50 protein-coding genes (2 of these 50 only partly in view) are annotated in these 57671 nt (G+C 63.8%); 20 read left to right on the top strand and 30 right to left on the bottom strand.

Features of this window, described 5'->3' with window-relative positions; translation table 11 throughout:
• Positions 1-489, top strand: partial view of a 4-alpha-glucanotransferase gene (gene malQ / locus LDZ24_RS14750; RefSeq protein ID WP_248322972.1) — the 3' end only. 1719 nt of this gene lie to the left of the window's left edge; only the last 489 of its 2208 coding nucleotides appear in the window; its start codon lies beyond the left edge, outside the window; its stop codon occupies positions 487-489.
• Complete coding sequence (treY, locus tag LDZ24_RS14745; protein ID WP_248322970.1) at positions 486-3434, top strand: malto-oligosyltrehalose synthase; 2949 nt, start codon at positions 486-488, stop codon at positions 3432-3434. Before malQ ends, treY begins: the two co-directional genes overlap by 4 nt.
• Positions 3435-3480: 46 nt before the next feature.
• Here the strand turns inward: treY and LDZ24_RS14740 are convergent, their stop codons facing one another.
• Positions 3481-4842, bottom strand: a complete 1362-nt coding sequence (locus LDZ24_RS14740) for a hemolysin family protein (protein ID WP_248322969.1) — start codon at positions 4840-4842, stop codon at positions 3481-3483.
• 61 nt (positions 4843-4903) lie between these two features.
• Complete coding sequence (locus LDZ24_RS14735) at positions 4904-6022, bottom strand: sensor histidine kinase KdpD (protein ID WP_248322968.1); 1119 nt, start codon at positions 6020-6022, stop codon at positions 4904-4906.
• An 838-nt stretch (positions 6023-6860) separates the two neighbouring features.
• On the opposite strand from LDZ24_RS14735, the gene LDZ24_RS14730 reads away from it, so the two are divergent.
• From LDZ24_RS14730 to LDZ24_RS14685, 10 genes are all read left to right on the top strand, one after another.
• A complete protein-coding gene (locus tag LDZ24_RS14730) occupies positions 6861-8126 on the top strand; it encodes a flippase (protein ID WP_248322967.1) in 1266 nt (421 codons plus the stop codon).
• A 263-nt stretch (positions 8127-8389) separates the two neighbouring features.
• Positions 8390-8569 (top strand): hypothetical protein, encoded by a 180-nt coding sequence (locus tag LDZ24_RS14725; RefSeq protein ID WP_248322966.1) that lies wholly within the window; start codon positions 8390-8392, stop codon positions 8567-8569.
• Positions 8570-9140: 571 nt separating this feature from the next.
• Positions 9141-10292, top strand: a complete 1152-nt coding sequence (locus tag LDZ24_RS14720) for a glycosyltransferase (RefSeq protein WP_248322965.1) — start codon at positions 9141-9143, stop codon at positions 10290-10292.
• Between the two features lie 10 nt (positions 10293-10302).
• Entirely contained in the window at positions 10303-11382 is a 1080-nt protein-coding gene (locus tag LDZ24_RS14715; protein WP_248322964.1) for a glycosyltransferase family 1 protein, read from the top strand.
• Positions 11383-11426: 44 nt separating this feature from the next.
• Positions 11427-12617 (top strand): glycosyltransferase, encoded by a 1191-nt coding sequence (locus LDZ24_RS14710; RefSeq protein WP_248322963.1) that lies wholly within the window; start codon positions 11427-11429, stop codon positions 12615-12617.
• A gap of 23 nt (positions 12618-12640) precedes the next feature.
• Complete coding sequence (locus LDZ24_RS14705) at positions 12641-13705, top strand: glycosyl hydrolase (protein ID WP_248322962.1); 1065 nt, start codon at positions 12641-12643, stop codon at positions 13703-13705.
• Positions 13706-14117: 412 nt separating this feature from the next.
• On the top strand, positions 14118-16475 hold the full coding sequence (locus LDZ24_RS14700; protein ID WP_371747444.1) for a polysaccharide biosynthesis tyrosine autokinase: 2358 nt from the start codon (positions 14118-14120) through the stop codon (positions 16473-16475).
• Positions 16476-16603: 128 nt separating this feature from the next.
• Positions 16604-18037, top strand: a complete 1434-nt coding sequence (locus LDZ24_RS14695) for a hypothetical protein (protein ID WP_248322959.1) — start codon at positions 16604-16606, stop codon at positions 18035-18037.
• 81 nt (positions 18038-18118) lie between these two features.
• Positions 18119-18460, top strand: coding sequence for an FKBP-type peptidyl-prolyl cis-trans isomerase (locus LDZ24_RS14690; RefSeq protein ID WP_248322958.1), 342 nt, complete (start codon positions 18119-18121; stop codon positions 18458-18460).
• Between the two features lie 10 nt (positions 18461-18470).
• On the top strand, positions 18471-19274 hold the full coding sequence (locus LDZ24_RS14685) for an AraC family transcriptional regulator (RefSeq protein ID WP_248322957.1): 804 nt from the start codon (positions 18471-18473) through the stop codon (positions 19272-19274).
• Between the two features lie 36 nt (positions 19275-19310).
• Here LDZ24_RS14685 and purF read toward each other — a convergent pair whose 3' ends face one another.
• From purF to LDZ24_RS14565, 24 genes are all read right to left on the bottom strand, one after another.
• The gene (gene purF / locus LDZ24_RS14680) at positions 19311-20858 is read right to left on the bottom strand and encodes an amidophosphoribosyltransferase (protein WP_244849796.1); all 1548 of its coding nucleotides are present in this window, start codon (positions 20856-20858) and stop codon (positions 19311-19313) included.
• A 133-nt stretch (positions 20859-20991) separates the two neighbouring features.
• A complete protein-coding gene (locus tag LDZ24_RS14675; RefSeq protein WP_248323305.1) occupies positions 20992-21525 on the bottom strand; it encodes a CvpA family protein in 534 nt (177 codons plus the stop codon).
• A gap of 12 nt (positions 21526-21537) precedes the next feature.
• Positions 21538-22374, bottom strand: coding sequence for an SPOR domain-containing protein (locus LDZ24_RS14670; protein WP_248322956.1), 837 nt, complete (start codon positions 22372-22374; stop codon positions 21538-21540).
• Between the two features lie 39 nt (positions 22375-22413).
• Complete coding sequence (gene folC / locus LDZ24_RS14665; RefSeq protein WP_248322955.1) at positions 22414-23724, bottom strand: bifunctional tetrahydrofolate synthase/dihydrofolate synthase; 1311 nt, start codon at positions 23722-23724, stop codon at positions 22414-22416.
• A 78-nt stretch (positions 23725-23802) separates the two neighbouring features.
• Positions 23803-24675: an acetyl-CoA carboxylase, carboxyltransferase subunit beta gene (accD, locus tag LDZ24_RS14660; RefSeq protein WP_244849793.1), complete on the bottom strand. Its 873-nt coding sequence runs from the start codon at positions 24673-24675 to the stop codon at positions 23803-23805.
• Positions 24676-24740: 65 nt separating this feature from the next.
• A complete protein-coding gene (gene trpA / locus LDZ24_RS14655; protein WP_248322954.1) occupies positions 24741-25544 on the bottom strand; it encodes a tryptophan synthase subunit alpha in 804 nt (267 codons plus the stop codon).
• A 72-nt stretch (positions 25545-25616) separates the two neighbouring features.
• A complete protein-coding gene (locus LDZ24_RS14650) occupies positions 25617-26444 on the bottom strand; it encodes a site-specific DNA-methyltransferase (protein WP_248322953.1) in 828 nt (275 codons plus the stop codon).
• 7 nt (positions 26445-26451) lie between these two features.
• Entirely contained in the window at positions 26452-27645 is a 1194-nt protein-coding gene (gene trpB / locus LDZ24_RS14645; RefSeq protein ID WP_206469133.1) for a tryptophan synthase subunit beta, read from the bottom strand.
• A 46-nt stretch (positions 27646-27691) separates the two neighbouring features.
• A complete protein-coding gene (locus tag LDZ24_RS14640) occupies positions 27692-28360 on the bottom strand; it encodes a phosphoribosylanthranilate isomerase (RefSeq protein ID WP_248323304.1) in 669 nt (222 codons plus the stop codon).
• Positions 28357-29160 (bottom strand): tRNA pseudouridine(38-40) synthase TruA, encoded by an 804-nt coding sequence (truA, locus tag LDZ24_RS14635; RefSeq protein ID WP_248322952.1) that lies wholly within the window; start codon positions 29158-29160, stop codon positions 28357-28359. Before truA ends, LDZ24_RS14640 begins: the two co-directional genes overlap by 4 nt.
• A 1-nt stretch (position 29161) precedes the next feature.
• Positions 29162-31237 carry a FimV/HubP family polar landmark protein gene (locus LDZ24_RS14630; protein ID WP_248322950.1) on the bottom strand — a complete coding sequence of 692 codons (2076 nt, stop codon included), beginning with the start codon at positions 31235-31237 and terminating at the stop codon, positions 29162-29164.
• A 175-nt stretch (positions 31238-31412) separates the two neighbouring features.
• The gene (gene asd / locus LDZ24_RS14625) at positions 31413-32534 is read right to left on the bottom strand and encodes an aspartate-semialdehyde dehydrogenase (protein WP_248322949.1); all 1122 of its coding nucleotides are present in this window, start codon (positions 32532-32534) and stop codon (positions 31413-31415) included.
• Positions 32535-32615: 81 nt separating this feature from the next.
• Positions 32616-32786, bottom strand: a complete 171-nt coding sequence (locus LDZ24_RS14620; protein ID WP_248322948.1) for a hypothetical protein — start codon at positions 32784-32786, stop codon at positions 32616-32618.
• A 113-nt stretch (positions 32787-32899) separates the two neighbouring features.
• Positions 32900-33967, bottom strand: a complete 1068-nt coding sequence (gene leuB, locus LDZ24_RS14615; protein ID WP_175940914.1) for a 3-isopropylmalate dehydrogenase — start codon at positions 33965-33967, stop codon at positions 32900-32902.
• A gap of 30 nt (positions 33968-33997) precedes the next feature.
• Positions 33998-34648, bottom strand: coding sequence for a 3-isopropylmalate dehydratase small subunit (gene leuD, locus LDZ24_RS14610; protein WP_175940913.1), 651 nt, complete (start codon positions 34646-34648; stop codon positions 33998-34000).
• Between the two features lie 24 nt (positions 34649-34672).
• On the bottom strand, positions 34673-36082 hold the full coding sequence (gene leuC / locus LDZ24_RS14605; RefSeq protein WP_175940912.1) for a 3-isopropylmalate dehydratase large subunit: 1410 nt from the start codon (positions 36080-36082) through the stop codon (positions 34673-34675).
• A 271-nt stretch (positions 36083-36353) separates the two neighbouring features.
• Positions 36354-36539, bottom strand: a complete 186-nt coding sequence (locus LDZ24_RS14600) for a type II toxin-antitoxin system VapB family antitoxin (protein WP_248322947.1) — start codon at positions 36537-36539, stop codon at positions 36354-36356.
• Positions 36540-36633: 94 nt separating this feature from the next.
• Positions 36634-37935, bottom strand: a complete 1302-nt coding sequence (gene gltA, locus LDZ24_RS14595) for a citrate synthase (RefSeq protein WP_248322946.1) — start codon at positions 37933-37935, stop codon at positions 36634-36636.
• Between the two features lie 164 nt (positions 37936-38099).
• On the bottom strand, positions 38100-38381 hold the full coding sequence (locus tag LDZ24_RS14590; protein ID WP_175940910.1) for a succinate dehydrogenase assembly factor 2: 282 nt from the start codon (positions 38379-38381) through the stop codon (positions 38100-38102).
• A gap of 14 nt (positions 38382-38395) precedes the next feature.
• On the bottom strand, positions 38396-39097 hold the full coding sequence (locus tag LDZ24_RS14585; protein WP_244849783.1) for a succinate dehydrogenase iron-sulfur subunit: 702 nt from the start codon (positions 39095-39097) through the stop codon (positions 38396-38398).
• A gap of 21 nt (positions 39098-39118) precedes the next feature.
• Positions 39119-40894 (bottom strand): succinate dehydrogenase flavoprotein subunit, encoded by a 1776-nt coding sequence (gene sdhA / locus LDZ24_RS14580; protein ID WP_206469118.1) that lies wholly within the window; start codon positions 40892-40894, stop codon positions 39119-39121.
• A 5-nt stretch (positions 40895-40899) separates the two neighbouring features.
• Entirely contained in the window at positions 40900-41268 is a 369-nt protein-coding gene (sdhD, locus tag LDZ24_RS14575) for a succinate dehydrogenase, hydrophobic membrane anchor protein (RefSeq protein WP_248322945.1), read from the bottom strand.
• 1 nt (position 41269) lies between these two features.
• Positions 41270-41680: a succinate dehydrogenase, cytochrome b556 subunit gene (gene sdhC, locus LDZ24_RS14570; protein ID WP_159834264.1), complete on the bottom strand. Its 411-nt coding sequence runs from the start codon at positions 41678-41680 to the stop codon at positions 41270-41272.
• A gap of 172 nt (positions 41681-41852) precedes the next feature.
• Positions 41853-42659 (bottom strand): GntR family transcriptional regulator, encoded by an 807-nt coding sequence (locus LDZ24_RS14565; RefSeq protein ID WP_175940905.1) that lies wholly within the window; start codon positions 42657-42659, stop codon positions 41853-41855.
• 589 nt (positions 42660-43248) lie between these two features.
• On the opposite strand from LDZ24_RS14565, the gene LDZ24_RS14560 reads away from it, so the two are divergent.
• The 6 genes from LDZ24_RS14560 (at position 43249) to acnA (ending at position 51541) form a co-directional block, all read left to right on the top strand.
• Positions 43249-44235, top strand: a complete 987-nt coding sequence (locus tag LDZ24_RS14560; protein WP_248322944.1) for a malate dehydrogenase — start codon at positions 43249-43251, stop codon at positions 44233-44235.
• A gap of 161 nt (positions 44236-44396) precedes the next feature.
• Positions 44397-45389 carry a CoA ester lyase gene (locus tag LDZ24_RS14555; RefSeq protein WP_248322943.1) on the top strand — a complete coding sequence of 331 codons (993 nt, stop codon included), beginning with the start codon at positions 44397-44399 and terminating at the stop codon, positions 45387-45389.
• 110 nt (positions 45390-45499) lie between these two features.
• Positions 45500-46672 (top strand): 2-methylcitrate synthase, encoded by a 1173-nt coding sequence (gene prpC / locus LDZ24_RS14550; RefSeq protein ID WP_248322942.1) that lies wholly within the window; start codon positions 45500-45502, stop codon positions 46670-46672.
• Between the two features lie 89 nt (positions 46673-46761).
• Positions 46762-47283, top strand: coding sequence for a hypothetical protein (locus LDZ24_RS14545; RefSeq protein ID WP_248322940.1), 522 nt, complete (start codon positions 46762-46764; stop codon positions 47281-47283).
• Positions 47284-47314: 31 nt separating this feature from the next.
• The gene (locus LDZ24_RS14540) at positions 47315-48766 is read left to right on the top strand and encodes a bifunctional 2-methylcitrate dehydratase/aconitate hydratase (RefSeq protein WP_248322939.1); all 1452 of its coding nucleotides are present in this window, start codon (positions 47315-47317) and stop codon (positions 48764-48766) included.
• Between the two features lie 69 nt (positions 48767-48835).
• Positions 48836-51541 (top strand): aconitate hydratase AcnA, encoded by a 2706-nt coding sequence (acnA, locus tag LDZ24_RS14535; protein ID WP_248322938.1) that lies wholly within the window; start codon positions 48836-48838, stop codon positions 51539-51541.
• A gap of 107 nt (positions 51542-51648) precedes the next feature.
• Here acnA and LDZ24_RS14530 read toward each other — a convergent pair whose 3' ends face one another.
• Genes LDZ24_RS14530 through LDZ24_RS14520 form a run of 3 tightly spaced genes read right to left on the bottom strand, consistent with a single transcriptional unit; the run spans position 51649 to position 53603 of the window.
• Positions 51649-52260, bottom strand: a complete 612-nt coding sequence (locus LDZ24_RS14530) for a DUF5666 domain-containing protein (RefSeq protein WP_248322937.1) — start codon at positions 52258-52260, stop codon at positions 51649-51651.
• 49 nt (positions 52261-52309) lie between these two features.
• Positions 52310-53077 (bottom strand): molybdopterin-dependent oxidoreductase, encoded by a 768-nt coding sequence (locus LDZ24_RS14525; protein ID WP_248322936.1) that lies wholly within the window; start codon positions 53075-53077, stop codon positions 52310-52312.
• 4 nt (positions 53078-53081) lie between these two features.
• The gene (locus tag LDZ24_RS14520; RefSeq protein ID WP_248323303.1) at positions 53082-53603 is read right to left on the bottom strand and encodes a cytochrome b/b6 domain-containing protein; all 522 of its coding nucleotides are present in this window, start codon (positions 53601-53603) and stop codon (positions 53082-53084) included.
• A 235-nt stretch (positions 53604-53838) separates the two neighbouring features.
• On the opposite strand from LDZ24_RS14520, the gene LDZ24_RS14515 reads away from it, so the two are divergent.
• The gene (locus LDZ24_RS14515; RefSeq protein WP_248322935.1) at positions 53839-54510 is read left to right on the top strand and encodes a heavy metal response regulator transcription factor; all 672 of its coding nucleotides are present in this window, start codon (positions 53839-53841) and stop codon (positions 54508-54510) included.
• Positions 54507-55919 carry a heavy metal sensor histidine kinase gene (locus LDZ24_RS14510; protein ID WP_248322934.1) on the top strand — a complete coding sequence of 471 codons (1413 nt, stop codon included), beginning with the start codon at positions 54507-54509 and terminating at the stop codon, positions 55917-55919. The genes LDZ24_RS14515 and LDZ24_RS14510 overlap by 4 nt, the downstream gene beginning before the upstream one ends.
• An 18-nt stretch (positions 55920-55937) precedes the next feature.
• Here the strand turns inward: LDZ24_RS14510 and LDZ24_RS14505 are convergent, their stop codons facing one another.
• Positions 55938-57671: the 3' portion of an FAD-dependent oxidoreductase gene (locus tag LDZ24_RS14505; protein ID WP_248322933.1), read on the bottom strand. 60 nt of this gene lie beyond the right edge of the window; the window shows 1734 of its 1794 coding nt (coding positions 61-1794); its start codon lies off the right edge, out of view; its stop codon occupies positions 55938-55940.

The raw sequence follows: 57671 nt of genomic DNA, 5'->3' as shown, positions 1-57671 counted from the left end.
ACGACGACGACGCACGACCTGCCGACCGTCAACGGATGGTGGCGCGGCGAAGACATCGAATGGCGCTCGAAGATCGGCCAGACGATGGCGCGCGCCGATGGCCGCGATCCGGTCGAGGCGGCGATGGAAGAGCGCGGCGTCGATCGCGGGCATTTGTGGCAGGCGTTTCAGGAAGCCGGCATCGCGCCGAAAGACGTGCCGCCGCCTTCCGTCGACAATGCGCCGGTGGACGAAGCGTTGGCCTTCGTCGGCATGACGCCCGCGCCGCTCGTCACGTATCCGCTCGAAGACCTGCTCGGACTCGTGGAGCAGCCGAATCTGCCCGGTTCCATCGACGAGCATCCGAACTGGAGGCGGCGTCTCGCGCTGCCGGTGGACGAGATGATGAACGACGATGCGTTCCGCGACCGTCTGCTCGCCGTCGATTCAGCCCGCAAGCGCGCCGTGCGCCCTGACAACTCAGACACACCCAAATCCGAAACACCATGACCGTACCGCGCTCCACGCTAAGGCTTCAGCTTCACAAGGACTTCACCTTCGACGACGCCGCCGCGCAAGTGGACTACTTCGCGTCGCTCGGGGTGAGCCACGCGTATGCGTCGCCGATCACGACCGCGACCTCCGGTTCCACGCACGGCTACGACACCGTCGACTACACGAAGGTCAACCCCGAGCTCGGCGGCGAGGAAGGCTTGCGCCGCTTCGTCGAAAAACTGCGCGCGCATGACATGGGCTTGATCGTCGACGTCGTGCCGAACCACATGGGCGTCGGCGGGTCGGAGAACGCGTGGTGGCAGGACATCCTCGAATGGGGACGCCACGCGGCGCATGCGCGCTTCTTCGACGTCGACTGGCACTCGCCCGATCCCGCGTTGCGCGGCAAGGTGCTCGCGCCTTTTCTGGGCGCGGCCTACGGCGAAGAGCTGCAAGGCGGCAAGATCAAGCTCGCGTATCGTCAGGACGAAGGCCGCTTCGTCATCGAGTATTACTCGCATGTGTTTCCGGTGTGTCCGGTGGATTACCCCGCCGTGCTTCAGGAAGCGCCCGAGCTTGCGCAACGCTTCGCCGGCCTGACGACGCAGCCCGTCGATCAGCCGCGCGCCGCCGAGGCGCGCACGGCGCTCGTGACCATCGCGAACACGGAAGGCGGCCGGGCCGCGATCGAAGCGGTGCTCGCCGCGCATTCGCCGCAAACGCCGGCGGGCCGCGAGCGTCTGCATCGGCTGCTGGAGCGCCAGCACTACCGGCTCGCATGGTGGCGTACGGCAGCGGACGAAGTGAACTGGCGGCGCTTCTTCGACGTGAGCACGCTCGGCGGCGTGCGCGTGGAGCGGCCGGAAGTGTTCGAGGCATCGCATGCGCTGATTTTCCGGCTCTTCACCGAAGGGCTGATCGACGGCGTTCGGATCGATCACGTCGATGGTCTCGCGGAACCGCGCGAGTATTGCCAACGCCTGCGCGCGCGGCTCGAGGAACTGTCGGCGGAGCGGCCCGAAGCGTTGCGCAACGGCAATGGCCACACGTATTTCGTCGTCGAAAAGATTCTGGCGCGCGGCGAGCCCTTGCGCCGCGACTGGCAGGTGGACGGCACGACCGGCTACGACTTCATGAACGACGTCGGCGCGCTCCTGCATGATCCGGCGGGCGCGGAGCCGCTTGCCGCGCTGTGGGCCGAGATCACGGGCAAGAGCAGCGAATTCGCGGACGAAGCGCTGATCGCGCGCCGCAAGATTCTCGCGGAGAACCTGTCGGCGGAACTGGATCGCGTCACGCGGGCGCTGCATCGCATTGCACGCGATGCGCAGACCACGCGCGATTACACGTTCACGTCGATTCGCCGCGTGGTGGCGGAACTCGTCGTGCATTTCCCGGTGTATCGCATCTATCCGGTCGGCGGCGTGCGCAGTCCCGAGGACGAGCGCTACTTCTCGCAGGCGCTCGAAGCCGCCCGCGCGTCGCTGGCGCGCGCGGATCACGTCATACTCGATCAGGTCGCGCAATGGCTCGGCGGCAAGCTGCCCGACGACGGCGCGCAGCACGAGCGCGGCGACAAGAACGACCGTCAGCGGGATCGCGCAGCCGAACGCAATCGCGACCGCAATCACACGCAGGTTCACGCGGGGCAAGGCCAGAACCCGAATCAGAACCCGCAGGCATCCGCGGGGTCGCAGCGGCGCGCGGCGCAGACGTTGTTCTCGCAACTCACCTCGCCTGTCGCGGCGAAGGCGGTCGAGGATACGGCGTGCTATCGCTACGGCCGCCTCATCTCTCGCAACGAAGTGGGCGCCGATCCGGGCGAGTTTTCGCTGTCGCTCGAAGAGTTCCACAAGGCCAATCGCGAGCGGCTTGCCTCCTTCCCGCACGCGATGCTCTGCACCGCGACGCACGACCACAAACGCGGCGAGGACGTGCGCGCGCGCATCGCCGCATTGAGCGAGATTCCCGACGAGTGGGCCGCGACGCAGAAGGCGTGGTCCACGCTGAACGCACCGTTGCGGCGCGGGCCGAACGGCGGCCACAACGAAACGAGCGACAGCCACGACTGGGCGCCCGGTCCCGCCGCCGAATCGATGCTGTATCAGACGCTCGTCGGCTGCTGGCCGCTCACGCTCTCGCCGGACGACGAAGCGGGCGTGCAGGAACTCGCCGAACGCGTCGCGCAATGGCAGCTGAAGGCATTGCGCGAAGGCAAGCTGCGCACGAGCTGGTTCGCGCCCGACGAAGCCTACGAGCAGGCGTGCCGCGACTTCCTGTTCGATATCGTCGCGCCGCAGCGCCGCAGCGGCTTTCTTCAGGAGCTATCGAAGTTCGTCGAGCGCCTCGGGTCGCTCGGCGCCATCGACAGCTTCCAGCAGACGCTTTTGCGGCTCACGTCGCCGGGCGTGCCGGACCTGTATCAGGGCACCGAGCTGTGGGATTTCAGTCTCGTCGATCCGGACAATCGGCGTCCGGTGGATTACGCGCTGCGCCGCAAGTGGCTCGAAGAGATCGACGAAAAAGGCCCGCCGTCCGAGCAGATGGAAAACTGGCGCGACGGCCGCGTGAAGCTCGGGCTGGTGCGGCGCGCGCTGGCGCTGCGCAAGCACTGCGAGTCGCTGTTCGCGCAGGGCGACTACGTGCCGCTCACCGTGCAGGGCGAACACGCGAAGCATGTGATCGCCTATGCGCGGCATGCGGGCAGCGCGTATGCGATCGTCGTTGCGACGCGGCATGCGGCGCGGTTGCTCGGCGATAAGCGCGATGTGCCGCTGGTGGAGCCTTCGGTCTGGGGCGATACGTCGATCGTGCTCCCGGAAGCGCTGCATTTGCGCGCGCTCTTCGACTGGCTCAGTCCCAGCGCGCCGAAGGCCGACGGCGAGCGGTTGTTCGTGCGCGACGTGCTCGGCGTGATGCCGGTGGCGTTGCTGGTGGAGGAAGGCGTTCCGGGCGGTTGATAGGATGATGTTGCAATGGCCGCGGGCGCCCGCTCGCGGCCACGCTTTATTCGGCCCCTTCGAGCGCCTCTTCGCGGGGATAGACGCGAACGAGCACGATTCTCGGCCCGTTCATCTTCTTGACGACGATATCGAAGCGGTCGAAGCCCACGCGCTGCCCTTCCGACGGCAGATCGCCCAGCGCGTTGATGACGAGCCCGCCGACCGACTCCGCGCGGCCTTCGTCGATATCGATACCGAGCGCGCGCTCCAGCGACACCACCGGCAACGAGCCCTTGCCCATCAGCGTGCCGTCGTCCATGCGCGACCAGTCCGCGTCGCCCTGGCGGAATTCATCGTGAATCTGGCCGACGAGCGCGCCGAGCAGGTTATCGAGCGTGATGAAGCCGATCGGCTTCGCGCCCTTCCTGCCGACAATGGCGAGATGCGGCGCGCCCTTGCGAAAGCGCCGGAAGAGTTCGAGCGCGGACAGATTCGGCGCGACGTATTGCACCGGCCGCGCATAGCGCGAGAGCTTCTCCAGCTTGCTCGCGTCCTTCGTGATGCTGAAGCTGAACGTGCGGCTCGCCAGCCCGCGATCCAGCAGCAAGTCCTTCAGATGAACCATGCCGATCACGCGCTCGCCGGAAGCGTCCGCATACAGCGGATAGCGGCTGAAGCGATGCCGCGAAATGATCGCGAGATTCTCGCGGGCGGGCAAGTCGTTGCGCAGGCCGACGAGTTCGTGCGCGGGCCGCATCAGATCGGAGACCGTCATGCGGCTGAAATCGAGCGAATGCGCGATGGTGTTCCACTCGTCCGCGTTATACGACGACGCGCCGCCATGACGCCGGCCGCGCAGGATCAGCTTGAGTTCGTCGGTCGAATAATGCGCGTCGTGACCGTGCTCGCCGGACATGCCGAAAAGCCGCAGCACGAGATTCGCGCTCGTGTTCAGCACCCAGATGAACGGGTACATGAGCCAGTAGAAACCGTAGAGCGGCGTGGCGAGCCACAAGCCGACCTGTTCGGCGCGGCGAATGGCCCACGACTTGGGCGCGAGTTCGCCGACGACGATATGAAGAAACGAAATGACGGAGAACGCGAAGAACAGCGAGACGGACTCGATCACCTGCTCCGAATGCACGCCGACGAGCGCGAACAGCGGATGCAGCAACGCGGCGAATGCCGGTTCGCCGATCCAGCCGAGCCCGAGCGATGCCAGCGTGATACCGAGCTGACATGCGGAGAGATAGGCGTCGAGCTGCCCGTGCACTTTGGCGAGCAGGCGGCCGGGCAAGCCGTTGGTCCGCGCGATGGCCTTGACGCGCGTCGCCCTCAGTTTGACGAGGCCGAATTCCGCCGCAACGAAGAAGCCGTTGAGAGCGACCAACAACAATGCGCCGATCAGCGCGACAACCTGAGCCAAAGCAACTCTCTTCGAAAATGGAAAGTGTCAGTATATGGGCGACAGGTAATCGAAAGTCAACTTACATTCCTGCGACCGCGATACGCACCGACAGCACGGCCTCCTGGCCGTCGACGATATTCGCGTGCTCGAAGCCGCCGCCGTGCGCCTCGGCAACGCGCTTGCAAAGCGCGAGCCCCCACGCGATGCGACCAGCCTCGCGCGGTTCGAGCGCCTGCCTGCGCGCGAATGCTTCGAGCGCGTGCGGGGATGACGCATCGGTCAGCGCCTGCGCCGATGTCGTGAAGCGCACGTCCGTGCGCCACATGCCGCCTTCCATGACGCTCGACACCTGCACGCTCGCATCGCGCGCGCTCGCTTCCGCGGCGAACGTGAGCATGAGCCACAGCATTTGAGTGAGACGCTCGGCATCGCCTTCGACCTGCTCTTCGGCCAACGACGATTCCACCGCGAAGCTGATGCCACGCGAGCGCGCAATGCTCGCACGCGCGAGCGTCACGCTCTTGTCGAGCAGCGGTCGCACGGCCACCGGCGCCAGCGAGAGCGCGACGGCACGCGTTTCAGCGCGGGTGGTATCGACGGATTGCTCGATCAGCTTGACCTGCTGCTCGACGCCGGAGCGAATGCCCGTCAGCGCGCGTTGCGCGGCGGGATCTTTGGCGTCGACTTTGCGTTCGAGCACGTAGCCCCAGCTGTGAATGGCATTGAGCGGCCCGCGCAGGTCATGCGAGACGATGGACAGCACGTGATCGCGCATGAAGAGCGCAGCCTCCGCCCGAAGGTGCGCGATGCGGCCGGGCGCCACGTCCTGCGACGCATCGGCCGAAGGCGAGACCACGACCGTCACCGCTCCTGCCGATGGCAACGCGAGAATGGTGAAGCTGCGCGAGGCGGCATCGTCATCGAACGTCACCCGCGCGCGGCTGATGCCGTTGCCGGCGAGCGCGGCGTCGGCGGCTTCGCCGAGCGCGGCGGCGAGCGGCTTGGGCAGCGGCGTGTCGGCGAGCGCGCGATTAGCGAGGCCCGCGGCGTCCAGTTCGAAGAGATGGGCGAAGGTGGCGTCGGCCGAGACGCAGCGCAGCGCCGCGTCCAGCACCAGCACGCCGTCGTTACCTGCGACGACCGGATCGCCGGACTGCGCGCCTGTGCGTTCGACCGTACTTGAGAAAGACGTGGTCACGGTTGTTAGTCCTTGCATGTATCGATGTTGCAGTTGATGACGCTGGAGCCGATGCGTGCCCGTCGCCGATGAGCGCCCTGAGCGATGCAAGCCGTGTGGCCAATCTGTGTAGCCCTATCGTCAGCCCATTATATGTGAGCGCCGAACGCGCATGCGGCGAGAAACAGCGCCACTTGCGTCCATCCCGGCTCGCGGCAATCCCCTGCCCGATGAGCAAGCGGCGTGCGTGACACGGCTTTCGCCTTGCGTTTTATGCACGGCCGTGCGCCGAGCGTGCGTCGTCGAACGTCGCTGCTTCAGAGAAAGGTCTATGCTGCGGTTCTCGATAGCGCAATGACTTTATGTCCTCGACGCGCGCTCGCTCATCGGGCGCGAGCGCGAATCCATGTATTGCCGCACGGGACGCTGTTCAGTCGACATCCTCGCCGACGCTTCCACCCCAGCGCTTCGCTCCCTTGCGTCGCGCATGCACACGCGCGCCGGTTCGTGCGTGTGGCAACCCACTGAACAATTCTTTTTTTTCCTGTTAAATACGCGTTACTTGTGTCCGCGTCATACTCGTGCCCCGTGGTGCGATACTGACGCGACTCGGTCATGTCGTTGCATCGTTACCTCGCATGTTCCTTCGCTCACTCGCCGTCAGGCCACGACGCGGGTGCTTCACCTTCTTCGGCCTACGTTCTGCCGCTGCAACGCGCGCGTCCGACGAAACTATTCGTCCGATGCGTTGTCAGGCAATGGCTCGCCGAAAGGGCGAACATGCATGGGTCACGTATGAGTCAGCATTTTTTGCGTCATCGAAATCAAGCGCAGCACTCAAGCCGGGAAAAATCGCTCAATGGCATCTTTTCGAAAGAACTTCACGATTCTGATGACGTTGCAGGTATCGACGTACCTCGCACCGCTCCTGACGCTGCCGTGGCTCGCACGCGTTCTGGGCCCGAGCGAGTATGGCCGGCTTTCGTTCGCAATGGCCTTCACGGCCTATTTCATCACCCTCACGAATTTCAGCTTCTCACTGACCGCCACACCCAAGATATCCATCAATCGCGATAACCGCGCGGTGCGTTCCCAGATCTTCTGGGAGACCATGTATGCGCAGATGGCGCTCTCGGTAGCCGGCTTTCTCGTGCTGCTCGTGCTGACGTTCGTCGTTCCGACGCTCGCGGAGAATCGCCAGTTGCTGCTCGTCGGTTTCGGCATGGCCATAGGCTCGATGCTCATTCCCACGTGGTACTTCCAGGGCGTGGAAGATCTCGGCGTGATCAGCGCGCTCGTGTTCGTGGGCCGCGCGCTCAGTATCCCCGCGATGTATCTCTTCGTGCGTCATCACGACGACGTGAACAACGCCATGCTCGTCAACACGCTCGTGCCGCTCGGCTCGGGCATCGCGATCTGCATCTACTTGTACTTCCGGCGCGATATCGACTTCGTTCACGTCTCGCTCAAGACCGTCATCGATCGCCTGAAAGACGGATGGAGCGTCTTCATGGCGACATCGCTCGTCGACATCTATGCGTCGAGCAACATCGTGCTGCTGACGTTCATCTCCGGCAACGTCGCGGGCGGTTACTTCGCCGCGGCGGACAAGCTGATTCGCGCGGCGCTGAACATGCTGAGGCCGCTCAAGACGGCGGCTTATCCGCGCGTGAGCTTCCTCATGCATCACGCACGCGAAGATGCGTTCGCGTTTCTGCGCAAGATGTTCGTCGTGCAAGGCACGATCGTGTCGCTCATCTCCGTGGGCATTTTCTTCGGCGCGCCGCTTGCCGTGAAGCTGCTGTACGGTCCGCAGTTCGCACCCACTGTCGACGTGCTGCGCTGGATGGCCTTCGTGCCGCTGATGTCGGGCCTCACCGATCTCTTCGGCGTTCAGACCATGCTTCCGCTCGGCATGAAGTCGCACTTCAGCCGCGTGCTGATCGGCTCCGCGATTCTGAACTTCAGCCTGCTCGCGGTGCTGGCCATGCTCTTCGGCGAACAGGGCGCGGCGGCAACCGTCCTCATCGTGGAGACGGCCATTGCCGCAGCCATGGCCTTCACGCTGCATCTCGAAGGCGTTCCCTTGCTGAAGCGTCCCATGACGCCCGGTGGAGCGGGTTGAGGCCTGGCCCGTTTCCTGCGTCTTCACGTGGGCTGTCTTGCCTGACAGCCCCGGTTTTCCTTCGCACCCCGACTCTGCCTGCACTGTCCTGCTATAGAACTTTCACAGGCGACATGCCAAAGCTGCACGTCGCTCGGTGAAGCATTTGCATCTTGCTTGCCTGCTACTCCGAAAGTTGCACCGGTGTATGTGGGCGAGCGCACGGACGGATCATGATTCGGGGCTTAAGGTACTAGGTATCAATCCTTATTGTGAGCGGTGGCATGAAACCAGACGACCTATCGTTCGAACGCGTGCAAAGGCTGGTCGAGCGCGCTGAAAACTTGCGTATGCAATCCGCTGCGGTGCCGGTAAAGGATCTTCGTATCCTGCTGGACGTATGCGAAATAGCCTTTGCACAACGGACCATGTCCGACGTCAAAACAGAACCCGAAGTCAACTGACTTCACCATCATCAGTAAAGTCCGCGTGGGTCGGCCGGCACGGCAATGCGTAACATGCCCGGCGTGTCGGCACAGGCTATCGTCGAAGCGGTCGGTTTCGACTGATTGCATGACAAATGGACTTTACGTTTCCGCACGGATTTTTTAAGCACACTCGATAACCTCGCTTGCGCGGCGATTCGTGCGCGCGAAGGTACCTGCGTTGTCTGTTCGGAAAGATCGATTGAGCATTACCTGACTCGCCTGCTCGGACGGACAGACGAGTGCTGACGGGATGGCACATCTCACGAAGGACGCGGCAACAGCAGAAGACAGACGATACGTTCTAGTGGCTGGCGGCGTGCGCAGCGACGCATTCCGACCGAGTGGTCGAAACCACACTCGATAAGCAATGCCGCGCGCCTAGTTCTGTTTTTTGTGTTTTCCTTTGAACGTGGATGCGCCTTTGCCGTCAGAGCATGCTGCACATGGCGATATGTGGGTTACCGACCATTGATAACGACAAGACCGCTGTTCTTCTCCATTGCGATTGCCGCGGGGCGCAGGTAATACGCTATTCGAAGAGTCAAACATGAAAGAGATCGTCCATATAACAGAAGCGTTCGGAGGCGGGGTTCTCTCGATGCTGACCCAGCTTTCCAACCGCGCAGCGGCCGCAGGAGTCGGCGTAACGATCCTTCATTCCATCCGGCAGGAAACCCCAGCGAACTTCGAGAAGCTCTTCCACCCCGCGGTGAGACTCAAGCACGTCAACATGTGCCGCGAAGTGCACCCGAAAAACGACTTCAACGGCGTGCGGGATCTGGCGCGCGCGCTGCGCGAATGCGATCCGTCGGTCGTGCATCTGCATTCCTCGAAGGCCGGCGTGCTAGGCCGCATCGCGGCTCGCATTGCCGCGCCGCGCGCACGCGTCTTCTATTCCCCGCACGGACTCTCGTTCCTGCGCCGCGATGTATCGTCTGCCAAGCAGTTCGCGTATCTCACGTTCGAGCGCATCGCGGCGCGCATGGGCGGCACCATCGTCGCCTGTTCGACGAGCGAGCTGCGCGAGATCGAAACGAAGGTCAGGCCGCCCGACGCACGGATGATCGAGAACGGCGTGAACGTGGCCGAGATTCCGCCGCGCATCGAGAAGACGAGCGGCGAGCTCGTCATCGGCATGAGTGGCCGCGCTTCGTACCAGAAGAATCACGAGGCGTTCGTAAAGCTCGCGACCGACTTGCATGCGCCACAGGTCAAGTTTCTGTGGATCGGCGGCAATGTCGAAGAACTGCCGGGCCAATCGAAGAGCGCGGTCGAATGCAGCGGCTGGGTGACGCGCGAGCGCGCGCTCGAGCTGACATCGGAACTGGACATCTACGTGCAGACGTCGCGCTGGGAAGGCATGCCTATCGCGCTGATCGAAGCGCAGGTGGCGGGCATTCCGGCAGTGGTCACCGATGTGGTGGGAAACCGCGACGTGGTTCAGCACGGCGTGACGGGCTTCGTCGCGAAGAGCGAGGAAGAAATGGAAGGCTATATCGCGCGTCTGCGCGACGACTCCGCGTTGCGCGCGCGCATGGGCGCCGAAGCGCGCGCGTCGGCTTGCAAACGCTTTTCGATGGACGCGATCTTCCGCCAGTGGCTCTCGATGTATGAGTTCGGCTCGGACCGTCATTCGCGCGAACCGCTCGGCGCGAATGAAGTGGCATCGTATGAGACGAGCTCCGATTCACAGTTCTGACGCGTAAGACATGAATACCTCCTTCGCCCCAAACAAGCTCGTCTACAACGGCCGCTTCACGAGCCAGAAGACTACCGGCGTGCAGCGCGTCGCGCGCGAACTCGTCGCCGCCTTGATGAAGCTGCCCGAGGGCTCGCATGTGACGCTGGCCGTGCCGCCGCAGCCGGGCCTCGTGCCGGTGGACGGCGTGCCGACCGTCGAACTCGGATTCGGCAAGGGCGTGTTCTGGGAGCAGATCGTGCTGCCGCTGTTCGCGGGGCGCTCGCGCATCGTCAATCTCAGCAACTCGGGCTCGATCTTCCGGCCGAACCAGATCATCTACATGCACGATGCCGCGGTGTTCGACACGCCCGCGCATTTCTCGTGGAAATTCCGCATGTGGTACCGCGTGATGTTCTGGATTCTCGCGCGTACTTCGAGCTGCGTGATGACGAACTCCGAGTTCTCGCGTGACCGTCTCGCGCATCACGTCGGCGTGGATCCCAAGCGAATCGGCGTCGTGCCGCTCGCGGCGGACCATCTGGATCATATCGTGCCGGATACGTCGGTCATCGGAGACCTGAAGCTCACGCCGAACCGCTACGTTCTGGCCGTGAGCAGCATGAATCCGACGAAGAACTTCAAGCGTCTCGTCGAAGCGTTCATGCGCCTGAACGATCCTTCCATCGACCTTGTGATCGTCGGCATGAAGAATGCGACGATCTTCGGCAAGGCGCAGGATCTGTCGAGCGCGCCGAACATCAAGCAAGCGGGCTACGTGAGCGATGAAAAGCTCAAGGCGCTGTATCAGCATGCAGCCTGCTTTCTTTACCCTTCGATCTATGAAGGCTTCGGCATTCCGCCACTGGAAGCAATGCGCAATGGATGCCCCACGCTCGTCGGCCGCGCAGCCGCGCTGCCGGAAACGTGCGGCGATGCATCCATCTACTGCGATCCCTTCTCGGTGGAAGACATCGCCGCGAAGCTGCGTGAATTGCTGGACTCGCCGCAACTGAGCGAAGAGCTCCGACGCCGTGGGCTCGTGCATGCGGAGCGGTATCGCTGGACGGAGAGCGCGCGAATGCTGATGCAGTTCATAAATAGACGATAAAGCAGATGTCAAAGCGCGCCAACGCGTGCGACAGGGGAACCACAGTGAACGTTGGAATCTATTGCGATTCGGGCATCAACGGTGGGCACGAGGAGATGCTCAAGCGTTTCATGCTCGCGCTCATTTCGAGCGGGAATGTCGACACGCTCCACATTCTCGTGCCGCGGAGTAACGCAGCCCTCTACCGTTATGTCAGCGATCTGAGCCGCCAGCATCCGAAGGTCCGCACCGTCGGGCTCGCTTATACGGCCGAGGCCATTCGCGGCGACCTCTTTGCGCTCTTGCGCGCGATTCGCTCGACGGCAGCGACGCTGCGCACGCTCAATCTCTCGAAGCTGCTAATTGCACAGGGCACGATTGCATCGGGCCTCGCGGGGCTGTTGGGCGCGCGTTATGCGCGCGTGCCGACGCTGAGCTATCTGCCCCTCGTCGATGAAGCGCCCGAACACGCCGGCGTCACCGACAAGATCAAGTGGCTCGTCAAACGCGTGCTGTACCGCATGCCGGACGAGTTCGTCACGCTCAACGAACATCTGCGCGGCCAGCTGCGCGCGCTCGCGCCTCAGGCGCGCACGATGATTCTCGAAAACTACGTCGACGACCGCTTCAGCCGTTCCATGCTGACGAAGCCCGCCGCGCGCGCCGCGTTGGGCTTGCCGGACGATGGCACGACGATCATCGCGCATATCGGGCGCATCAACTTCAAGCAGAAACGTCAGGACTTCCTGATGGAAGCCATCGAGCGGCACGCGGACGCGTTCAAACATACGGTCGTGCTGATCGTCGGCGAAGGACCGGATGCCGCGCGGCTTGCGGAGATGGTGGATGCAAGCCCGGTCTTGTCCGCATGCGTGCGTATCGTCGGGCCGAAGCACGACGTGCTGCCGTACATCGTCGCAAGCGATACGCTCGTGTTGCCGTCGGCTTTCGAAGGCGTGCCGCTCGTCATGATCGAAGCGGTGCTGGCCGAGCGACCCATCGTCGTGTCGCGTATCTCGGGGCTGGATTCGTACTTGCCGAATGCGCTGCTCTTCCGTCCCGGCGATCATGAGGCATTCGTCGAGCGCATCTTCGCCGCGCGGGATGTGCCGATAACCGCGCTGGCCAACAGCTTCCGTCGCCGCTTCTCGCGCGAAGCGTTCGATGCGCAAGCGCAAAACGTAATGCTGCCCGCCATGCCGTGTCGCGGCGCATTCGATCCGGCATCGCCTCAGCACTCCGATGTTCCGGGTTGATCTGGTTTTCTCATGAGGGATGCATGTTGAAGCAAAGGCTGTGGGGTGCAATCTCGTTGGTCGGCGCGCTCGTGTGCGGCTCTGCCGTGGTGCAGGCGCGAACCGGCGCGGTGCAGTCCGCACCGCCCGATGCCCCGAAGATGAACTGCGGTGATCGCACGAACGGCGTGTTCTACGGCGTCGTCGGTCATCTGGAACATCGCGGCGTTTATCGCACGACCGACTTCGACCTGCAGATTTCGCAGCTGCGCGATCTGGGCGTCACGATGTACGCACAGGACGTGTCGAGCGAAGACAGCGCGCATCTCGTCGCGGATTTCGCGCGTCAGGCCGCGAAATCCTGCATCGGCGTGCTCGCGCTTGTGACGCCGTTCGAGCCGCAAAAGCGCGCGAACGAGCAGGAGACCTTCGAGCGCGGCTATGTGCTCGGCAAGACGGCGGGGCGTGTGTTGAAAGGCCTCGTCACCTACTATCAGGTCGGCAACGAGTACGACAACTGGACCATCCTGGGCTCGGATCGCAGCGGCGAGCATCCGTCGGATTACGACAACGCGCGGTTCATGAAAGCGCGTGGCTCGATACTCGGCCTTATCAAAGGCATACGCGAAGCGAACCCGGATGCGAAGATCCTGCTCACGTCCTTCGGATGGCTGCATTACGGCTTCACGGACATGCTCTTTGCCGGCACCCAGCCGGACGGAACCAAAGGGCATCCCATCCCTCAATGGGATATCACCGCGTGGCACTGGTATTCGAACATGGGTTCGATCACGGCGGCCGGCCCGAAGAAGGTCAATGTGCTCGAACGTCTGCGCGATAGCTATGGCAAGCCCATCTGGATCACGGAATTCGGCGTGCGCCCGAACCACGCGGACCCTGGCGGCTTCCTGACCGGCAAGGACGCGCTTGCGGGCTTCGTGAAGGCGGCCAAGACCTACGACATTCAGAACGTCACGCTCTACGAGCTTTACGACGACCAGCGCTTCGGCGGCGACGGAAACTACGGCGTCATTCACGACGACGGGCAGACGCGCAAGCCGCGCTTCGACGTCGTGCGCGACTTCATCAAAGCGAACCCGATGCCGTAACGGAAAAAACGTTATGTGTGACGAATGTCGCGCGGGCCAAACCAGTAAGTATGGCCTGTTGCGCCGCGGATGCAAGTGCGCTAACCGTCATTACGCTCATATTTGGTTCGCTACTTAACAGACGGAAGCACTTCGCGGCCGGAAGATTAGTCTGACGCTACGTATCTCGGGCGTATTGGTGTCGATTCGCACACACGGCGTGGGGCGAACACCCTGCCGTTGCAGATCGATAGAGCGCCTTGCCGATTCGCGCTCTTCTCGTTCGGGCGCAACTCGACGAGCCGTACCGCCTGACGCCCTTTGACTCTCCCGGCCACGCCGGATACACACACGAACGACGTAACGCGGCCAACCGCGCGGGCTTTGCTTTTTTGTCTGGCCCGGAAAACTACGCTCAACATTCAAACAGAGGATGCCGCCTTTGAACACGCTATACGTCAACTCCGGATCTTCGCGTCCTGGCAAGGACGACAATGAATTCACTGCGGGCGACATGATCAAGCTGCTGCGCGATCACATCGGCATGCTGCTGGTGTTCATCGTCGCGGCCGCTGCGCTCGCCTCCGCTTACGCTTTCCTCGCGGAACCGATCTATTCGGCCGACGTCGTGGTGCGTGTCGATCCTCCGGATCCGAACGCGCTCGGCATCGCGCCGCAAAACCAGATGCAGGCGCAGCAGCAGCAAACGCCGGTCACTCAACTCGCGCCGGCTGAAATCTCGGTGATGAAGAGCCGCTCGGTGCTGGAGCCGGTCGTCAATCAGTTCCACTTCGACATCAAGGTCAAGCCGCATACCATGCCGGTGCTCGGCTGGATCGCAGGCATGTTCGCCCAGCGCGGCCATCTCGCGCCCGCGTGGTTCGGCATGAAGTCGTACGCGTGGGGCGGCGAAGATCTGCGCATCGCGCGTCTCGACGTTCCGCCGTCGCTCGAAGACGCGAAGCTCGACTTCACGCTGCTCGACAACAATCAGTACCAGCTCGAAGACCCGGACGGCAACGTGCTGTTGCGCGGCACGATCGGCCGCCCCGCTTCGGCGCACGGCGTGTCGATGCTCGTCGAGGGCGCGGTCGGTCATCCGGGCGTGCACTTCACGGTCACGCGCTACAACACGCTGGATGCCATCGACCTGCTGTTGAAGTCGATCAAGGTGGCCGAGTCCACGAAGGACACCGGCATCGTCGAAATCTCGTATAACGGCGACGATCCCGATCAAACCGCCGATGTGGCGAACGCGCTGGGTCAGGCGTATCTCGCCGCCGCCGTCGCGAGCCGTCAGGCCAACGATACGAAGACGCTCGAATTCATCCGCTCGGAACTGCCGCGCCTCGAGCACGACCTGAAGGAAGCCGAAGGCCGCCTGAGCGCATTCCGCGCGAAGTCGCAGTCGGTGCAGCCGATCAACGAAGCGCAGGCATATCTGCAAGGCAGCATCACCTCGATGCAGCAACTCGCGATGCTGCAACTGCAACGCACGCAAGCGTTGCAGCGCTTCACGCCGGACAGCCCGCAAGTTCGCAACCTCGATCAGCAGATCGCGCAATACGAGCAGACTAACAAGCAGATCCAGTCGCGCTTCGACAGCATGCCCGCTTCGGAACGCCAAAGCGCCGAGCTCACGCGTGATGCGCGCGTCGCGGAGACCGTCTATCTCGGCATGATGAACAAGGCCGAAGAGCTGTCGATTCGTCGCGCCAGCACAAGCGGCGGCGCGCATATCGTCGATAACGCGCTGCGTCCGCATCGTCCGGTGAAGCCGAACAAGCCGCTCGTGATCGTCGCGGGCACGGCGCTCGGCTTCTTCGTCGGCACGTTCTTCATCTTCCTGCGTCGTCACGCGATGATCGGCGTCACCGATCCGATGTTCGTCGAACGTCGCCTCTCGGTGCCGGTGCTCGGCGAGGTGCTCTTCAGCCGTCAGCAGCAGTTGCTCGATCACGAGATCTCGGTGTCGCCTGTGGGTCACGCGCTTGGGTCTTCGAGCATGCAGACGGGCAGCGCGCCGAAGGCGTTGCCGCACGTCAAGCGCGAAGCGCACGACGACATCACCATGCCGAATCTCGGCGATAACGACCGCGACGCTTTTGTGCTCGCCACGCGCTATCCGCACGATCCGGCCGTCGAAGCCCTGCGCGCGGTGCGCACGGAGCTGTACCGCGACCTCGTGAACGCGCCGAACAACATCGTGATGCTGACCGGTCCGATTCCCTCGGCGGGCAAGAGCTTCGTCGCAGCGAATCTGTCCGTGCTGCTCGCGGAGATCGGCCTGCGCGTGCTCCTGATCGACGGCGACTTGCGCCGCGGCCACATCGCGTCGTTCTTCAAGCAGTCGAATCCCGGCGGTCTGTCGGAAGTGCTGAAGGGTCAAGTGGGCACGGCCGAAGCCATTCGTCAGGTCGGCGTGCCGGGGCTTTCGTTCATGTCGTGCGGCAGCTACCCGGAGAATCCGTCGGAACTGCTGATGATGCCGGGCTTCCGCGACATGCTCGCGCGCCTGAGCGATCAGTACGACCTCGTGCTCATCGATACCCCGCCCTTCCTCGCCGTCACGGACGCGGCCATCGTCGCAAGCGATGCAGGTTCGACGGTTCTGGTTCTGCGCTCGGGCATCCAGAGCGAAGAGGAGATCGAAGAGACCGTGAAGAAGGTGCAGCGCGCAGGCGGACGTCTGGTCGGCTCGGTGTTCAACGCCATTCCGAAGCGTCGCAGCAACCGCCGCACGTATGGTTACGCGGCGGCCTACACGAGCAGCTTCAAGCCGGCGAACTGATGGTCGTCTCGACGCACAGCATGATTGCCTGAGCGAAACGCCGCGTGCCTGCCACGCGGCGTTGCGTTTCAGGGCACGGCCTTCGGGCAACGGCAGGCAAAACAAAAGACGCAGCCACACTCTCTACGATGAAAGACAAAGCAACGCTGATCGACAAGTACTACCGCATCTGGGCCTTCGCGATGCCGGTCACGTCGTTCCTCGTGTTCCCGTCCATTCAGGGCACGACGATCGGCTATCTCATGTGCTTCCTTTCCGTGCCGCTCGTGCTTTTGTTCGGCGGCCGTTCGCGCAAGAACTACATGCACTTCGTGGGCGCGGCCATCCTCGTCTGGCTCCTGATGCTCTGCACGACGCAACTCGCGGACGTGATGGCGCCGTTCGATCCGGACTTCAGCAAGATCGCGCTCGTCGACGACAAGGACCCGGTCACGTTCATCCTGCGCAAGAGCATGTTCACGCAGTCCATCTACGTGGCGGCGGTGGTGCTTTACGCGGCGTACGTGTACTACTACTACCGGCCGACGTGGGACCAGTGGATCTTCGCGGCGGTGACGCTCTTCGCCCTCTACGGCATCTATGAAGTGGTGTTCTACGTGCTGACGGGCTCGCCCGGCGACTTCATCTCGAACCGCGCGTTCGGCGACCAGTTCGGCCGCGGCATCGTGCGCTCGGACGGCACCGTGAACGGCAGCTCGTTCCAGGTCGTGAGCGCGGGCGGCATGTCGATACAGCGTCTAAAAGCGCTGACCGGCGAGCCGTCGATGTACGCCATGTCCATCTTCCCCTTCTGGATCTACTTCAACGCGACGGCCCGCTTGCGCTGGCCGGTGTGGATCATCGGGCTGTCGCTCGTGATGAGCACGTCGTCGACGGTGCTGATCGGCTATGCGGTCTTCGCGCTCATTCGCATGCGCAAGCTCGGCATCAATCCGATCAAGGCGCTCATCGGCGTCTTCCTACTCGCGGTGGTCGCGTTCGTCTTGCAGGACTATATCGCCGACCTGTTCCAGCAGATGGTGATGGACAAGCTCGAAGGAAAGAACGAGTCCGGCTCCGACCGCGCCATGCTGTTCTTCGAGTCGTTGCGCCTGTGGGTGCATGCATCGCCGCTGAACCAGCTATTCGGCATCGGCTTCGGCTATATCCGCTCCACCGACCTGTTCTCCACCCTGCTCGTCAACACGGGCGTGATCGGTCTTGTCGGCATCAGCGCGCTGATGCTCTACCCCGCGTTCAAGCTCGACTGGGACGCGCGCGGCATGGCGCTGCGGCAGTGCTGCGTCGCGACCTGGACCATGATGATGGTCTCGGTGCCCGAGTTCGCGTACCTCGCGCCGTGGACGTTCATCGCGATGGCGTACGTGCGCGTGCGGGCGCTGAAGCTCGCACGGAAGAACACGCGCGATGTCATGCCGGGCCATGCGATGGAGCCTTCGTACATCAGCCCGGAATTCGGCGTGAGCGTGAGTCCGAACGTCGGCGCCCGGGTCGGTTCGCCGATGAACGCGAACCGCCCGCGCATCGGCAGCCGCATGAATCCGCGCGGCCGTCACTCGTGATCGCCCTGACTCGCTTCGTTGCTACGCTCTACAATGGTGGTTTCGACCATCGGCGTAGAGCCGTGCAACCAGGAGCAAACAATGTCGACAGTCACGACCGATTCCGGTCTCAAGTATGAAGACGTCACGGTCGGCGAAGGCGCCGAAGCCGTCGCGGGCAAGACCGTCAGCGTGCACTACACCGGCTGGCTGACCGACGGCCAGAAGTTCGACTCCAGCAAGGACCGCAACGATCCTTTCGCCTTCGTGCTCGGCGGCGGCATGGTCATCAGGGGCTGGGACGAAGGCGTGCAGGGCATGAAGGTCGGCGGCGTGCGCCGTCTCACCATTCCGCCGCAACTCGGTTACGGCGCGCGCGGCGCGGGCGGCGTGATTCCGCCGAACGCCACGCTCGTCTTCGAAGTGGAACTGCTCGACGTCTGAGCATCACGGCATGAACGCGCCGGTCCCCCGCCCTACCGTTTCGCTGCGCCGCTATGAAGCGGTGCAGGCATCGGACGAGCACGACTTCCATCAGATCGTGCTCGGTTACGATGGCGCAATGGGCATGGCGGTGGATGGCGGCGAATCGCTCATCGACCGTCATCGCGCGTGGATCATACCTGCCGGCGCGCGTCACGAGTACTGGGCCGAAGGCGTCAATCGCCAGCTCGTGCTCGATCTTCCCGCGTCATCGGTCGCGGTGCCCGCGCGTTTCTTCGAGCGCGCGCGTACCGTCGATCTCGATTCATCGGTCACGCAGCTCGTCGCGAACGTCGCCGGGCGCCTTCCTACCGACGATACCGCCCTGCCCGCGCGTCTGGGTTGGCAAGCAGCCACGCATCTGTGCGGCGCCTTGATGGCCGGCGCGGGCGCATCGCTCGATGCCGAGTTGCGCGGCCTCGACTTCGCGCGCATCGACCGATGGCTGCGCGCGCATCTTTGCGAGCCGCTGCGCATCGCGGATCTCGCCGCGCATTGCGGCTTCGGCATGCGGCGCTTTCACCAGTTATTCAGCGAGGCGTTCGGCGAGACGCCGCATCGCTATCTGCATCGCCTGCGTCTGGACACGGCGCTGACCTTGCTCGCCGATCCGCGCGCCTCGCTCACGCACGTCGCGCTCGAAGTCGGCTTCGCGGATCAAAGCGCATTCACGCATGCGTTCTCCAAGCGCTTCGGCATCGCGCCGGGGCAATGGCGCAGCAGCGCACTCAAGACGCCGCGCGAGCCACAGACGCAAAAAAGCCCGCTCGTCTGATCGACCGAGCGGGCTTCTCGAAGCCAATACGAAGGCTTATTCCACCGACAGTTGCAGATGCAGTTGCGAACGCGCGGGACCGCCTTCGAGCGCCTCGCCCGCGATATCGCGGTCCGTCTGCTCTTGCGGCGCGAGACGCGCGGTCTCGATGCGATCGAGATAATCGGTCGTGACGTCGCCGGTAATGTAGTGGCCGTCGAAGCAGGACGCCTCGAAATCCTTCAGCGCCGGATTGATGTCGCGTACCGCGTTCTTCAAGTCCTCGACATCCTGATACACCAGATAGTCCGCGCCGATCATGCGCGCCACTTCTTCGTCGCTGCGGCCATGCGCGACGAGTTCGCCGCGCGTCGGCATGTCGATGCCGTACACGTTCGGGAACTTCACCGGCGGCGCGGCAGACGCGAAGATCACCTTATTCGCGCCAGCATCGCGGGCCATCTGCACGATTTCATGCGATGTCGTGCCGCGCACGATCGAATCGTCGACGATCAGCACGTTCTTGCCCTTGAACTCGATGCCCATCGCGTTCAGCTTCTGGCGCACCGACTTCTTGCGCACCGCCTGACCCGGCATGATGAACGTGCGGCCCACGTAGCGGTTCTTGAAGAAGCCTTCGCGATATTCGACGCCGAGCTTCGCGGCCACCTGCATCGCGGCGGGGCGCGACGAATCGGGAATCGGCATCACGACGTCGATCGGCACGTCGGGCAGCACGCGCTTGATCTTCTCGGCGAGATAGTCGCCCATGCGCAGACGCGCGTTGTAGACCGGCACGCCGTCGAGGCACGAATCCGGACGCGCCAGATACACGAGTTCGAAGATGCAGGGATTGAGCACCGGCTTTTCGGCGCACTGGTGACTGTGCAGATTGCCGTCTGCGTCGATAAAGATCGCTTCGCCCGGCTCGATGTCGCGCACGAATTCGAAGCCGATGCCTTCGATCGCCACCGATTCCGACGCCACCATCCACTCGACGCCCGTCGACGTTTCCAGCTTGCCGAGCACGAGCGGGCGAATGCCGAACGGATCGCGGAACGCCACGAGACCGTAGCCCGCGATCAGCGAGACGATCGCATACGAGCCCTTCACCCGCCGATGCACGCCCGCGACCGCCTTCCACAGCGCGGCTTCGTCCAGTTCGAGGCCGGAGCTCGCCAGTTGCAACTCGTGCGCGAAGACGTTCAGCAGCACTTCGGTGTCGGACGCGGTGTTGATGTGCCGGCGGTCGATCCGGAACATCTCGTCCTTCAGCTGCATCCAGTTCGTCAGATTGCCGTTGTGCGCGAGGATGATGCCGAACGGCGCGTTGACGTAAAACGGCTGCGCTTCTTCCTCGTTCGACGCCGAACCGGCCGTCGGATAGCGCACTTGCCCGATGCCGACGTTGCCCGGCAGGCTGCGCATGTTGCGCGTGCGGAACACGTCGCGCACCATGCCGTTGGCTTTGTGCATGTGGAAGTTGTTGCCGTTCGCCGTGGCGATTCCCGCCGCATCCTGCCCGCGATGCTGCAAGAGCAGCAGGCTGTCATAGATGAGCTGATTGACGGGGCTTTGGGAAACTACACCTACGATGCCGCACATGGCATGGTCCTTCAAAGAGTCGAAACGGTAGAGAGGCGTGCCGGCGTCGCGCCAGGTCGAACGAGCCCCGCCAGCGGGCGCGTTCGGCGGCGCAAGTGGCCGTCGCGCGTTCCTCGTGTAGCCTGCCGTTCGTCTATTGTGCGGCGCTTGGCGCCGTGTCGCCTGACTGCGGCGCGACGTGCACATACGCGGCGAGCGTATCGGGGAGAAGCGGTCTCAATCCGCGCACGCCTTGCTCGGCCATGGGCCGCAGCAGCGCGTGACGCCAAAAATCCTTCTGCGGCAATTCGGTCAGACCTGCGAGCGCGACCAGAATCACCACCAATATAGCGCCTCGGACGAGGCCGAACAGCAGCCCGAGCGAGCGATCCACGCCGCGCAGGCCCGTCACTTCCGTGATGCGCGTGAGCAGCGCCGACAACACGCTCGACAGCAGCAGCACCGCGCCGACCACCAGCAAAAACGCGACGAGCCACTGAGTCAGCGCGCCGCCCGGCCAGTATGCCGGGATGTACGGCACCACCACGCTCACGAACCGGCCCGCGATCACAATAGCAGCGACCCAGCCGACCAGCCCGAAGGCTTCGGCGAGCAACCCGCGCCACATGCCGCGCAAGGCGGACAGGCCGATCACGGCCATCACGGCGTAGTCGAAGCTCGTGAACATCGACATCGACGCTTAGTTCGACGCCGACCGCTTGCCGCCGGCCAGACCCGCCTGCCGTACCTTGACGAGCGCGGCGGACGCCGACGCGCGATCCGGAAACGGTCCTGCGCGCAACAACGCGCGGGACGAGCCATCCGACTGCTGACGATGTTCGAGATATGCGGGCACGCCCGCGGCTTTCAACTTGTTGACCCAGTTTTGCGCTGCCGTGTCGTCGTCGAACGTGCCGATCTGAAGCACGAAGCGGCTGCCTGCCGGCGACGACGGCGTATTCGCCGCGCTCGACGCCGGGCTTGCGGTGGTGTCCTTTTCCGCGGCCGCTTGTGCCTGCGGCTTCGCGGCTTCCTTGGCAACGGGTGCCGGCTTGCTTTCAGCCTTCGCTTCCGGCTTCGCCTGCGCAGCGGCAGCAGGCGCCGAAGCCGACGGTTGCGGCTGCGTCACGCCTGCGGCGACATTGGCCGTATCGGTTGCCGCAGCCGGCGACTCATGCGCGACGCCTGCCTGCGTGTCCGCGTCGTTCGCCTCGCGGGACTGCTTCGCGGCGGGCGCGGCGCGGTTGGGAATATCGATGGAAATGTCGTCGGCGACGGGTTTCGGGCGCGAATCCAGCACCATCGGCAGGACGATGACCGCCGCCAGCACCAGCGCAATGGCCCCGACGAGCCTGCGCCGCGCGCGCTGCTTCTCGGGAAGCGTGGGGTCGAGCATCATGGCGTCGGCATCGGGACGGTCCGTGCGGCGCGTGCGGCGCTCCGTGCGCACGGTATGACGCGAGCCGCGCGGGGAATCGGAGTATGCGTCGCTCGCAGCGCGGGCGTCGTCTTTCTTGCCGAACGAGAAAAGTCCCATGTATGGCTTGGTGCGAGAAGCTTCAGACGGCCTGCCGTCTCAGTGATGCTGCGATTTGCGGTAGGCCATGACGCCAGCCACCGTATAGAAACTGCCGAAAACCACGATTCTATCATTTTCGGACGCGCGGCTTAACGCGTCTCGAAATGCATCGGCCGGGGTCTCGAATCGTGCAACGCTGCTGTCGGGGCCGTCGTTGACACCGGCATCGCGCAGGACGGCTTCCAGACGGTCGGCGGTGGCCGCACGCGGCGTCGGCAGCGCGGTCACGTTCCAGTGGTCGATCTCGCCCGCGAGCTGCTTCACGATGCCTTCTATGTCCTTGTCGCCCATCGCGCCGAAAACCGCGTAGGTGTACGGGAAATAGCCCATGTTGCCGAGGTTCTGCGCGAGCACCGCGGCGGCGTGCGGATTGTGCGCCACGTCGAGAATGATTTGCGGCTTGCCCGGCAGCACCTGAAAGCGCCCCGGCAATTCCACGTTCGCGAGCCCCAGACGGATGTCCTGCGCGGACACCGGCAGCCGGTCGCGCAGCGCCTCCAGCGCGGCGAGCGCCGCCGACGTATTGATGAGCTGATTCGCCCCGCGCAGCGCCGGATACGCGAGCGCCGCGCGCCGCTGCGTGCGGCCGATGTAGCTCCACTGCTGGCGTTCGTTGCCCGGCTGCGCTTCGTAGCGGAAATCGCGGCCGACGAGCCACAGATCCGCGCCCACAGCGGCGGCATGGTCGATCAGCGTCTGCGGCGGCGAAGGATCGCCGCACACGGCAGGCTTCTCCGGACGGAAGATGCCCGCCTTCTCGAAGCCGATCTTCTCACGTGTGTCGCCGAGATAATCCGCATGATCGATGTCGATGCTCGTCACCACGGCGCAGTCCGTATCGACGATATTCACCGCGTCCAGCCGCCCGCCGAGCCCCACTTCGAGGATCACGACATCCAGCCCGCGCGACGCGAACAGATGCAGGATGGCGAGCGTCGTGAATTCGAAATACGTCAGCGAAACCGGATCGGGCAAGCTGACGCGCGCCTTCTCGACCGCTTCGAAGTGTTCCAGCAATTCGGCGTCGGTGGCTTCCACGCCGTCGATGCGCGCGCGTTCATTGAACGACAGCAGGTGCGGCGACGTATGGCAGCCCACGCGATAGCCCGCGCGCAGCAGAATGCTTTCGAGGATCGCGCACGTCGAGCCCTTGCCGTTCGTGCCGCCGACGGTGATCACCGGGCAGTCGAAGCGCAGGCCGAGCGCCTCCTTGACGCGCCCGATGCGCGCGAGGCCCATGTCGATACCGACCGGATGCGCCGCTTCCAGATGGGCGAGCCACGCGTCGAGAGTGGGAAATGTGGTCATGTTCGGTAGTCGGAAAAGCAAAAACGCCGCGCGGAACCTCGCGGTTCACGCGCGGCGCGGCGCGGGCACAATACGGCGTCAAGCCACCGAATCGGCCGGCTGTCGCGTCATTAGCGCCATCAATTGAGCGATTTCTTCGCGCATCTTGCGGCGGTCCACGATCATGTCGATCGCGCCCTTCTGCAACAGGAATTCCGCGCGCTGGAAGCCTTCGGGCAGCTTCTCGCGCACCGTCTGCTCGATCACGCGCGGGCCGGCAAAGCCGATCAGCGCCTTCGGCTCCGCGATCACGACGTCGCCCAGGAATGCGAAGCTCGCGGACACGCCGCCCATCGTCGGGTCGGTGAGAACGGAAATGAATGGCAGTTTCGCGTCGGCGAGCTTGGTCAGCATGGCTGTGGTCTTCGCCATCTGCATCAGCGAAAGCAGGCTTTCCTGCATGCGCGCGCCGCCCGACGCCGTGAAGCAGATGAACGGCACGTTCTGCTCCAGCGCGTTGCGCGCGCCGCGAGCGAAGCGTTCGCCGACCACCGAGCCCATCGAGCCGCCCATGAACGCGAACTCGAAACACGCGACTACGCACGGCAGCGTATGGATCGCGCCGCCCATGACGACCATCGCGTCGGTCTCGTCCGTGTCTTCCATCGCCTCTTTCAGGCGGTCCGGATACTTGCGGCTGTCCTTGAACTTCAGCGCGTCGACCGGCACGATTTCCTGGCCGATCTCATAACGGCCTTCCGGGTCCAGCAGGCGGTCGAGCCGCTCGCGCGCGCCGATGCGCATGTGGTGGCTGCACTTCGGGCAAACATGCAGATTCGCCTCGACGTCGTTGCGGTACAGCACCGCCTCGCACGACGGACACTTCACCCACAGCCCTTCCGGGATGCCCTTGCGGTTCTTGGGATCGGTTTGCTTGATCTTGGGCGGCAGCAGTTTGTCGAGCCAGCTCATCGTTGTTCCTTGACTGATCGGGGGCAGCGCCGCGCACCGTCGACGACGGCCGCGGCGGCAAAATGTTATTTGGCGGAATCGAGCGCCGCGCGAATTTCCGCGATGAAGCTCGTGAGCGACGCGGCGGCCGTGTCCGGCGGCGCCTCTTCGAGCAACTGCACGAGCCGGCTTCCGATGACGACCGCGTCCGCGACTTCCGCGACGGCGCGGGCCGTCTCTGCGTCGCGAATGCCGAAACCGACGCCGACCGGCAGCGGCACCTGCGACTTGATGGCCGGGATTTTACTCGCGATGCTGGAAACGTCCAGATTTGCCGCGCCCGTCACGCCCTTGAGCGACACGTAGTACACGTAGCCGCTCGCTATTTTGCCGACCGCCGCCACGCGCTCATCGGTCGATGTCGGGGCGAGCAGAAAGATCGGATCGATGCCGGCCGCGCGCATCGTCGCGCCGAAATCGCTGGCTTCCTCGGGCGGATAGTCGACGACGAGCACGCCGTCCACGCCCGCCTGCTTCGCGGCTTGCGCGAACGCGTCCGCGCCCATGCGTTCGATCGGATTCGCGTAGCCCATCAGCACGACGGGCGTGTCGGCATCGGTCTCGCGAAAGCGCGCCACATCGGCGAGCACGCGCTTGAGCGTGACGCCGCGCGCCAGCGCGCGCTCCGACGAACGCTGGATGACGGGGCCGTCGGCCATCGGATCGGAAAACGGCACGCCCAGTTCGATGACGTCCGCGCCGCCCTTAGCGAGCGCGTGCATGAATTCGACGGTTTGCTCGGGGTTCGGATCGCCCGCCGTGATGAACGGAATCAGCCCTTTGCGGCCTTGCGCGGCAAGCGTCGCGAAAGTGTTCTTGATACGGGACATGAGAATTCTCGTAAGCGTATTCGTTAGCGTCGATCATTCGACGCGATCAGCGACGAAGCGGCGGCTCGCGCGCTATTCGGCGGTCTCGGTTTCGGCGGTCAGCGGCGCATCCAGCTTCGCCAGGCGGCTTTCCGCGATGGCGCAGTAGTCCGCGTTGATCTCGAAGCCCGTGAACAGCCGGCCGTGGCGCGCGCACGCGACAGCGGTCGTGCCGCTGCCCATGAACGGATCGAGCACGCGGCCGCCCGGCGGACAGCTTGCCAGCACCATGCGCTCGACGATTTCCAGCGGCTTTTGCGTCGGATGATCGACCCGCTCCGCGTGCTGCCGATGCAGCCGCGACACGGACCACACATCCTTCGGGTTGTAGCCCATTTCGAGCCACTTGCTGCCTTCGAAAATTTTGCGCGAGCGCGCCTTTTTCGTCGCTGCGTCGTAGGGAATGCGCACCGGATCGAGATCGAAGTAGTAGTCCTTCGATACCGCAAAATAGCCGATGTTGTCGTGCACCGACGTGTATTTGCGCGTGGTTCCGCCCATGCTCGGCACGCGCCGGTCCCAGACGATCTCGTTGACCATCGTCATCCGGCGCTTCAGAAACACGAACAATTCCGGCGAATACTGCCAGGTGCAGAAGATGTACATCGACCCGCTTTTCTTGAGCTTCGGTATCGCGATGTCCAGCCAGCGATACGTCCACGCAAGAAAGGCCTCGCCGGACAGCATGTCCGAATCGTTCCCGTAGTCCTTGCCGAGCCCGTACGGCGGGTCGGCAACGATCAGATCGATCGACGCATCGGGAATGGAGGCGGCATCGGCGAGAAAATCACGGTTCCGAATGTCGATGCCGGCGCCTTGCAGCGCGCCGGCGGACATCGGTTCGTCGATAACGGTGCGCATCTGCGGCTTAGAACTGGATGCCCGATCGCTCGGCGACCGTGTGCATGTCCTTGTCGCCGCGGCCCGACAGGTTGACGAGCAGCACCTTGTCGCGCGGCAACGTCTTCGCGAGCTTCGCCCCGTACGCCAGCGCGTGACTCGACTCCAACGCCGGAATGATGCCTTCGATGCGGCAGCAGTCGTGGAACGCCTTGAGCGCCTCGTCGTCCGTGATGCCGACGTACTCTGCGCGGCCGACATCTTTGAGCCACGCGTGCTCCGGACCGACGCCCGGATAGTCGAGCCCCGCCGACACCGAATGCGTCTCGATGATCTGGCCGTTGTCGTCCTGCAAGAGATACGTGCGATTGCCGTGCAGCACGCCGGGGCTTCCGCCCATCAGCGACGCCGCGTGCCGGCCGGTGTCGATACCGTCGCCGGCCGCTTCGACGCCGATCAGTCGCACGGCTTCGTCTTCGATGTACGGATAGAAGATGCCCATCGCATTCGATCCGCCGCCGACGCACGCGATCACGGCATCCGGCTGACGGCCCGCCATTTCGGGCATCTGCACGCGGCATTCGTCGCCGATCACGCGCTGGAAGTCCCGGACCATCATCGGATAAGGATGCGGCCCGGCCACGGTGCCGATGATATAGAACGTGTTCTCGACGTTCGTCACCCAGTCGCGCATGGCCTCATTGAGCGCGTCCTTCAGCGTACGCGAGCCGGATTCCACGGGCACGACGGTCGCGCCCAGCAGTTTCATGCGATAGACGTTCGCCGCCTGCCGCTTCACGTCCTCCGCGCCCATGTAGACGACGCACTCCATGCCGAAGCGCGCCGCGATGGTCGCGGTCGCTACGCCGTGCTGTCCTGCGCCGGTCTCGGCGATCACGCGCGGCTTGCCCATCTTGCGGGCGAGCAGCGCCTGCCCGATCACGTTGTTGACCTTGTGCGCGCCCGTGTGATTCAGGTCTTCGCGCTTCAGATAAAGCTGCGCGCCGCCGAGCATGTCGCTCCAGCGTTTTGCGTGATAGATCGGGGAAGGACGGCCGACGTAATGCTTCAGTTCGTAGTCGTATTCGGCCTGGAATGCCGGGTCTTGGCGGGCTGCGTCGTATGCACGGCGCAGTTCGTCCAGCGCGTGAATAAGCGTCTCGGAGACGAACACGCCGCCATATTGGCCGAAGTGGCCTCTTTCATCAGGCAAGTTGTACATTGCGTCACTCTCTCGGTGGCGAGCCGTGGTTGGCTCGCAGTCGGAATCAGCCGGCGTCCGCTTCGCGCACTGCGCGCACGAACGCGGTCATTCGGGCGGAGTCTTTCACGCCCTTGGCGCCCGGCACTTCGATGCCGCTCGAGACATCGACCGCGAACGGGCGCACGCGCCGGATGGCGTCACTGACGTTTTGCGCGTTCAACCCACCACTCAAAACGGCCCGATGCCCGAGATCTGTTGGAATAAGTGACCAATCGAATACCTTCCCACCGCCGCCGAAGCCCTCGACGAGTGCGTCGAGCAAAATACCGCCTGCAGCCGCATAGTTAAGCGACGATTCTACCAAATCGCTTGCGGCCGCATCAGGCCCTACACGCACTGCGCGCCACCAGGGCAAACCCGCAATCGCGGCCAGTTCTGCACACTGCTCGGGCGTTTCGTCGCCGTGAAATTGCAGCAGCGAGAGCGGCACGTTCGACGTCACCTCGCGAACCCATTCGGGCGTCGCATTGACGAACAGACCGACCGCCGACACGAGCGGCGGCACGTAGCGGCACAACTCCACCGCTTGAGGCACGGTCACCGAGCGCGGACTCGGCGGATAGAAGACGAAACCCACCGCATCCGCGCCCAGCGCGACGGCGTGCTTGACGTGCTCCACTGTCGAGAGCCCGCACAGCTTGATTCTGGTCCGGTGCAAATCTTGAGTTGTCATGGCTGGTCGGCCCAAACGGCGCTCCACGGCATGCTTGCAATATGCGGCGGCGGAACCGCGAAACGCTCGGGATATCCGACTTCCGCGAGATAAAGCCCGTCGGGCATGAAGGTCGGCGCGGCGGCGCGACGGTCGCGCGCTGCGAGCACGTCGGCCATCCACGACGCGGGATAGCGTCCGCGCCCGATCGCGACGAAGCAGCCCATCAAGTTGCGCACCATGTGATGCAGGAACGCATTCGCCCGAAAACGAAAGTGGACGAAATCGCCCTGTTCGCGCACGTCGATCCGATAGAGATGCTTGACCGGCGTCTTCGACTGGCAATCGGCCGCGCGGAACGACGAGAAATCATGCTCGCCGATGAGGCACGCGGCGGAATCGCGCATGGCGGCGACGTCGAGCGGCGTGTGCACCCAGCCCGCGCGTTTCGCCAGCATGGGTGAACGCACCCGATTGACGTACAGAACGTAAAAGTACGTGCGCTCGAAGGCCGCGAAACGGGCGTGAAAGTCATCGGGCATCGGCTTAGCCCACTGAACGGCGACCGAACTCGGCAGAAACGCGTTCGTCCCGCGCACCCACGAGAAGTCGGTGCGGTCCAGTTCGGTATCGAAATGCACCACTTGCCCGAGGCCGTGGACGCCCGTGTCCGTACGTCCGGCGACGACCGTCTGAACCGGCGTCTGCGTGAATTCCGCGAGCGCGCGCTCCAGTTCATTCTGCACCGTATTGCCGTGCGGCTGCGATTGCCAGCCGCAAAACGCCGCCCCGTCGTACTGAACGCCTAACGCGATGCGCATATCAGGAGTGCGGCGCGAGCGTCGAGAGCAAACCGGCCGCTTGCTGGCGCGTCGCCTGATCGTTGGATGCGATCACTTCCTGCAACAGCGTGCGAGCGCCCGAAAGATCGCCCAACTCGATGTATTCCACGGCCAACTCCAGCTTGTTGCGCGCGATGGTCGCCAGTTGTGCGGCGGTCAGCGCGGGCAGCGGCTCGGTGTGGCTCGATGGCAGGTCCAGATTGAAGTCGAGACTCAACGGGCCGAACTGCGTCGCCCCAAGCCCTGCGACCGACGGCGCGCCGGCCGTTCCAGCTTCGATACGCGCTGCGGCGGACGACTCAACCTCGTCGGCAACCGACGGCAGCGCGAACGCCTGCGCCTCGTGGGCCGCGTCGGTCTCGGCAATCGGCTGCGGAACGAAAGGCTCCTGCCCGACCGACGCGTGCGCCGGTGCGTCGTGGCGCGGAGCGTGGTCATCGGAAGGCGGAGCCAGCGTCAATTCCATGCGGGGCGGCAAGCTCATGTCGAGCGAGTCCAGCGCCTGGACGGCTTCGGTCGGAAACTTGGGCATCGGGAAGCGGTCGGCGGACACCGGTTCGTCGTCCTCGACGCCCGCAGGATGCTGCTCGGCATCGCGCGCGGCTTGCTCCTCGACGGCGCGTTGTTGCGCTGCGCGCTGCTCCGCTGCTTGCTGCTGGGCGGCAACCGCCTGCGCTTCGCGCAACTCGGCTTCGCGAGCAATGATCTCGCGCGCCGCCGCTTCGCGAGCCTGATGCGCCTGCGCTTCCTGTTCGGCGGCTTCGCGGGACGCCTCGTCGCGCCCGGCAAGCTCGCGCTCCAATGCTTCGCGCGCTGCGGCTTCCCGCGCACGGACTTCGCGCTCCTCCGCTTCCCGCGCGGCGGCCTGCCGCGCGGCGGCTTCCCGCTCCTCGGTTTCCCACTTCTCGGCTTCGTGCGCTGCGGCCTCGCGGGCGGCGATTTCCCGCGCGTGAGCCTCTTGGGCCTCATGCGTCTGGGCGTCGGCCGTGCCCGCATGCGAAAGCGGCGGAACGAAGGCAGCGTGAGCCGCGGCCGGCGGCGTCGGAATGAACGGCTCGGCAGGCTCCGTGCGATTCGGCTGGTCCGTGCGCGCTTCGGGCGTTCCGACGGACTCGGGCGCGTCATCCTCCGACGGCGTCGCGAAAGACTGCGCCGCCTCGTAGCTTTCCAGGCTCGCGGCCACGGCGTTCAGTTCGGATTGATCGCGCGCGACGGCGGTGCCTTCCAGATCGGCTGCCGATTCAGCACGCGGCGGCGTTGGCGCGGGAACCGGCGCGGGCGCCTGCTGGCGGGCTTGCGCGTCGATGTCGGTGTCGGTGTCGGCTTGGGCGTCGGCCTGAGCGCGGCGCTTGTTGCGGCGGAGCAGCAGAAACAGCAGCACGGCGATGACCGCGAGAACGAGCGCGATCACCTTCGGATCGATGCCGCCGTGGGTTTGCGGCGCAGCGTCGGCCGCGGGCGCGCTCGCGACCGGCGCGACGGCAGGCGCGGCCTCGGGCGCGGCTTGCGATGCCGCCGACGCCGTGGCCGGCGTGGCCGGCTCGCTCGGGGCCGGCTCGGCGGCGGACGCCGCCGGCTGAACCGGCGCCGTTTCGACGGCCGGCGACGACGACTGCGCTGCACTCGCCGCATTCGTCGACGGCGCGCTCGGCTGAACTGCCTGCGGCGCTGGCGCCGGCGCTGCGGCGCCTTCAGAGGCCGCGCCGGCATCCGTGGCCGGAACGTTCAACACCGCGCCGAGCTTCAGCCGATTGATGTCGTGACCCGCGAACGCGTTCGGATTCGCGTCGAACAGCGCGCGCGCCATCTTCTCCTTGACGGCCCGCTCTTTCGAACCCGTGAGCTCGCCTGCGATATCGCTCAGCGACTGCCCCGGCTTCACGGCGTACCGCTGCGCGGGCGCATTGCCGGGCGCGCCGGCATCGGCTGTCGCGCCGCTCGCCTGCGCGAACGCCGCGCCGGAGTTCGTCCAGAGCGCCGCGCACAGAACGGCGCTGGCCGCGGCAAGCGCCGCAGGCGATGACGGGATGAAGGACCGGCAGGGTCGTCGAATCATTGAAGCTCCAGAAGTACGGCGAAGGTTGATACGAACAGCAAGACTGATGCGCGCCCCAATCGTACGACCGGTCGATTCGCTCGCAGTCCCAAAAATGCGGCTCCATAAACAAAAAGCGCCGCGATAACGCGACGCTTCCTGGACGAGGTCCGCGCTCTCAGGCGCGTAGTTTACTTTACTTGTCCAACAGGATGCGAAGCATGCGGCGCAACGGCTCCGCGGCGCCCCACAGCAGCTGGTCGCCGACGGTGAACGCCGACAGGTATTCGCCGCCCATCGCGAGCTTGCGCAGACGGCCGACCGGCACCGTCAGCGTGCCGGTGACGACTGCCGGCGACAGATCGCGCATCGACGCTTCGCGCTCGTTCGGCACGACCTTCACCCAGTCGTTCGCCGAAGCCAGAATGCCGTTGATTTCGTCGAGCGGCACGTCCTTGTTCAGCTTGATGGTCAGCGCCTGCGAATGGCAGCGCATCGCGCCGATGCGCACGCAGAGGCCATCGACCGGAATGGAACCCGGCTGGCCCATCGCGGGCTTGCCGAGAATCTTGTTGGTTTCCGCGCCGCCCTTCCACTCTTCCTTCGACATGCCGTTGCCGAGATCCTTGTCGATCCACGGAATCAGCGAGCCGGCGAGCGGCACGCCGAAATGGTCGGTCGGCATGGCGTCGCTGTTCATGGTGGCGAGCACCTTGCGGTCGATATCCAGAATGGCCGACGACGGATTCGCGAGATCGCCCGCCACCGACGCGTTCAGCGCGCCCATTTGCGACAGCAGTTCGCGCATGTTCTGCGCGCCCGCGCCCGATGCGGCCTGATACGTCATGGCCGTCATCCAGTCGACGAGGTTTTCGCGGAAGAGGCCGCCCAACGCCATCAGCATCAGGCTAACGGTGCAGTTGCCGCCGATGAAATCGCGCCCGCCCTTGACGAGCGAATCCTTGATGACGTCGAGGTTCACCGGATCCAGAATGATGACCGCGTCGTCCTTCATGCGCAGCGCCGAGGCCGCGTCGATCCAGTAGCCCTTCCAGCCCGCCGCGCGCAGCTTCGGATACACCTCGTTCGTGTAGTCGCCGCCCTGGCAGGTGATGATGGCGTCGCACTTCTTCAGGTCGTCGATGCTCGTCGCGTCTTTGAGCTTCGTCTCGTTTTTGGCGAACGACGGCGCGTTGCCGCCCGCATTGCTGGTGCTGAAAAACACCGGTTCGATCAGGTCGAAATCGCCTTCCTGCTGCATGCGCTGCATCAGCACGCTGCCGACCATGCCGCGCCAACCCACGAGACCTACGTTCATGACTAACCTTATTTGTTGAGGCTTCCCCGCATCCTTACCCGGCGTGGCCGCGCGGGGAAGACGCTCGGACACGAGGGACGATCAGCGAATCGTGATCGCTTTGATGGAGAGTTTCGTAATGCGCGTTTTCGACGTGCCGATAGCGCCAATGCTGGCGATGCCGTCGATGCGCGTGACGATGGCGAAGCCGGTCGCGCGAGCGTCGATGCCGCGGCCGATGCAATCCGTAGAGAGTTGAAAGTTCTTCGCCATGACCAAAGAATATACACGAAACGCGGCGTTTTCGTCGGAAGTACCGTCTTTCCGGTGAAATCGCCGCGAATTGCGCGTCAACTGTACCGACTCGGGCGATCCCAAGACGGAAATTACAGCGCTGCCAGCACCGCGTCGCCCATTTCCTTCGTGCCGACGGTCCTGCCGTCTTGCGTCGCGATATCGCCGGTGCGGTAGCCCTGCTCGAGCACCTTCTTCACCGCGTTCTCGATGCGATCCGCCTGCTCCGTCTTGCCGAGCGAATAACGCAGCATCATCGCGGCCGAAAGAATGGTCGCGAGCGGATTGGCCACGCCCTTGCCCGCGATATCCGGCGCGGAACCGTGCGACGGCTCGTACAGACCCTTGTTGTTCTTGTCGAGCGACGCCGAAGGCAGCATGCCGATGGAGCCGGTCAGCATCGCGGCTTCGTCGGACAAAATGTCGCCGAACATGTTGCCGGTCACGACCACGTCAAATGCCTTCGGCGCCTTGACGAGCTGCATCGCCGCGTTGTCCACATACATGTGCGACAGCTCGACGTCCGCGTATTCCTTCGCGACGTCGATCATCGTGTCGCGCCAAAGTTGCGACGTTTCCAGCACGTTGGCCTTGTCGACGCTCGTCAGCTTCTTCTGGCGCTTCTGCGCGGCCTGAAACGCGACGTGCGCGATACGGCGCACTTCGGGCTCCGAATAGCGCATGGTGTCGAAACCTTCGCGCGCGCCTTCGAATGGGCCGTCCGGCGCCTGACGCACGCCGCGCGGCTGGCCGAAGTAGATGTCACCATTCAGCTCGCGCACGATCAGGATGTCGAGCCCCGACACGATTTCCGCCTTCAGCGACGACGCGGCCGTCAGTTGCGGATAGCAGATCGCCGGGCGGAAGTTCGCGAAGAGCTGCAGATGCTTGCGCAGGCCGAGAATGGCTTGCTCCGGGCGCAGCGCGCGCTCGAGCGAGTCGTACTTCCAGTCGCCGACCGCGCCGAAGAGAATCGCGTCGGCCTCTTTCGCGAGCGCGAGCGTCTCGTCGGGCAGCGGATGCCCCTTCGCCTCGTAACCCGCGCCGCCGACGGGCGCTTCCTCCAGCTCGAACTTTTCGCCGAGCGCGTTCAAAACCTTGACCGCTTCGGCCGTGATTTCCGGACCGATCCCGTCGCCGGGGAGCACTGCAATCTTCATGTCGCTTCCTTCTACGTGTGCGTGTTTCGTTTATCCGACGAGCCGATTGTTCAGCCACGGCTGCTTCGCGAGCCGCTCGGCTTCGAACTGCTTGATCTTGTCCGCGTGACGCAGAGTGAGACCGATGTCGTCGAAACCGTTCAGCAGGCAATACTTGCGAAAGCCGGGCACGTCGAACGCGTACTCGGTGCCGTCGCCGGTGCGCACGACTTGCGCTTCCAGGTCGATGGTCAGCTTGAAGCCGACGAACGCGTACGTCTCGTTGAAGAGCTTGTCGACTTGTTGCTCCGACAGCACGACCGGCAGCAAGCCGTTCTTGAAGCAGTTGTTATAGAAAATGTCCGCGAAACTCGGCGCGATGATCGCGCGGAAACCGTACTGTTCCAGCGCCCAAGGCGCATGCTCGCGCGAACTGCCGCAGCCGAAGTTCTTGCGCGTGAGCAGAATCGACGCGCCCTGATAGCGCGGCTGGTTCAGCACGAAGTCCGGATTCAGCGGACGCTTGCTGTTGTCCTGCCCGGGCTGGCCGACGTCCAGATAGCGCCATTCGTCGAACGCGTTCGGGCCGAAACCGGTGCGCTTGATCGACTTCAGAAACTGCTTCGGGATGATCGCGTCGGTATCGACGTTCTCGCGGTCCAGCGGCGCCACGAGGCCGCTATGCACGGTGAATTTTTCCATGATCTGTCTCTGTGTCCCGTTGGGTTACGCGAGCTTGCGCACGTCGACGAAGTGGCCTTCGATCGCCGCCGCCGCGGCCATCGCCGGGCTGACGAGGTGCGTGCGGCCGCCCGCGCCCTGGCGCCCTTCGAAGTTGCGGTTCGACGTCGATGCGCAGCGTTCGCCCGGCTCCAGACGGTCCGCGTTCATCGCGAGACACATGGAACAGCCCGGCTCGCGCCACTCGAAACCGGCGTTGGTGAAGATCTTGTCGAGCCCTTCGCGCTCGGCCTGCGCCTTCACGAGACCCGAGCCCGGCACGACCATCGCCGTGCGGATGTTCGACGCCACGCGCTTGCCGAGCGACTTCACCACGTACGCGGCGGCGCGCAGGTCTTCGATGCGCGCGTTCGTGCACGAGCCGATGAAAATCTTGTCCGGCTTGATCGATTCGATCGGCGTATTCGGCTGCAGCGCCATGTAATGCAGCGCGCGCTCCATGGCATCGCGCTTGACGGGATCTTTTTCGCGCTCGGGATCGGGCACGCGACCGTCGATGGACGTCACCATTTCCGGCGACGTGCCCCACGTGACTTGCGGCACGATCTCGGCGGCGTTGATCTCCACCACGCGGTCGAAGTGCGCGTCCGGGTCCGACTTGAGCGTGCGCCAGTACTCGACTGCCTGATTCCACTCGACGCCCTGCGGCGAATACGGACGATCCTTCAGGTAGTTGATGGTCGTATCGTCGACGGCGACCATGCCCGCGCGCGCGCCGGCTTCGATCGCCATGTTGCAGACGGTCATGCGGCCTTCCATGCTGAGCGCGCGAATGGTGGAGCCGCCGAACTCGATGGCGTAGCCCGTGCCACCCGCCGTGCCGATCTTGCCGATGACCGCAAGCGCGATGTCCTTGCCCGTGCAGCCGCGCGGCAGCGGACCTTCCACCTTGACGAGCATGTTCTTGCTCTTCTTTTGCAGCAGCGTTTGCGTAGCGAGCACGTGCTCCACTTCCGACGTGCCGATGCCGTGCGCGAGCGCGCCGAACGCGCCGTGCGTGGAGGTGTGCGAGTCGCCGCAGACGATGGTCATGCCCGGCAGCGTCGCGCCCTGCTCGGGCCCGATGATGTGCACGATGCCTTGGCGCAGGTCGTTCATCTTGAACTGCGTGATGCCGAACTCGTCGCAATTGGCGTCGAGCGTGTCGACTTGCAGCTTCGACACCGGGTCGGCGATGCCTTGCGAGCGGTCGGTGGTCGGCACATTGTGATCGGACACGGCCAGATTCGCGCTGATGCGCCAGACGGGACGCTGATGCAGCTTGAGCCCTTCGAAGGCTTGCGGGCTCGTCACTTCATGCAGCAGATGACGGTCGATATAGAGGATCGAGGTGCCGTCCTCTTCCGTGTGGATGACGTGCGAGTTCCACAATTTGTCGTAGAGAGTCTGGGACATGGTGAGCGCTTCTCAGATGACTGCGGGTGACGCTGCTTCGCTTCGTCGGCAGCTTGTTGGACGATTATGCCACCTTCGCGCGCCGCTTGGGTACTAGGCTACGGCAAAAAAGCTATTGAAAACATGGGGTTATGCTAGTGGTATCAGTACCTGGATGGGCACTACCAGCCTATCGTTTCCTGCTTTTCAATGCCGAAGCACCGCGTTGACGCCGAGCTCTTCCGCGACTTTGTGCAAGCGCTTATCGCGCGTCCAGATCTTTAAGCCTTTCCTACCGACGACGGCGAGCGCCTTCAAAGTCCGGCTGACTGCCGCCGACGCTCGCAAGCCGCCGCGCTGCTTCGCGTTGCACGAGCGCCCTGAGTGCCTCGTCAACAATTGCGGATACGTCGGTCAGACCGGTGTAAGCCTGAGCTTTAGCCAGTAGGTCACGATCAATCGTGATAGTCGTTCGCATATCAGTATCCCCGTCGATTCTGTCATCCACAACGCAAAAAGGCCCCGGCAGTCGCCCGCCGGGGCCTCCAACCTTGCTTCAACCGTGAATCGGCTTACCGCTGATCGAGCGGCTTCACCTCACGCGGCGTATGCCCTACGAACAACTGACGCGGACGACCGATCTTCTGCTCGGGATCCGCAATCATCTCGTTCCACTGCGCGATCCAGCCGACGGTACGCGCCATCGCGAAGATGCAGGTGAACATCGACGTCGGAATGCCCAACGCGCGCTGCACGATGCCCGAGTAGAAATCGACGTTCGGGTACAGCTTGCGCGACACGAAGTATTCGTCTTCCAGCGCGATCTTTTCCAGTTCCATCGCGAGCTTGAAGAGCGGGTCGTCGTGCAGGCCCAGTTCGTTCAGCACTTCGTGGCAGGTTTCGCGCATCAGCTTGGCGCGCGGATCGTAGTTCTTGTAGACGCGGTGGCCGAAGCCCATCAGCTTCACGCCCGAATTCTTGTCCTTCACCTGCTTGATGAATTCGGGAATGTTCTCGACCGAGCCGATCTCTTCCAGCATGTTCAGCGCGGCTTCGTTCGCGCCGCCGTGCGCCGGGCCCCACAGACACGCGATACCGGCCGCGATACACGCGAACGGATTCGCGCCCGACGAGCCCGCGAGACGCACCGTGGACGTGGACGCGTTCTGCTCGTGATCCGCGTGCAGAATCAGGATGCGGTCGAGCGCGCGCACCAGCACGTCGTTGACCTTGTACTCCTCGCACGGGTTCGAGAACATCATGTGCATGAAGTTCGCGCTGTACGACAGGTCGTTCTTCGGATACACGAACGGCTGGCCGATGCTGAACTTGTACGCCATCGCGACGAGCGTCGGCAGCTTCGCGATCATGCGGATCGCGGAGACTTCGCGGTGACGCGGGTCGTTGATGTTCAGCGAATCGTGATAGAACGCCGACAACGCGCCGACTGCCGCGGTCAGCACGGCCATCGGGTGCGCGTCGCGACGGAAGCCGCGGAAGAAGAAGTGCATCTGCTCATGCACCATCGTGTGACGCGTCACCGTGTCGACGAATTCCTTGTTCTGCGCCGCGTTCGGCAATTCGCCCTTCAGCAGCAGGTAGCAGGTCTCGAGGAAGTCGGCGTTCACGGCCAGTTGCTCGATCGGGTAGCCGCGATACAGCAGCTCGCCCTTGTCGCCGTCGATATACGTGATCGCGGAATTACACGCCGCCGTCGACATGAAGCCCGGGTCGTACGTGAACTTGCCGGTCTGCCCGTACAACTTGCGGATGTCGATCACGTCCGGGCCCATCGTGCCCTTGTAGATCGGCATTTCGACGCTCGGCGAGTTGTCGCTGAACGATAGCGTGGCTTTAACATCTGACGGGGTCATAGCACATCCTCAATCGAAGTATGGATACAGGTTTTCGATAATTTGCACGACGGAAGCTGCGCGGCAACGCTCGGGTAGCCGCGAGTGCTTAGGCTGGTCGTCGCTTGGGGTTTCGGCCCGGTTCCTTCGCGTATTGTGCAAAACTCCCGGGATCTCTGCCGAAATCACACCGAACGCAGCCACTGCAGCAGGCGCATCACGTCCGGCGTGGCGAGATCGCCTTCCGGTTCGGTGCGCGCGAGCAGCAGGTCCATCAGTTCGTTGTCGCTCAGCTCCAGCAGGCGGGTCAATGCGGCCACGTCGGCGTCGCTGAGGTCATGCTCATATCGGCTGAAAAAACGCTCGAAGATCAGATCGTTTTCCAGCAAGCCGCGCCGCGCGCGCCAGCGAAGACGCGCACGGCGAAGAGGGTCGGACTGATGCGAGTCGTCTTGCTTGTCGACCATGTCATCATCCTTTGTCAAACCGCCCGCCGCACCAGCATTTCCCTGATCTTGCCGATGGCCTTCGTCGGGTTGAGTCCCTTCGGGCACACATCGACGCAGTTCATGATGGTGTGGCAGCGGAACAGGCGATACGGGTCTTCCAGATTATCGAGTCGCTCGCCGGTGGCCTGATCGCGGCTATCGGCGATAAAGCGATACGCCTGCAGCAAGCCCGCCGGACCCACGAACTTGTCCGGATTCCACCAGAAGCTCGGGCACGACGTCGAGCAGCTCGCGCACAGAATGCACTCGTAGAGACCATCGAGTTCGTCACGCTCCACCGGCGACTGCAAACGCTCCTTCTCCGGCGGCGGCGTGTCGTTGATCAGATACGGCTTGATCGAGTGATACTGGTTGAAGAACTGCGTGAAGTCGCAGATCAGATCGCGCACCACCGGCAGCCCCGGCAGCGGACGCAGCACGATGCGCTGCGGCAGATCGTTCAGGTTCGTGAGACACGCGAGCCCGTTCTTGCCGTTGATGTTCATCGCGTCCGAGCCGCACACGCCTTCGCGGCACGAGCGACGGAACGACAGCGTTTCATCGAGCTCCTTCAGCTTCACCAGCGCGTCGAGCAGCATGCGTTCATGCGTCAGGTCGAGCTCGTAGCTCTGCATGCGCGGCGCGGCGTCCTTGTCCGGATCGTACCGGTAGACCTCAAAAATTCTCTTTGCCATTTGGATATCCTTGCCCTTGCCTTAGAAGGTACGCGCCTTCGGCGGCACCGATTCGACCGTCAGCGGCTTCATCTGCACCGGCTTGTAGTCGAGGCGATTGCCTTCGCTGAACCACAGCGTATGACGCATCCAGTTCTCGTCATCGCGATGTTCGTAGTCGCTGTGCGCATGCGCGCCGCGGCTTTCCTTGCGCGCTTCGGCCGAGACCATCGTCGCGCGCGCCACTTCGATCAGGTTCGCCAGCTCCAGCGCCTCGACCTTCGCGGTGTTGAACACCTTCGACTTGTCCTTCAGATGCACGTGCTTCACGCGCTCGGCCAATTCCGCGATCTTGCCGACGCCCTCTTCCAGCAGCTTCGAGGTGCGGAACACGCCCGCGTGCGATTGCATCGTCGCGCGGATGTCGTTGGCGATGTGCTGCGTGTATTCGCCCGAGGTCGACTTCTCCAGCACCGCGAGGCGTTCGAGGGCGAAGTCGGCGGCATCGGCCGGCAGCGGCTTGTGCTCTTTCATCTCGGTCGCGTGCTTGATGATGTGATTGCCCGCCGCGCGGCCGAACACAACGAGGTCGAGCAGGGAGTTCGTGCCCAGACGGTTCGCGCCGTGCACCGACACGCACGAGCATTCGCCCACTGCATAGAAGCCGTTGACCGGATCGTCGTAGCCCTTGGCCGTGCCGACGACCTGACCGTGCATGTTCGTCGGAATCCCGCCCATCTGATAGTGGATGGTCGGCACCACGGGAATCGGCTCTTTGATGCAGTCCACGTTGGCGAACTTGAGCGCGATCTCGCGAATCGACGGCAGACGCTTCATGATCGTTTCCGCGCCGATGTGCGACAGGTCCAGCAGCACGTGATCCTTGTTCGGACCGACGCCGCGGCCTTCTTTGATCTCCTGGTCCATCGAGCGCGAAACGAAGTCGCGCGGCGCGAGATCCTTCAGCGTCGGCGCGTAGCGTTCCATGAAGCGGTCGCCGTTCGCGTTACGCAAGATGCCGCCTTCGCCACGCACGCCTTCGGTAATCAGCACGCCCGCGCCCGCGACGCCCGTCGGGTGGAACTGCCAGAACTCCATGTCCTGCAGCGCGATGCCCGAGCGCGCGGCCATGCCGAGTCCATCGCCGGTATTGATGAACGCATTGGTCGATGCCGCGAAGATGCGACCCGCGCCGCCCGTGGCGAACAACGTCGTCTTGCCTTCGAGGATATAGACGTCGCCCGTTTCCATCTCCAAAGCGGTCACGCCGAGCACGTCGCCGTCGGCGTCGCGGATCAGGTCCAGCGCCATCCATTCGACGAAGAAGTGCGTCTTGGCCGCGACGTTCTGCTGATACAGCGTGTGCAAGAGCGCGTGACCCGTGCGGTCAGCAGCGGCGCACGCGCGTTGCACGGGCTTCTCGCCATAGTTCGCGGTATGGCCGCCGAACGGGCGCTGATAAATAGTGCCGTCCGGATTGCGGTCGAACGGCATGCCCATGTGTTCGAGCTCGTACACGGCATTGGGCGCTTCGCGGCACATGAACTCGATGGCGTCCTGATCGCCGAGCCAGTCGGAGCCCTTGATCGTGTCGTAGAAGTGATAGTGCCAGTTGTCCTCGCTCATGTTGCCGAGCGATGCGCCGATGCCGCCTTGCGCGGCCACCGTATGCGAGCGCGTCGGAAACACCTTGGAGAGCACCGCGACGGACAGGCCCGCGCGCGCGAGCTGCAGCGACGCGCGCATGCCCGATCCGCCCGCGCCCACGATCACCACGTCGAAACGACGACGCGGCAAGGAAGTCTTGATTGCAGCCATGTTCTTTAAACTCTCCAGAGAATCTGTGCAGCGTAGCCGGCGCATCCGATGAGCCACAGGACGGTGAGCACCAGCAGGCCGAGGCGCAATCCGACGGGCTTCACGTAATCCATCCAGATGTCGCGCATGCCGACCCACGCGTGATAGAAGAGCGAGAGCAAGGCGACGAAGGTGGCGAGCTTCATCCACTGCATCACGAAGATGCCGGCCCAGCCTTCATAGGAGAAGTTGTGCGCGCCGAAAAAGAGCACGAGCAGCAAGAGCGTGTACACCGCCACGGCGACGGCCGTCACGCGTTGCGCGAGCCATTCGCCTGTGCCGTAATGCGCGCCCACGACGAGGCGCTTCGGGCCGACCCGGTTTTGCGTTCCCATGTTAGAAGGCTCCGAAAAGTTTCAGCGCGACGGCAAGCGTCAGCACGAGCGACACGACCAGCACCGCGATGGCGGTCTGTCGTCCGCCTTCCTTGTTGACGGCGACGTGCATGTCGAGCACGAGAAAGCGGATACCCGCGCAGAAGTGATGCAGATACGCCCACGACAGCACGAGCGTGATGATTTTGACGATGGGGTGCGCGAGAAAGCCCTTGAACGCCTCGAAGCTGATTTCGGACGTGAGGCTCTGGTCGAGCAGATACAGCAGAAAGGGCAGCGCGATGAAGAGCAACAGACCGCTGATGCGATGCAGAATGGACACCTTGCCCGCCCACGGCAAGCGATACTTCGCGATCTGTCCAAGCCCGATGTTCCGGTACTCGGGCCTTGGTTTTTTTACGGCTTCAGCCATGCTAGACCCCAACTTGTTATTACACTAACCCGCGATTTTAGCGCCTTTTCATTCCGCAACGCAGCGAAAAGCGGCCCAAGAGACTGTTGCCGCCCACGCGAAAATAGCGCCCTCGAATGCCCTTGCCGGGCCGCTTCCAACCAGGCGGACCACTCGACCTAAGCCCGCGCGCTCAACTCAAGTCGTTCTGATAGTAATAGCCGCTCGTCACGTACCAGCCGCGCCGCACTTCCACCGGACGATCGCCGTAGGTGTACGAAATACGTTCGACCGACAACAGCGGATAGCCCGGCTGCACATCCAGCAATTGCGCGACCGGCTCTTCCGCCGCGACCGCCCGAATCTTCTCCGACGCGCGAATCATGCGCGTGCCGAACTCCGTTTCGAACATCGCGTAGAGCGGGCCTTTGTAGTCGGCGAGGCGCTCCGCCGTCAGCCCGCGAAACACGGCGCCCGGCAACCAGATTTCGTCGAAGACCGTGGTGACGCCATCGAATTGCAACAGACGCTTGATAAGAACGACAGGATCGGCGGGCTTGAGATCGAGCTGGCGCGCGATTTCCGCGGGCGCGCGCAGGCGTCGGCATTCGAGCAGGCGGCTGACATGGGGGTGAATGTCGCCATCGTCGGGCAGAAGGCGCAGGAAGCGGAATTGCACGCGATCTTCGCTGTGCGTCGCAACGAACGTGCCTTTGCCCTGACGGCGCACGAGAAGGTTGTCCGCGGCGAGTTCGTCGATCGCCTTGCGCACGGTGCCCTGGCTCACCTTGTAGCGGGCCGCGAGCTCGACCTCGCTCGGAATGATCTCGCCCGGCTTCCATTCGCCGGATTCGAGGCCCTGCGTGATGAGCGCCTTGATTTGCTGATACAGCGGGCTAAACGTCGGCGACGGCGCGCCCGCGGGCTCGCCCGCCTGTGCGCTGCCGTTCTGTGGGGGCGTGCCCGCCGAGTTTGGCGCGTTCGAATTCATGCCGCGCATTTCAACACAAAGGCCCGTCGCGCGTCCACATTTTCGCGCGAGGTTCTATGTCTTATATAAGACATAAGATAGTGTTGACTTTGCCTGCGGGCAATCCTACACTCCTTGTCGAGCAAGGGTTTGCGGGTCGTCGCACGGTTCCGGAAACGTTCGTTCGGCGCGGTTTTTTCGGCGGTTTTCGCCGGAATCGCCAGTGTCGGGCGCGCGCCGGGCCCACGCCGCCAACCGCCAGGCACGCCCTTTCGCTTCGCCTTACGCCGATCGGCCACACGATTCGCGCGCCGCTGCCTGTCTACCGCCTCGCAACGTCCAGCGCCGTCTCGAATGGGCGCTTGCCGTCAGACTCCAGCGAAAATGCGCCTCCTCGCGCGTCCCGCACTTTCCGCTCATAGAAGGATTCATGGCATGACGGTCATGCCGCCACGCAGCCATGCGGGAAAGCGCAGCCATGCGGCGCGCGGCCCGCGTGGCGGAAGGCTCTCAGCAATCCGCGGGCGGCATGTCCGGCATGACATCATCAACGCTTTGCGTAACGCGCATAAAATGGCGTTTTTCCCTAGCGTTCCACGCACCGTCCAGGAGAGTTTCAATGGCTAAGTCCGCAAAGCGCGTTGCCGTCACCGGCGCCGCAGGTCAAATCGGCTACTCGCTGCTGTTTCGCATCGCCAACGGCGATCTACTCGGCAAAGACCAGCCCGTGATTCTTCAGCTGCTCGATCTGCCGCAAGCGCAAGCCGCCGTGAAGGGCGTCGTGATGGAACTGGAAGACTGCGCGTTCCCGCTGCTCGCGGGCGTCGTCGTCACGGACGATCCCAAGGTCGCGTTCAAGGACGCCGACATCGCGCTGCTCGTCGGCGCGCGTCCGCGTTCGAAGGGCATGGAGCGTAAGGACCTGCTCTCGGCGAACGCCGAAATCTTCACGGTTCAGGGCAAGGCGCTGAACGAAGTCGCGAGCCGCGACGTGAAGGTGCTGGTCGTCGGCAATCCGGCGAACACGAACGCCTATATCGCGATGAAGTCGGCGCCGGACCTGCCGAAGAAGAACTTCACCGCCATGCTGCGTCTGGACCACAACCGCGCGCTGTCGCAACTGGCGGCCAAGTCGGGCAAGCCGGTGGCGTCCATCGAGAAGCTCGCCGTGTGGGGCAACCACTCGCCGACCATGTACCCGGACTTCCGCTTCGCGACCGCGGAAGGCGAGAACCTGACGAAGCTCATCAACGACGACGAATGGAACCGCAACACGTTCATCCCGACCGTCGGCAAGCGCGGCGCCGCGATCATCGAGGCGCGCGGCCTGTCGTCGGCGGCATCGGCGGCTAACGCGGCGATCGACCACGTGCGCGACTGGGTGCTCGGCACCAACGGCAAGTGGGTCACCATGGGCATTCCGTCGAACGGCTCGTACGGCATTCCGGAAGACATCATCTACGGCGTGCCCGTCACATGCGAAAACGGCGAGTACAAGCGCGTGGAAGGCCTGGAAATCGACGCGTTCTCGCGCGAGAAGATGGACAACACGCTGAACGAACTGCTCGAAGAGCGCGACGGCGTTGCGCATCTGCTGGGCAAGTAAGCACGGCGGCACGGGGAAGCGCACGCGCTTCCCTTCAGCGCGGACTTCGCGGTTCGCGCCTGATCCGGTCGCGCTTGCGTACCTCGCGTACCGCTGCGAGCGCGGCCGAATCAGAACACGAGCAGCATCGAATTCACATTTCCTCGGACCCGACGCCGACAATGCCCGCTCTCTCCCCCGCCGACGTGCTGTTTGACGGCGAGCCGCAACCCGCAGTTCTGCCGCCCTGCGATCACTACGCGGGCAGCGAGAAGCTGATCAGGAAGTCGCTCGCGTTGCAGGCGCAGCTCGGCCCGGTGTTCGACATTACGCTCGATTGCGAGGACGGCGCGCAGGTCGGTCGCGAGGCCGAACATGCGGAGATGGTGGCGTCGTTCGTCGGCGGCGAGGACGACCGCTTCGGGCGCGTCGGCGTGCGCATTCACGACTTCCAGCATCGCGCATGGCGTGACGACGTGCGCATCGTCCTGCGTCAGGCGAAGCAGGCGCCGGCCTATGTGATGCTGCCGAAGATCCGCAGCGTCTCCGATGCCGCCGAGATGGTCGCGTTCATCGAGGCCACGCGGCGCGAGTTGGGCATCGCGAAGGCCATCGCCTGTCATGTGCTGGTCGAAACGCATGGCGCGCTCGCGGATGTCTTCCGGCTGGCCGCTCTGCCCGGCGTCGAGTCGCTGAGCTTCGGGCTGATGGACTTCGTGTCGGCGCACAACGGCGCGATTCCGGATACCGCGATGCGCTCGCCCGGTCAGTTCGATCATCCGCTCGTGCGACGCGCGAAGCTGGAGATCGCGGCCGCGTGTCACGCGCATGGCAAGGTGCCGTCGCATAACGTGTCGACGGAAGTGCGCGACATGACGGTCGTCGCGAACGATGCCGCGCGCGCCCGCAACGAGTTCGGCTACACGCGCATGTGGAGCATTCATCCGGAACAGATTCGCCCGATTGTCGAGGCTTTCTCGCCGCGCGCCGACGAGATCACGCTGGCCGCCGAGATTCTGCTCGCGGCACAGCGCGCGCAGTGGGGACCGACGCGCCACGGCGACACGCTGCACGACCGCGCGAGTTATCGCTATTACTGGTCGGTGCTGCGCCGGGCGAAGTCGACGGGACACGCGCTGCCCGACGAGTGCGCGCCGCTTTTCGGCGCGAACTAGATGCAAGCTGACACGAGCCTTTGGTCACGCGGCGCGAGCGCAAGCCCGGCGCGCGTTTCAAGCGAAAGAGACGACGCCGCGGGACGGGCGTTCATAGGAGACTTGAAGCAATGAGCGACACCGTATCGAGCGACGCAGCCGCAGCCGGTGGTTTCAAGCCGAAGAAGTCCGTCGCGCTGTCGGGCGTGACAGCGGGTAATACCGCGTTGTGCACCGTCGGCAAGACCGGCAACGATCTGCACTATCGCGGCTACGACATTCTGGATGTGGCGACCACGTCCGAGTTCGAAGAGATCGCGTATCTGCTCGTGCATGGCAAGCTGCCGAACGTCGCGGAACTGAAGGCGTACAAGACGAAGCTGAAGGCGCTGCGCGGCTTGCCTGCGAACCTGAAGGCCGCGCTCGAATGGATCCCCGCCTCCGCGCATCCGATGGACGTGATGCGCACCGGCGTCTCCGTGCTCGGCACGATCCTGCCGGAGAAAGAAGATCACAATATCGCGGGCGCGAGGGACATCGCCGACAAGCTGATGGCCTCGCTTGGCTCCATGCTGCTCTACTGGTATCACTACTCGCACAATGGCAAGCGGATCGAAGTCGAAACCGATGACGACTCTATCGGCGGCCACTTCCTGCATCTGCTGCATGGCGTGAAGCCATCGCAGTCGTGGGTGCAGGCCATGCATGTATCGCTCAACCTGTATGCCGAGCATGAGTTCAACGCTTCGACGTTCACGGGCCGCGTAATTGCAGGCACGGGCTCGGACATGTATTCGGCGGTCACCGGCGCAATCGGCGCGCTGCGCGGTCCGAAGCACGGCGGCGCGAACGAAGTCGCATTCGACATTCAATCGCGCTATGAGACGCCCGACGAAGCGGAAGCCGACATCAAGCGTCGCGTGGGGAACAAGGAAGTCGTGATCGGCTTCGGGCATCCGGTTTATACGATCTCCGATCCGCGCAACAAGGTCATCAAGGAAGTGGCCAAGTCGCTGTCAAAAGAAGCGGGCAATACCAAGCTCTTCGATATCGCGGAACGCCTGGAAACGGTGATGTGGGACGCGAAGAAGATGTTCCCGAATCTCGACTGGTTCAGCGCGGTCTCCTATCACATGATGGGCGTGCCGACCGCGATGTTCACGCCGCTCTTCGTCATCTCGCGTACGTCGGGCTGGAGCGCGCACATCATCGAGCAGCGCATCGACAACAAGATCATCCGGCCGAGCGCGAATTACACCGGGCCCGAGAATTTGAAGTTCGTGCCGATAAATAAGCGAAAATAGCGGGCTGCGCGATCGGAATTCGCGTTTTGGCGACTCCCATCCGCGCAGCACCCGCCACTCAACCCAAATGTTTCTGAAAGGTTTCACCGATGAATAAACTTCTGATCGCTGCAATCGTCGGCACGCTCGCCACGTCGAGCGTGTTCGTGAGTGCCGACGCCTTCGCCGCGACAACCGAATCGAGCGCGGCCAAGGCCAAACGCCCCGCTCCGGCACGCCGCCTGATCAAGCGCAAGCCTAAGGCCGAAGCGGCTGCGGCAGCGAAGACGGACCCGATCCCCGACGGCGCAGTCAAGTGGTCCTGCAAGGACGGCATGGCTTTCTACCTGAAAGGCGACATGAAGCGTGACGCGATCGTCACGGTGAACTGGGCCAAGAAGGACTACAAGCTGCCGCGTCAGGACACCACGACCGGCGCAGACCGCTTCCACGACGCCGCCACCGGCATGGACCTCGTCGTCATCCCGACGAAGGCGATGCTGTTCTCGGACAAGGACTCGTCGCGTCTGGCCGACGAGTGTGTGACGGCCGAGATGGCAGCCGGCGCCACGGCGCCCACGCAGGCGGAAGCGTTGAAGCAGAACCCGCTGATGCTCAAGCCGGCGGAATAAGCCACATCAGTATTCAATACAGGAATCCTCGATGTCCGCACCGATCTCCAATGTCCGGCCCGAACCGGACAAGGTACTCGTCGACATAGTCGACTACGTTCTCGATTACGACGTCGACAGCGCCCTTGCGCTGGAAACCGCGCGCAATTGCCTGATCGACACACTCGGTTGCGGACTCGAAGCCCTCTCGTACCCCGCCTGCACCAAGCTGATGGGACCGATCGTGCCCGGCACGATCGTCCCCAACGGCGCGAAGGTGCCGGGCACCCAATTCCAGCTCGACCCCGTTCAGGCCGCGTTCAACATCGGCGCGATGATCCGCTGGCTCGACTTCAACGACACATGGCTCGCCGCCGAATGGGGCCATCCGTCGGACAACCTCGGCGGCATTCTCGCCACCGCGGACTGGCTCTCGCGCAACGCCGTCGCGATCGGCAAGCAGCCGCTCACGATGAAAGACGTCCTGATCGCGATGGTCAAGGCGCACGAGATTCAAGGCTGCATCGCGCTCGAAAACTCGTTCAACAAGGTCGGGCTCGATCACGTGCTGCTCGTCAAGGTCGCATCGACCGCGGTGGTCGGGCAGATGGTCGGCCTGTCGCGCGAGGAACTGATCAACGCGGTATCGCTCGCCTTCGTGGACGGCCACTCGCTGCGCACGTACCGCCACGCGCCGAATACCGGCTCGCGCAAATCGTGGGCGGCGGGCGACGCGACTTCGCGCGCCGTGCGTCTCGCGTTGATCGCGAAGACCGGCGAAATGGGCTATCCGTCCGTGCTGACCGCCAAGACGTGGGGCTTCTACGACGTCCTTTTCAAGGGCAACGAGTTCAAGTTCCAGCGTCCGTATGGCTCGTACGTGATGGAGAACGTGCTCTTCAAGATTTCGTTTCCGGCCGAATTCCATTCGCAAACGGCGGTGGAGGCGGCCATGACGCTGCACGACAAGCTGAAGGAAGTCGGCAAAGGCGTCGAAGACATCGCGAAGATCACCATTCGCACGCACGAAGCGGCCATTCGCATCATCGACAAGAAAGGCCCGCTCGATAATCCGGCTGACCGCGATCACTGCATTCAGTACATGATCGCCGTGCCGCTGATTTTCGGCCGGCTGACGGCTGCGGATTACGAAGACGTCGTGGCGAAAGACCCGCGCATCGACACATTGCGCGCGAAGATGGAATGCGTGGAAGACCCGCAATTCACGAAGGATTATTTCGACCCGGACAAGCGTTCGATTGCGAATGCGCTGACTGTCGAGTTCAACGACGGCACGAAGCTCGATGAAATCGCGGTCGACTATCCGATCGGACACAAGCGCCGCCGCGCGGACGGTATTCCGCTGCTCGTCGAGAAATTCAAGACGAACCTCGCGCGGCGCTTTCCCACCAGGCAACAACAGGCGATCCTCGCGGTATCGCTGGACCAGGCAAAGCTGGAAGCAATGCCGGTCAATGAATACGTCGATCTGTACGTGATTTAGTCGATCGACTCGGTCATACAGAAACGTTGCATCGAAGCTATTTCCTCGTTTAGCCCTAGGAAAATAACCATGGCCCACAATCTCCACAACACGCTCAAGGAATTCGACAGCGGCTCCGGCAAAGGCAAGTACTACTCGCTGCCGCAACTCGGAAAAGCACTGAACGTCGACATTCAGCGCCTGCCGGTTTCGATTCGTCTCGTGCTCGAATCCGTGCTGCGCAACTACGACGAAAAGAAGATCAGCGAAGAGCACATCAAGCAGCTCGCGAACTGGAAGCCGAACGCGGCCCGCGTCGATGAAATTCCGTTCGTCGTCGCGCGCGTGGTGCTGCAGGACTTCACCGGCGTGCCGCTGCTCGCCGACATCGCCGCGATGCGCGGCGTGGCGAAGCGCACGGGCAAGGACCCGAAGGCCATCGAGCCGCTGGTTCCGGTGGATCTCGTTGTCGATCACTCGGTGCAGATCGACCACTTCCGCGAGCCGAACGCGCTCGACCTGAACATGAAGCTGGAATTTCAGCGCAACAACGAGCGCTACCAGTTCATGAAGTGGGGCATGCAGGCGTTCGACACGTTCAAGGTCGTGCCGCCGGGCGTCGGCATCGTGCACCAGGTGAACCTCGAATACCTCGCGCGCGGCGTCCACAAGAAGGACGGCGTCTATTACCCGGACACGCTCGTCGGCACCGACAGCCACACGACGATGATCAACGGCATCGGCGTGGTGGGCTGGGGCGTGGGCGGCATCGAAGCGGAAGCGGGCATGCTCGGCCAGCCGGTGTACTTCCTGACGCCGGACGTGGTCGGCGTCGAGCTGAAGGGCAAGCTGCGCGAAGGCTGCACGGCCACCGACCTCGTGCTGACCATCACCGAGATGCTGCGCAAGGAGAAGGTCGTCGGCAAGTTCGTCGAGTTCTTCGGCGAAGGCACGGCGTCGATCGCAGTGCCGGACCGCGCGACCATCGGCAACATGGCGCCGGAATACGGCGCGACCATGGGCTTCTTCCCGGTCGATGAAAAGACCATCGACTACTTCCGGGGCACGGGCCGCACCGACGAAGAAATCTCGGCGTTCGAGAATTACTTCAAGGCGCAGAACCTCTGGGGCGTGCCGAAGGCCGGCGACATCGAATACACGAAGACGCTGACGCTCGATCTGTCGACCGTCGCGCCGTCGCTCGCAGGCCCGAAGCGTCCGCAAGACCGCATCGAGATCGGCAATGTGAAGAGCACGTTCACCGACCTGTTCTCGAAGCCGGTCGGCGAAAACGGCTTCGCGAAGAAGCCGGAAGACCTGCAGGCCACGTACAAGACGGCAGACGGCATCGAAGTGAAGAACGGCGACGTGCTGATCGCGGCCATCACGTCGTGCACGAACACGTCGAACCCGAGCGTGCTGCTCGCCGCCGGCCTGCTCGCGAAGAAGGCCGTCGAAGCCGGCTTGACGGTCGCGCCGCACATCAAGACGTCGCTCGCGCCGGGATCGCGCATCGTCACCGACTATCTGACGAAGACGAACCTGCTGCCGTATCTCGACCAGCTGGGCTTCACGCTGGCCGCTTACGGCTGCACGACGTGTATCGGCAATGCGGGCGACCTGACGCCGGAACTGAACGACGCCATCGTGAAAAACGATATCGTCGCGGCCGCCGTGCTGTCGGGCAACCGCAACTTCGAGGCGCGCATTCACCCGAACATCCGCGCGAACTTCCTGGCATCGCCGCCGCTGGTCGTCGCCTATGCGATCGCCGGCAACATCACGCGCGACCTGATGACCGAGCCGGTCGGCCAAGGCAAGGATGGCCGCGACGTGTTCCTGGGCGATATCTGGCCGACGAGCGAAGAAGTGCACGCGCTGCTCAAGTTCGCACTCGACGCGGATACGTTCCGCCAGAACTACTCGCAACTCACGAAGGAAGGCGACCTGTGGAGCAAGATCGCGGGCGAAACCGGTCAGGTCTATGACTGGCCAAAGTCGACGTACATCGCGGAGCCGCCCTTCTTCGGCAATGACTTCTCGATGAAGCCGGCCGATTCGATTCCGGCGGTGACGAACGCGCGCGCGCTCGGCATCTTCGGTGACTCGGTGACGACCGACCACATCAGCCCGGCGGGTTCGATCAAGGAAACGTCGCCGGCGGGCGTGTGGCTGAAGGCGAACGGCGTGCAGAAGGCCGACTTCAACAGCTACGGCTCGCGCCGCGGCAACCACGACGTGATGATGCGCGGCACGTTCGCGAACGTGCGGATCAAGAACCTGATGATCCCGCCGAAGGCAGACGGCACGCGCGTGGAAGGCGGCCTGACGATTCACCAGCCGAGCGGCGAACAGCTGTCGATCTACGACGCCGCGATGAAGTACATCGACGAAGGCACGCCGACCATCGTCTTCGCGGGCGAGGAGTACGGCACGGGTTCGTCGCGCGACTGGGCGGCGAAGGGCACGCAACTGCTCGGCGTGAAGGCCGTGGTGGCGCGCAGCTTCGAGCGGATCCATCGCTCGAACCTGGTCGGCATGGGCGTGTTGCCGCTGCAGTTCAAGGGCTCGGACAGCGTGCAGTCGCTCAACATCACGGGCGAAGAGACGTATGACATCGAAGGTCTCGGCGACGACTTCAAGCCGCAGCAGGAAGTGACGCTGGTGATTCACCGCAAGGACGGCAAGGAAGATCGCGTGGCGGTGCTGCTGCGTATCGATACGCCGATCGAAGTGGACTACTACAAGCACGGCGGGATTCTGCCGTTCGTGCTGCGCTCGCTGCTCGCGGCGTAAGCGCAGGTGTTTTGCAGGTGACCGCGCCCGAAAGGGCGCGGGAACATTGAACCCGGCCTTGGCCGGGTTTTTTTTCGGGTGCGAGGCATCCGTGCGCCCACCGCCCCTCACATCGGCGGCACAACCCCCTCCTTCTCCACCACGATCCGCTGCGCCGCGAAATCCCCACCCGCCGGGCTCGCCACGACGAACACCTTCTTCCCCGGCTTCAGATCGTCATGCGTGGCAGGCGCGAACGTCACCACCGGCACGTTCTCCGGCACCGTGATCGAACTGGAACCGCCCTTGTACGACAGCTTCAGATCACGTCCGCTCGTGCCCTGCACGACCTGATCGACATTCGCGTTCGTCATCGAGCTCTGCGGGCCCAGGTCCCACGCGTAATGTCCCTCGCCCGTGCCGCGCGCCGCTTCCGGGAACACCAGCACTTCGGTCGCCGTGAGCTTGCCGTCCGTGCCGGTCGTTGCGGCCGTGCCGACGAATTCGCCCGGCTTGATGTCCTGCAGCTTGATGTTCCTGAGCGCCGTCACGGGCGTGTCGGCTTTGATCGTGACCTTGACCGTATCGCCGCTACGACGATGCACCGTGAGCGTATCGCCCGACAGCGCGACGATATCGCCGCGAATACGGGTGGGCTTGGCAGCGGGCGTCTGCGCAAAAGCACCAGCCGTGAATGCGAGCGCCGCGATGCTGACGCCGAGTTTCATGCGAATGGACATGCAATCTCCTTCTGGTTGAACAAAAGACATGCGTTGAATAGGCGTCTGATCAGGAACCGCCGAACCAGTTGTAGCCCTGGTTCTCCCAATAGCCGCCGGGGTATTCGTTGGTCACGGTTATCGCAACGATATGCTTCGGGTTCTTGTAGCCGAGCTTGGTCGGCATGCGCAGCTTCATCGGGAATCCGTACTTCGGCGGCAAGATCTGGCCGTCGTACGTCAGCGTGAGCAGCGTCTGCGCGTGCAGCGCGGTCGGCATGTCGATGCTCGTCGAGTAGTTGTCCGCGCAATGGAACGCGACATACTTCGCGCTCGTATCCGCGCCTGCGCGCGCCAGAAAATGCGCGAAGCGCACGCCGCCCCATTTGCCGATCGCGCTCCAGCCTTCTATGCAGATATGCCGCGTGATCTGGCTTTCCTGCGGCATCGCGTGAAGCTCGTCGAGCGTCCACACGCGCTTGCCTTTGACGAGACCGCCGACTGCCAGCTTGTACGCGGACGGATCCACTTCCGGCACTTGGTCTATGTCATAGAACGCGTTGAACGGAAACGGCCGCGTGATCATCGACTCGGGATACGTCGGCGCGAGCTTGTTCGGATCGAAGAGCAACGCCTGCGCATCGTCGTTCAGCGACGAAATCTTGCGCAGCATCGCGTTCACGGACTTGTCGTCGGTGATATTGCAGCCGGACAACATCACGAGGCCGCCCAGCGAAAGAATCCGCTTGCCGAACAGGCGCCGCGCGGGCGCTTTGAGTTCCTTCGCTGCGTCCTTGATGATGGACTCGGCGTCGAGTGTGTTCTTGTTGATCGGCATGGCGTCAACGTCCTTTGATCATCAATACGAGCGAACGCGGCACGAGCGCGACCATCGCCACATGCAGCACGACGAACGCAACGAGAAAGCTCATGCCGAAGAAATGCACGACGCGAGCGTTGTCATAGCCGCCCATCAGCGTGCGCAGCCACGGGAACTGCACGGACTTCCACACCGCCAGCCCCGACAGAATGATGACGACGATATCCACGATCACCGCGAGATACGCGAACTTCTGCACCGCGTTGTAGTGCGTGAGATCGTCGTGGCCGAGCTTGCCGCGCAGCGCCGCGAACGCATCGCTGAACACGCTCTTGATGCTCAACGGAAACATGCGACGGCGCAGGCGACCGGTCGCCACGTTCATCGCGAGATAGACGATGAAGTTCGCGACCAGCAGCCACATCGCCGCGAAATGCCACTGAAGCGCGCCGCCAAGCCAGCCGCCGAGCGTGATGGCGGGCGAGAACGTGAGCGCCTTGAAGATGGGCGACGCGTTATAGATTTGCCAGCCGCTCGTCACCATTACAACGATGGCGAGCGCATTCACCCAATGCGTGATGCGCAACCAGAGCGGCTGAACCGGCCGAAGTGTTCGTTCTTGCACGTATTGCCTCGCGGGTCGATGATCGAGCATGGACGCATGCTAACGGCCGCGCGCTGATCGATCGATGACGTCTCCATGACGTTTTTGTCATTTGCGGCGGAACAAGGCAGACGCTCGATAGAATCACGTCAACCTGATAACGAAGCTCGCGCGCATGACCATTCTCGTGATCGAAGACGACCGCAAGACCGGCGATTACCTGAAAAAAGGGCTTATCGAGTCCGGCTATCAGGTGGATCTCGTGCGCAACGGCACGGACGGTCTGCATCAGGCGCTCGCCAACCCGTACGAATTGATCGTGCTGGACGTCATGCTGCCCGGCATCGACGGATGGCAGGTCATGGCCGCGTTACGCGCGAAGCGTGACTTGCCTGTCATCTTTCTCACGGCGCGCGATCACGTCACGGACCGCATTCACGGGCTCGAACTCGGCGCGGACGATTACCTCGTCAAGCCGTTCTCCTTCACCGAACTGATCTTGCGCATTCGCACGCTGCTGCGTCGCGGCGTGATGCGCGAGTCCGATACGTTCCAGATCGCCGATCTGCATGTGGATGTCTTGCGCCGCAAGGTCACGCGCAAGGGCATCGACATCGTGTTGACCAATAAGGAATTCGCGCTGCTGCACCTGTTCTGCAAGCATCCCGGCGAAGCGTTGTCGCGCACGCTCATCGCATCCGAAGTGTGGGACATGAACTTCGACAGCGACACCAATGTGGTCGATGTCGCCGTCAAACGCCTGCGCGCGAAAATCGACAATGCGTTCGAGCCGAAGCTCATTCACACGGTGCGCAGCATCGGCTATTCGTTCGGAGAGGACGCTTGAACCGGCGCTTGATTCCGCGCTCGCGCTCGCTTGCGCTGCGCATCGCGCTGTCGTTCGCGGCCATCGTGTGGATCGTGGTCGGCATGGTCGGCGTGGCGCTGTATCAGGCGACGAACTCGGCGCTGTCCACGCGCGCCGATTATCAGTTGATCGGGCGCGTGGAGCACTTTCGCTCGCTGCTGCACGATCTCTATACGATCAACGAGATCGAAGCACGCCCCCGGCTCTTCGAAACCATGCTCGGCGACCGGCAGGACGTGATCATCTTCCGGCGCGCGGGATCGGCGGCGTTCATCAACGTCAATCCCGACCATATGCCGTTGCCGCCGCTGCATATCGTCCCGGTGAACCGCGCGATCGGGCTCGACGATCTGTACGAAGGCGCCCGTGCCGACGGCGTGCGCATGCGCTGGATCGGCGCGCAGGCGCGCATCGGCGAGAGCGGCGAAGTGGTCGAGATCATCGCGGCGCATGTGATGACGCAGGAAGCGCGCGTGCTGTCCACGTATCTCGTTCGCGTGTGGGTCAATATGATCGGCGCGGCGCTCATTGCGATGTTGCTGGCGTATTGGGCCACGAGCCGCGGTCTGCGACCGCTCAAGCTCATGGCCGACAAGGCCGCCGAGATCACGCCCCACCGCCTGTCCGCGCGTCTCGACGTGGCGCATGCGCCGACTGAATTGCAGGGCCTCGCCGCGTCGTTCAACGCCATGCTCGACCGTCTGGAAACCGGTTACGAGCGCCTCCTGCAATTCTCGGCGGACCTCGCGCACGAACTGCGCACGCCCATCGGCGTGTTGATCGGCGAGACGCAGGTGACGCTCGCGCACGCGCGCAGCGCGCCGGAATATCGCAGCGTGCTCGAATCGAATCTCGAAGAACTGGAGCGGCTCGCGCGCATCGCGCAGAACATACTGTTTCTCGCGCAAGCGGATCACGGCGAGCAGGCCATCGAGCGCGAGCGTCTCGACCTACGCGAGGAGTTGCAGAGCATCGCGGCCTACTTCGAAGGCATCGCGGAAGAGCGCCGCATCACGTTCGATATCGACGCGACCGGCGACATGCACGCCAACGCGATCATGTGCCGCCGCGCGATCGGCAATGTCGTGGTGAACGCGGTGCGGTATGCGACGCCGGACAGCGTCGTGCGTCTGTCCGGCCGTGCGGATGCCGAGGGCGCGTGCATCGTCGTCGGAAACCGCGGCGCGCCGATTCCGCGCGAAGTACTCGCGCGGCTTTTCGACCGCTTCTATCGTGGCGACGCAGCGCGCAGCGAATGGACCGAATCCAGCGGACTCGGCCTCGCCATCGTGCAGGCGATCATGCGGATGCACGGCGGAAGCGCGTCGGCGGAGTGCTCGGCCGACGGCTGGATCGAGTTCACGCTGCGCTTTCCCGCCGCAGCCTGAGCGCGTCCGGCCTAGCGATCACGTTCCCGCGACGCTCGCCACTTCGCGCTGGGCAAGCAACGCGTGAATCTGCGAGACGACCGCCGCGCCTTCGCCCACGGCCGCCGCCACGCGCTTGGTGGAACTGGAGCGCACATCGCCGATGGCGAACACGCCCGGCACGCTCGTCTCCAGTCCCATCACGCCTTCGGTGCGTCCCTCGTGCGCCTCGGGTCCGGTCAGCACGAAGCCCTTCGCGTCGGTATTCACGCTGCAATCGCGCAGCCAGTCGGTGTTCGGGTCCGCGCCGGTGAACAGGAACAGATGCCGCGATTCGAGCTTGAGCGGCCCATCCGGCGTCTTGCAGTTGATGGCCGTGAGCACGCGGTCATCGCCTTGCAGCGAGACGATCTGCGTATGCGTGCGTACCGTCACGTTCGGCAGCGAGCCGATGCGCTCGACCAGATAGTGCGACATGCTCGTCGAAAGACTCGCGCCGCGAATCAGCACGTCGACGTGACGCGCGTGCGATGCGAGATACACCGCCGCCTGCCCCGCCGAATTGCCGCCGCCCACCAGCACGACGTCCGCGTTCTTGCAGAGCTTCGCCTCCACCGGCGACGCCCAGTAGTACGTGCCGCGCCCCTCGTAACGTTCGAGCCCTTCGATGGCCGGCCGCCTGTACGCCGCACCCGACGCGATCACCACCGTCTGCGTGGCGACGCGCGTGCCGTTTTCCAGCTCGATCTGAATGGGCGACTCGCCGCAATGCAGCGCCTTGATGCGCGTCGGAATGGCGATGTGAGCGCCGAACTTCTGCGCCTGCACGAACGCCCGCCCCGCGAGCGCCTGACCGGAGATGCCGGTCGGAAAGCCGAGATAATTTTCGATGCGCGAGCTCGCGCCCGCCTGACCGCCCGGCGCGCGGCAATCGAACACGGCCACCGACAATCCTTCGGACGCCGCATAAACGGCCGTCGCAAGACCGGCCGGACCCGCGCCGACGATCGCGACATCGTAGACGTGGTTCGAATCGAACTCCGGCAGCCAGCCGAGCTGCGTCGCGACCTGATTCTCGTCGGGCGCGCGCAACACCGTGCCGTCCGGACAAATGACGAGCGGGAAATCTGCCGTGGAGGCCGAGATGCGCTCCAAGAGCGCGATGGCGTCCGGGTCCGTGTTCGCGTCGATGACCGTGTGCGGATAGCCGTTGCGCCGGAAGAAGCCTTGCAGCGAGATGAGCCGGCCATCGTCCGCCTGGCCGAGCAACACGGGCCCGCTGCCCTTCTCGATCAACCCGACGCGCCGCAGGATCAGCGCGCGCATGATGCGCTCGCCGAGTTCCGCTTCGGCGACGAGCAGCGCGCGCAGCCGTTCGGGCGGGATCACGAAGCCTTCCACGTCTTCCGCCGCCATGCCGTCGACCAGACACGGCTTGCCGGAAAGCTGCGCGACTTCCGCGAGAAAATGCCCCGCGCCGTGTTCGACGACGATATGCGTCTTGCCGAGCGCGTCGCGCCGCGTGACGCGCACGAGTCCCTTCAATATGACCACCATGCCGCGCCCGACTTCGCCCGTGCGGAACATCCACTCGCCCGCGCGCCAGCGCGCCGCCTTGCCGAAGCGGGACATGCGCTGGATCTCGTCGTCGGTGAGACGCGGAAACATCTGGTGCGCCCGCGTTTGCAGCGGCGAAAACGGCGCGCTCTCCGCTTCGGGCGCGGCCGCGGCCGGCGCCGGCGTGCCCGAATCGTCCGGCGGCGGCATGCCCGG

This window comes from Caballeronia sp. Sq4a (assembly GCF_023170545.1).
Lineage (GTDB): Bacteria > Pseudomonadota > Gammaproteobacteria > Burkholderiales > Burkholderiaceae > Caballeronia.
Note: the sequence above shows the minus strand (reverse complement) of the source record. Positions and strands in the feature narration are given on the sequence as shown.

What these genes read in the sequence shown, in the direction of transcription:
- treY (WP_248322970.1), top strand. Translation starts at nt 486, where the DNA reads ATGACCGTACCGCGCTCCACGCTAAGGCTTCAGCTTCACAAGGACTTC.
- LDZ24_RS14730 (WP_248322967.1), top strand. Translation starts at nt 6,861, where the DNA reads ATGGCATCTTTTCGAAAGAACTTCACGATTCTGATGACGTTGCAGGTA.
- LDZ24_RS14725 (WP_248322966.1), top strand. Translation starts at nt 8,390, where the DNA reads ATGAAACCAGACGACCTATCGTTCGAACGCGTGCAAAGGCTGGTCGAG.
- LDZ24_RS14720 (WP_248322965.1), top strand. Translation starts at nt 9,141, where the DNA reads ATGAAAGAGATCGTCCATATAACAGAAGCGTTCGGAGGCGGGGTTCTC.
- LDZ24_RS14715 (WP_248322964.1), top strand. Translation starts at nt 10,303, where the DNA reads ATGAATACCTCCTTCGCCCCAAACAAGCTCGTCTACAACGGCCGCTTC.
- LDZ24_RS14705 (WP_248322962.1), top strand. Translation starts at nt 12,641, where the DNA reads ATGTTGAAGCAAAGGCTGTGGGGTGCAATCTCGTTGGTCGGCGCGCTC.
- LDZ24_RS14700 (WP_371747444.1), top strand. Translation starts at nt 14,118, where the DNA reads ATGCCGCCTTTGAACACGCTATACGTCAACTCCGGATCTTCGCGTCCT.
- LDZ24_RS14695 (WP_248322959.1), top strand. Translation starts at nt 16,604, where the DNA reads ATGAAAGACAAAGCAACGCTGATCGACAAGTACTACCGCATCTGGGCC.
- LDZ24_RS14690 (WP_248322958.1), top strand. Translation starts at nt 18,119, where the DNA reads ATGTCGACAGTCACGACCGATTCCGGTCTCAAGTATGAAGACGTCACG.
- LDZ24_RS14685 (WP_248322957.1), top strand. Translation starts at nt 18,471, where the DNA reads ATGAACGCGCCGGTCCCCCGCCCTACCGTTTCGCTGCGCCGCTATGAA.
- purF (WP_244849796.1), bottom strand. Translation starts at nt 20,858, where the DNA reads ATGTGCGGCATCGTAGGTGTAGTTTCCCAAAGCCCCGTCAATCAGCTC.
- LDZ24_RS14675 (WP_248323305.1), bottom strand. Translation starts at nt 21,525, where the DNA reads ATGTTCACGAGCTTCGACTACGCCGTGATGGCCGTGATCGGCCTGTCC.
- LDZ24_RS14670 (WP_248322956.1), bottom strand. Translation starts at nt 22,374, where the DNA reads ATGGGACTTTTCTCGTTCGGCAAGAAAGACGACGCCCGCGCTGCGAGC.
- folC (WP_248322955.1), bottom strand. Translation starts at nt 23,724, where the DNA reads ATGACCACATTTCCCACTCTCGACGCGTGGCTCGCCCATCTGGAAGCG.
- accD (WP_244849793.1), bottom strand. Translation starts at nt 24,675, where the DNA reads ATGAGCTGGCTCGACAAACTGCTGCCGCCCAAGATCAAGCAAACCGAT.
- trpA (WP_248322954.1), bottom strand. Translation starts at nt 25,544, where the DNA reads ATGTCCCGTATCAAGAACACTTTCGCGACGCTTGCCGCGCAAGGCCGC.
- LDZ24_RS14650 (WP_248322953.1), bottom strand. Translation starts at nt 26,444, where the DNA reads ATGCGCACCGTTATCGACGAACCGATGTCCGCCGGCGCGCTGCAAGGC.
- trpB (WP_206469133.1), bottom strand. Translation starts at nt 27,645, where the DNA reads ATGTACAACTTGCCTGATGAAAGAGGCCACTTCGGCCAATATGGCGGC.
- LDZ24_RS14640 (WP_248323304.1), bottom strand. Translation starts at nt 28,360, where the DNA reads ATGACAACTCAAGATTTGCACCGGACCAGAATCAAGCTGTGCGGGCTC.
- truA (WP_248322952.1), bottom strand. Translation starts at nt 29,160, where the DNA reads ATGCGCATCGCGTTAGGCGTTCAGTACGACGGGGCGGCGTTTTGCGGC.
- LDZ24_RS14630 (WP_248322950.1), bottom strand. Translation starts at nt 31,237, where the DNA reads ATGATTCGACGACCCTGCCGGTCCTTCATCCCGTCATCGCCTGCGGCG.
- asd (WP_248322949.1), bottom strand. Translation starts at nt 32,534, where the DNA reads ATGAACGTAGGTCTCGTGGGTTGGCGCGGCATGGTCGGCAGCGTGCTG.
- LDZ24_RS14620 (WP_248322948.1), bottom strand. Translation starts at nt 32,786, where the DNA reads ATGGCGAAGAACTTTCAACTCTCTACGGATTGCATCGGCCGCGGCATC.
- leuB (WP_175940914.1), bottom strand. Translation starts at nt 33,967, where the DNA reads ATGAAGATTGCAGTGCTCCCCGGCGACGGGATCGGTCCGGAAATCACG.
- leuD (WP_175940913.1), bottom strand. Translation starts at nt 34,648, where the DNA reads ATGGAAAAATTCACCGTGCATAGCGGCCTCGTGGCGCCGCTGGACCGC.
- leuC (WP_175940912.1), bottom strand. Translation starts at nt 36,082, where the DNA reads ATGTCCCAGACTCTCTACGACAAATTGTGGAACTCGCACGTCATCCAC.
- LDZ24_RS14600 (WP_248322947.1), bottom strand. Translation starts at nt 36,539, where the DNA reads ATGCGAACGACTATCACGATTGATCGTGACCTACTGGCTAAAGCTCAG.
- gltA (WP_248322946.1), bottom strand. Translation starts at nt 37,935, where the DNA reads ATGACCCCGTCAGATGTTAAAGCCACGCTATCGTTCAGCGACAACTCG.
- LDZ24_RS14590 (WP_175940910.1), bottom strand. Translation starts at nt 38,381, where the DNA reads ATGGTCGACAAGCAAGACGACTCGCATCAGTCCGACCCTCTTCGCCGT.
- LDZ24_RS14585 (WP_244849783.1), bottom strand. Translation starts at nt 39,097, where the DNA reads ATGGCAAAGAGAATTTTTGAGGTCTACCGGTACGATCCGGACAAGGAC.
- sdhA (WP_206469118.1), bottom strand. Translation starts at nt 40,894, where the DNA reads ATGGCTGCAATCAAGACTTCCTTGCCGCGTCGTCGTTTCGACGTGGTG.
- sdhD (WP_248322945.1), bottom strand. Translation starts at nt 41,268, where the DNA reads ATGGGAACGCAAAACCGGGTCGGCCCGAAGCGCCTCGTCGTGGGCGCG.
- sdhC (WP_159834264.1), bottom strand. Translation starts at nt 41,680, where the DNA reads ATGGCTGAAGCCGTAAAAAAACCAAGGCCCGAGTACCGGAACATCGGG.
- LDZ24_RS14565 (WP_175940905.1), bottom strand. Translation starts at nt 42,659, where the DNA reads ATGCGCGGCATGAATTCGAACGCGCCAAACTCGGCGGGCACGCCCCCA.
- LDZ24_RS14560 (WP_248322944.1), top strand. Translation starts at nt 43,249, where the DNA reads ATGGCTAAGTCCGCAAAGCGCGTTGCCGTCACCGGCGCCGCAGGTCAA.
- LDZ24_RS14555 (WP_248322943.1), top strand. Translation starts at nt 44,397, where the DNA reads ATGCCCGCTCTCTCCCCCGCCGACGTGCTGTTTGACGGCGAGCCGCAA.
- prpC (WP_248322942.1), top strand. Translation starts at nt 45,500, where the DNA reads ATGAGCGACACCGTATCGAGCGACGCAGCCGCAGCCGGTGGTTTCAAG.
- LDZ24_RS14545 (WP_248322940.1), top strand. Translation starts at nt 46,762, where the DNA reads ATGAATAAACTTCTGATCGCTGCAATCGTCGGCACGCTCGCCACGTCG.
- LDZ24_RS14540 (WP_248322939.1), top strand. Translation starts at nt 47,315, where the DNA reads ATGTCCGCACCGATCTCCAATGTCCGGCCCGAACCGGACAAGGTACTC.
- acnA (WP_248322938.1), top strand. Translation starts at nt 48,836, where the DNA reads ATGGCCCACAATCTCCACAACACGCTCAAGGAATTCGACAGCGGCTCC.
- LDZ24_RS14530 (WP_248322937.1), bottom strand. Translation starts at nt 52,260, where the DNA reads ATGTCCATTCGCATGAAACTCGGCGTCAGCATCGCGGCGCTCGCATTC.
- LDZ24_RS14525 (WP_248322936.1), bottom strand. Translation starts at nt 53,077, where the DNA reads ATGCCGATCAACAAGAACACACTCGACGCCGAGTCCATCATCAAGGAC.
- LDZ24_RS14520 (WP_248323303.1), bottom strand. Translation starts at nt 53,603, where the DNA reads ATGGTGACGAGCGGCTGGCAAATCTATAACGCGTCGCCCATCTTCAAG.
- LDZ24_RS14515 (WP_248322935.1), top strand. Translation starts at nt 53,839, where the DNA reads ATGACCATTCTCGTGATCGAAGACGACCGCAAGACCGGCGATTACCTG.